Below are 57,671 nucleotides of genomic sequence, written 5' to 3'. Positions count from 1 at the left end.
ATTGAATCTTAACCAGTTCAATCACAGGATCATGCGGACTCAAATCGATGAAGTGTTGTAAATCCGACATGGCCACTTTAATGCAACCTAACTGTTGGGCAATAAAAGCACGTTCACGATTAAGATGCACATCGTCAGGATGCCATTGTAATAATAAATTACAACATTCCATTGCCTGTTCAAATTTATGACTGACGATGCAACCCGCTTTTAGCTCATGTAACATACGGCTAATTAACCGTTTGAGCGTAGCCGTTTTAAGGTGGCTTGGTTTTAATTTAGCCGCATTACCCAGTTCACCACGCACTAACGCATGTAATTGATGACGGCTAAGTTCTTTACCGGTTAGCGGATCATGGTATTTAACCACATCATTCACTTGGCTTTTTAATACCGTATTACCGGGTAATAAAACCGCCTCGAGTGTTAAGTCGAGTTGTTTAGCCAATAAAATTAACAATATTGATAGTGTAGTGCTATTGCCTTGACGCTTTAACACGCAATAGCTTAAATCTGCAGCCTCGACGCTAAAATAGTCGTCTCGAACACAAAAACCTAAATCATTGTAAAACCACTTAAACAGACCTTCAAGGCGCGCTTGTTGGTCAATAACATAGTGACTCAATACTGAACCGGCCATTTCATACCACGCCCACATAGCAGGTTTAGATGTTGAAAAGCCAAGATGTTCAGAGAGCTCAAATGCAGTTTCAGGTATCGAAACTGCATCATCAAGAAGATATTTTGCCATTAAAACCAATTAACCCATGAAGACGACTTGTTTGAAATAAGCCAGTTTGGCCGCTAACACTACCCAACCGATTGCGCCGATAAAAGCAAAAAACTTAAACAGCTTATTACGGTTAGATTTAAGTGCCATCACACCTAAAGCAATATAGGCCGCAACACAGATTATTTTTTCTGTCATCCATGGATCGACAAAAGGATATTGTTTGATCATAAAGCACAAAGTGAAGCCTGATAGTAATAAAAACGTATCAATGACATGTGGTGCTACTTTAACAAACTTTTTTTCCATGATGGGAGACTTGCGTAAATGTAAAACAAAACGCACGATAAAAAAGATCACACTCATGGCAATAAACATCATGTGAGTATGCTTTACCGCTGGATATAAACTGTAAAATGTTTCCATTAATTAAGTCTCATTAAAAAAAGGTAAAAATAAAAGGCGCCTAGTTTACTCGATCAACCAGCCGCATACTAATATTTGGATTATTGCTATTTACTTAGCGAGATATATACCTGTAGATACTGAATTACTCATCCATCCATTGCCCAAGCGTGCAGCGGTCATTACTGCCAAAGTCTCGAACGGTAGCCACATTGTGGTAGCCAAGTTCAATCAATTTCTCACGAACTTTAATCGCCTGTTCATAGCCATGTTCAAGCAATAAATAACCACCAGTAAGTAAATGAGCACGCGCTTGCTCAGCAATATAATACAAATCGGCATAGCCTTCATTGCCAGCGGTGAGTGCACTTTGCGGTTCAAAGCGAACATCGCCTAAATGAAGATGTTCATCGGCTTCATCAATATAGGGAGGATTAGACACGATCAAATCAAAATCGCGCTGTTTAACGGCTGAAAACCAATCAGACTGGATAATTTCAACGTCTGGTAAGTTAAGATTACCGCGATTAGCTTTAGCAAGCTCGACAGCCTCTGGAACATTATCAATGGCAGTAATCCGCCATTTAGGTCGTTCAGATGCTAACGCCAATGCAATAGCACCGGTTCCTGTGCCTAAATCTAATACTCTGGCATTGTGACGCACAGATAAGTTCAGTGCGGTTTCAACTAAAATTTCAGTATCAGGCCGGGGAATAAGCGTTGAGTCATTAACAATAAAAGGTAATGACCAAAACTCTCGTTCACCAATAATATGCGCTACCGGAGTGCCATTTTGACGTTTAGCGATCATCTGGCTATAAGCTTTAAATTGCTCACTCGTCAGTTGTCGCTCAGGCCAAGTATATAAAAAACTGCGATTTTTATTCAAGCAATGCAATAGCAATGCCTCTGCATCTACGTGAGCAGATTCAGAGGTTGCGGCTAGTTGTGAATAAGCCCATTGAAGGGCTTCAGCAATTGTTGAATACGAAGACTGCGTCAAGAGAACTCCTTAGTCGTCAGCTAACGCGGCAAGCATATCGGCTTGATGTTCTAGCATAATGGGTTCAAGCAAGACATTTAAGTCGCCTTCCATGACTTCATTCAAGCGATATAGTGTTAAGTTGATACGATGATCACTTACGCGACCTTGTGGGTAGTTATACGTTCTAATACGTTCAGAACGATCGCCACTGGCCACTAAACTACGACGGGTAGTTTCTTCTGCACTACGTCTTTTTTCATCTTCAACAGCTTGAATACGCGCAGCCAAAACACTCATCGCTTGGGCACGGTTTTTATGCTGTGAACGTTGATCCTGACACTCAACAATAATGCCAGATGGAATATGGGTAATACGAATCGCTGAATCAGTTTTGTTAACGTGCTGTCCACCGGCACCAGAGGCGCGGAATGTATCAACTTTTAAGTCTGCTGCATTAATCGAAATCGCTTCAGCTTCAGGTACTTCGTGCAATACCACGACTGTACATGCTGAAGTATGAACCCGGCCCTGAGATTCGGTTTCTGGTACACGTTGAACACGATGTCCACCAGACTCAAACTTTAATTTACCGTAAGCACCATCACCACTGATTTTGACAATGATTTCTTTAAAGCCGCCATGCTCGCCTTCGTTGACGTTCATGACTTCTATTTGCCAACGGTTCGCTTCGCAATAACGCGAATACATACGGTATAAGTCACCCGCAAAAATAGCGGCTTCATCGCCACCGGCACCCGCACGAATTTCAAGAAACGCGTTAGTGTCATCATTAGGATCGGTAGGCAAGAGTAAAACTTGTAATTCATCTTCAAGTTTTTCTAACACTTGTTTAGATTGCTTGTACTCATCTTGCGCCATTTCGCGCATTTCAGCATCTTCTTCTTCAAGCATCTCTTTAGCGTAGTCGAAATCTTTTTGAGCTTGTTGAAACGCCTTGAAGCTACTGACTACATTTTCAAGTTGAGAATATTCTTTTGATAATCCACGAAAACGGTCTTGATCCGAAATCACGGTAGCATCACTTAATAATGCTAATACTTCTTCATTACGCTCGAGCAAGCCTTCAAGCTTGCGGATAACGGATTCTTTCATTTAGCTCGCTAACCTTAGTTTTTATCTAAACCAAGCGCAGTTCTTAATTGGCCTAACGTATTCAAATCGCCTTGACGGCTTGCTGAAGTAAGCGCTTGTGTCGGTGCATGTATCAAACGATTAGTTAGCCTATTGGCTAACTCTAGTATCACTTGCTCACTGTCACTGCCATGAGATATTTTATTCAAGGCGCGCTCAACTAATTCATCTTTAATCGCCAAGCTCTGGCTGCGATATTCGCGAATACTGTCGACTGACTCTAAAGACCTAATCCACTCCATAAATAAGTGTGATTGGTCTTCAGTAATTAATTCTGCTTGCTCGGCGGCTTCTTTACGTGAAGCCATGTTCTGTTCAATTATGCTATGCAGATCGTCTACAGTATAAAGGAATGCGTCGTCTAACTCACCGACTTCTGCTTCAATATCTCTTGGAACTGCAATATCCACCAACAACATAGGTTGATGACGACGCTGTTTTAGCGCTTTTTCGACCATACCTTTACCTAAAATGGGCAAAGGACTGGCGGTAGAGGATATCACGATATCGGCTTTAGCGAGAAAATCTGGTATTTGTTCGAGGGTAATGGCGGTAGCGTTAAACTCTTCACACATGGCTTGGGCACGTTCGATAGTGCGATTTGCCACCACCATAGAGGCAACACCATTATCTTTAAGGTGTTTGGCCACCAGCTCAATCGTTTCTCCAGCACCAATGAGTAACACCTTAGTGGTGCTCAATGATGAGAAAATATGTTTCGCCATGCTGACGGCGGCAAAGGCGACAGAAACTGCCGCGGCACCGATTTCGGTTTCAGTGCGCACTTTTTTGGCCACAGAGAAGGTGTTTTGAAACAAGCGGTCAATGGTCAATGCAATCGTGCCAGCTTCTTTGGCTTTAACAAACGCTTGCTTTACCTGTCCCAAAATTTGCGGTTCACCCAGTACCAGTGAATCCAGACCCGATGCTACCCGCATTAAATGTTTTACGGCAACTTGCTCTTCATAGGCATAGAGACACGGCATTAAGTCGCTGTGCTCAATACTATGGTAATCCTCCAACCATTCAATAATGTCTTCCTTTTCAGCATTATTGCAATATAGCTCAGTACGGTTACAGGTCGACACAATAACAGCCTCGCCCGTACGGGTGCGACTAGCCAAGCTTTTCATGGCGTCATGAATGCGGTCTGGAGAGAAAGCGACTTTTTCACGCAAATCTACCGTGGCGGTTTTATGGTTTATCCCGATTATTACTAGGCTCATTTGATGGTATCAAGTTCTTTTCGGTGACGTTAATTAGGCTATTCTACTGAATTGAACCGACTAAAAACACAATTGGCTTAACAAAACCGAATAAATGTCTAAATATTTATTTATGGTTCACATAAACATTATGCAAACCCTTACATTAATATCACATTAATTTTGCTAAAAGCATTTTTACATAATGACTTAAGCCCAGTATCATAAGAAAATCTTAAGCAACTGATAGGCAATCCATTGCGATTATCTGCATCTTTCTTTTATACCGCTATTATCACCGCGTTGCTTTTGTTAACCGGTTGTAGTGTGACGCCATCTGAAGATTTTACGCCTATCAATGTGACCAATGCAGCTCAAGCCAATGCATGGGAGCTGCAGGGTAAAATTGCCGTTAAAACAGCGGAAGATAAATTCAGTACTAATCTGTACTGGCTACACCAACCCGCTGCCAATGACTTGCGTTTAACCACAGTATTAGGCACGACAGTATTAACCCTCAAGACAAATCAAGGCATGGCGACGCTTGAAGTAGACGGCAAAACCTATCGCGACAGTAACGCCCAAGATTTACTGACAGGTATTAGCGGCTGGTCAATCCCGCTTGATAGCCTTCCTTTATGGATCACCGGCCAAATTGGCAGCAATGATAAAATTGTCAGCTATAATCCTGATGGCACAATTAAACAAGTCATCAGTTACGATCCTCAGGCAAACTGGTCAGTGAGTTTTCTCAGTTGGCAACAACAAAGCGGCGCGCTTGTGCCTAAGTTGTTGAAGATTGAGCGAGAAAATGTGCAAATAAAAATTCAAACTAATCAATGGACAGCTGTAGCAGCCAAAACCCAATAACAATAAATGTTAATTGCTGGCACATTAACAAGGTAGTTAAACAAACATGAAACCAACTCACTTACGTAAATCAGCCGTTTCAACAAGTTGGCCTGCGCCAGCAAAATTAAATTTATTTTTACACATTACCGGCCAGCGAGCTGATGGTTATCACCAATTACAGACCTTATTTCAATTTATTGACCATTGCGATTACCTCGATTTTCATATTACCAACACAGACGATTTAATTTTACACTCTGCTATCTCCGATTCTGTCGCTGACAGCGATAACTTAATTCTTAAAGCCGCAAAGTCACTCAAGCGTTATACCCAATATGAAGGCGGTGCGCATATTTGGTTAGACAAATTACTCCCTATGGGTGGTGGTTTAGGCGGTGGTTCATCGGATGCAGCAACCACATTAGTGGCACTAAATGCCTTATGGAAAACCAATGTGTCACCCAGTAAACTGGCTGAAATAGGCTTAACACTCGGTGCGGATGTTCCTGTTTTTATTAATGGTTTATCAGCATTCGCTGAAGGTGTCGGTGAGCAATTGATCACAGTAGAACCCGCTGAACCATGGTACTTAGTTATTGTCCCTGATGTGCATGTATCAACTAAGGATATTTTTCAGCATCCTGATCTACCACGCAACACACCTAAATTGGATATGAACAGCTTAATGACTCAGCAGTGGACCAATGATTGTCAGAAATTGGTCACAACTAAGCACCCTCAAGTTGCCAATGCCTTAAGCTGGCTGGTAGAATATGCGCCGTCGAGAATGACTGGAACAGGCGCATGCGTGTTCGGGGAATTTACACATTCGCAACAAGCACTTGACGCTTTAGCCGAATTGCCGGCTCATATGCGAGGGTTTGTTGCAAAAGGGATGAATAAGTCGCCATTAAAAATACGGCTTGAGCAGCTCTAATTACATAATATCTTCTGGGTCAGTTTTGAGTGACAACACGTAAAATTGATCTAGCCTTTAATCGTAAAGCAAACATCTGAGGTTCATAAAGTGCCCGACATCAAGCTCTTTGCTGGTAACGCTACCCCAAATCTAGCTGCTAAGATTGCCGATCGTTTATTTTGCAAACTTGGCGACGCAGTTGTAGGCCGTTTCAGCGACGGTGAAATCAGTGTTCAAATAAACGAGAATGTACGTGGTGCGGATGTGTTTATTATCCAATCTACTTGCGCACCAACTAACGATAACCTCATGGAGCTTATTGTAATGGTTGACGCGCTTCGCCGTGCATCAGCGGGTCGTATTACTGCCGTTATTCCGTACTTTGGATATGCTCGTCAAGACCGCCGTGTACGCAGTGCACGTGTGCCTATTACAGCGAAAGTGGTTGCAGATTTCTTGTCGAGCGTGGGTGTTGACCGCGTATTGACTTGTGACTTACACGCTGAGCAAATTCAAGGTTTCTTTGATGTCCCGGTTGATAACGTATTCGGTAGCCCAGTGCTACTTGAAGACATGCTCTCCCGGAAATTTGATAACCCTGTTGTTGTGTCTCCTGATATTGGCGGTGTTGTTCGCGCTCGTGCAGTAGCCAAACTATTGGATGATACTGATCTTGCCATTATCGATAAACGTCGCCCACAGGCGAACGTGGCTCAGGTAATGCACATTATTGGTGACGTTCAAGGCCGTGATTGCATCATTGTTGATGACATGATCGACACGGGTGGCACTTTATGCAAAGCTGCTGAAGCATTAAAAGAACATGGCGCTAACCGCGTGTTTGCTTATGCTACTCATCCTGTATTCTCAGGTAATGCAGCTGAAAATATTGCCAATTCTGTTATCGACGAAGTTATCGTAACTGATACAGTGCCATTAAGCCCTGAAATGCTCAAAGTGGCTAAAGTGACTCAGTTAACCATGTCTGCGGTACTTGCTGAAGCGATCCGTCGTGTAAGCAACGAAGAGTCTATCTCTGCAATGTTCCGCCACTAATCTAACCGATTAGGGTCATCAAAAACGCACTCGATTGAGTGCGTTTTTTTATTTGTGTGGAACTCGGTTCATTAAGCAGACAAAGCGTACTTAGGCATAAAAGATGATTGCTGACCTTGCATCATCGCTGGCGTAATATTGGCATGTTGTTGCTGCACTAGAAATGATTTCCCAGCCGCTAAGCCAGTATGATAATCATGCAGTAAATCTGTATCAGCACTGCCAAGCAGTTTACTTTGTAAACTGTTGTCGGCAAAAATTTGGATAATTTCAACATCAGCTGGCGGATTAGCAATAAACGCTAACTCTTGTTGATACGCTTGTTCATGTTGCACTAAGTAATCAATGGTTCTGGGGCAATAACCAGAGACACAAATCCATGATTTTAGCTTATGTACCCAAGCTGATTGCGCCTGAAAGTCTGCATTAACCGTTCGAATGACCACAATTTTACGCGCACCACGCTGGTAAGCCTCACGAACAGGTAAAGGTGCCGCTAGCCCGCCATCAAGGTAAAAGTCTTCTTGAGGTTGCGCTATAAGCTCAGGTGTTTGATTCGCAGCATGGGTATTTAACCAAGGCGCGAGTTTCACACCTTGCTTATAAAGAAAAGGCAACGCACTCGATGCTTTTAACAACTCGCGCCAATGCTCACCATCGTTGCTAGGACTAAAAAAGTAACCTTGGCGATCTCGTGAATTAGTTGTAGTAATCAATAATTGCCGTTTGCCTAAATATTTTGCTGCAGAGGCGAAATCCAAAGTAAAACTGCCTCGAGTAGTTTTATCAAAATACCAATCGAGATCGACTACGTGGCCACCAACTAAACCCCGGCTTAATTGGTAAAAACGTTTATGACGTGATAATCCTCGAATTAATCGTTTTGCATAGCCTTTTTGGCGCGATAAAAAACTGGTTAAATTTTGCGAACCGGCAGAGGTGCCAATAAACAGATCAAATGGATCGAATTCGGCTTCTAACCAAGCATCTAACACCCCAGCAGTAAAAATCCCACGCTGACCACCACCTTCGGCAATTAACGCCGTCATAGGCTGTGATACATGCTCAGAAAGCATTGGAGGATGAGTTGTTTGGGTGTTCATAGTAAACCTGACGTTAGTGATTAACTGCATAAGGTAAGTCTAAAGAACTGAAGCGAAGATAGATAATGGATAGAATCAATTGAGTTAATAGAAAAAGGCTATCAATACCGCGCAAGATTTAACGTTATAAAAACAAAAATGCAAAAAGCCCGTCTATTAAGACGGGCTTTTCAGAATTTGGCTGGGGTACCAGGATTCGAACCTGGGGATGCCGAGATCAAAACCCGGTGCCTTACCGCTTGGCGATACCCCAATTAAAACAAATTATGGCAATACAGACTAAAATCACTTTGAATAAAATTTGATGGTACGGGAAGAGAGACTTGAACTCTCACACCTCGCGGCACCAGAACCTAAATCTGGCGTGTCTACCAATTTCACCATTCCCGCATCAAATTTTAACTTAGAGTATACTCTTTTTATTTCAGAGTAAACTTTGGCTTTACTAGCTAATGTAAGTACAACTCACTCTACCTAGTAAATATGGTAGCAATGGCGGGACTTGAACCTGCGACCCCAGCATTATGAGTGCTGTGCTCTAACCAGCTGAGCTACATTGCCAAAGATGGCTGGGATACAAGGATTCGAACCTTGGAATGCTGAGATCAAAACCCAGTGCCTTACCGCTTGGCGATATCCCAATAATCTTGTCTAACTTTATAAATGGCTGGGATACAAGGATTCGAACCTTGGAATGCTGAGATCAAAACCCAGTGCCTTACCGCTTGGCGATATCCCAATCAAACTTTTTGAAACATCCGCCTAAGCCAACATCTCTAATAAATGGTACGGAAGGAGAGACTTGAACTCTCACACCTTGCGGCACCAGAACCTAAATCTGGCGTGTCTACCAATTCCACCACTCCCGCACAACACTCTAGTTTAACATCTTGAGCAGATGGGTAAGAAATATGGTAGCAATAGCGGGACTTGAACCTGCGACCCCAGCATTATGAGTGCTGTGCTCTAACCAGCTGAGCTATATTGCCACTATTTCTTGCAATCCCTCTTGGCGAGGAACGGGGCGTATTATGCTTATTCAGGTTATCTAGGTCAACTGGTTTTTTTCGCTATTTTCATCAATTCGTCTTGTTCGGCTATAACTTCACCAAACTGAATGCCGAATCGACAAAATAAAGCCAATTAACTGACTAAAATATCCTTTACGCCCCTTATTATGATTTTTACTTAATCTTAATGCTGCTTAGACATTAAATAAGAAATGCATCACATCGCCATCTTTAACAACGTAGGTTTTACCTTCGACACGTAATTTACCGGCATCTTTGGCTCCCGCTTCACCTTTGTAGGTAATAAAATCTTGATATGCCATCACCTGCGCACGAATAAAGCCACGTTCAAAGTCGGTGTGGATAACACCAGCAGCTTGTGGTGCTGATGCGCCAACAGGTACTGTCCATGCACGTACTTCTTTTACACCAGCAGTAAAATACGTTTGCAGATTTAATAATTCATAGCCTGCACGGATCACACGGTCTAAACCAGACTCTTCGATACCTAAGTCAGTCATAAACTCGGCGCGGTCATCAGCTTCCATTTCAGCGAGTTCTGACTCAATCGCAGCGCACACAGGCACAACCACTGCATTTTCTGTTGCCGCAATAGCACGCACAACATCAAGATGAGGATTATTTTCAAAACCGTCTTCAGCCACGTTAGCTATGTACATGGTCGGCTTTAAGGTTAAAAAGTTTAGGTACGCAACTGCGGCTAATTCTTCTTTGGTTAATTCTAATGAACGTAGCATTTTAGCTTCATCTAATGCTGGGCGCATTTTTTCAAGCACTGCAACTTCAAATTTGGCATCCGCATCGCCGCCTTTAGCGCGTTTAGCTTGACGAAAAATAGCCCGTTCACAGGCATCTAAATCGGCTAGGGCTAATTCGGTGTTAATCACTTCAATGTCGCCAGCAGGATCAATTTTATTGGCTACGTGAACAATGTTTGGATCTTCAAAACAACGTACCACATGACCAATAGCATCGGTTTCGCGAATGTTAGCTAAAAATTTGTTGCCTAAACCTTCACCTTTCGATGCACCAGCGACTAAACCGGCGATATCAACGAATTCCATAGACGTCGGCAAAATGCGTTGAGGTTTGACAATGGCAGCTAACGCGTCGAGACGTGAGTCAGGTACAGGTACCACTCCGGTGTTTGGCTCAATAGTACAAAACGGAAAGTTTGCCGCTTCAATCCCTGCTTGTGTTAACGCATTAAACAACGTTGACTTACCTACGTTTGGAAGACCAACAATGCCGCATTTAAAACCCATATGCTTACCTTTATATATGTAGAATTATCCCATTGGATAATGATGTCGAAAGGGTGTTAAAACAAAACTAGCCTGGCTTATTCTGCTTTGAACGAATGTAATCTGTGCATAGCTTTCGCCATGTCTTGGTTAAATAAAATCTCGGTGGAACGAACCGCTTCATCAATCACGGCATTTATTCGCTCTTGTTCTATCGCTGGTGCCCTGCCCAGTACATAGCCGCTGACTTTATTTTTATCGCCTGGATGACCAATGCCAATCCGTAAACGATGAAAGTTCTTGTCGTTGCCTAAGCTAGCAATAATGTCTTTTAAGCCGTTATGACCACCATGGCCACCACCTAATTTGAATTTAGCCACGCCCGGTGCCATGTCAAGCTCATCATGGGCAACCAATATTTCTTCAGGCAGGATACGGAAAAAGTTAGCTAACGCTGCCACAGACTTACCGCTTAAATTCATATAGGTTGTTGGGATCAGCAAGCGCACGTCTTTACCGTGTAAAATAGCCCGAGCTGTGACGCCAAAGTATTTACTCTCTGGTACTAATTGAACACTGCAAATACGTGCCAGTTCTTGCACGTACCATGCACCAGCGTTATGGCGAGTTTGCGCGTATTCAGCACCCGGGTTTGCCAACCCGACAATCAATTTAATGTTACTCATCACAACCTAGTCAGTTTCTTAGCAAACACTATTGCTAAATGCCTTCATGGGGTACATCAAAATACACATGATGCAAAACGCGGCATTTTATACCAATTTCACTCATAATGTAATCATTCAAAGCCACTCAAGCCTTAGCGTTAATCATGTCCCCATCAAGTTTTGCGTGCGGAGCAATAACGCAAACCCAAAAAGCCGAACTGGGTTAGCGAAGAGTTTAAGTCAATCCAAGGGCATACTTGAGCACTTTTCGCTTTAATGGTGAGTCGATATTTGCCAATTTCAATGCACCATTACGCAGCAGTTTTAACGGTAATAAATCATTGCTAAACCCCGCATAAAAAGCATCCATCGCGGTCATCATCAGTTGATTATCGTAATAACGCGCTTGCTGATATCGCTTTAGCACAGGCGTGTGCCACCATATTTCCCCACTGCCAATGGCATTGGCAATCTGGGCTACCAGCACATCAACATCTTTAAAGCCAATATTTACTCCTTGGCCAGCTAGAGGGTTAATCGTGTGGGCGGCATCACCAATAATCACTAAATTATCTTGGTAGTAACCTTGGGCATGGCGGCGAGTGAGTCTAAAGCTACCTCTATTCTCAACGGTGAAATTAGGATCTAAACGCGGCGGAAAATGCTGCCTGATTTGTTGTGCTAATTGCAGATCATTAAGTTGTGATAATTGTTTAATGCGATTGGCATCGTCGTACCAGACTAATGACGCATGATTCCCAGGAAGCGGCAATAAGCTTCTTGGCCCTGCAGGGGTAAATTGCTGCCAGGTTACTGATTGCTGTGGGGTTTGAGTACTGATATTAATTAGCATCGCCGACTGCGCATAATCCCAGCCAGTGACACCAATACCAGCCCATTGACGAACTTGCGATTGAGCACCATCGGCGCCAATCAATAATCTTGTCGTGATTTTATCGCCATTATCAAGCTCAATACTCACTTGCTGACTATCGCTTAAACGGCCAAATTGGGTCACTTTATGCGGACATAATAAGGTGACATTATCCATTTTCCGGATTTGCTGCCATAGGCTTAATTGAATTAACCGATTTTCAAAAAAGTAGCCTAAGTGCGCTTGACCCACTTGTTCGGCGCTAAATGCCGTAAGGCAATCGTCGAGCTCCCATGTTTCTAAGCCAGTATAAGGCGCATGGCGCATCAACAGCAGCTCATCCATGGCACCAAGACGGGTTAATAATTGCTCAGATGCAACACTGATTGCAGACACTCGCACATCTAATGCCTGTTCTACATCATAAGGCTGCGGTTGACGGGACTCTATCACCGCCACACTAAGTCCTAATTGACCTAATCCAATCGCGGCAGCCGCACCGACCATTCCGCCGCCCACGACCACAACATCATAATGAGTCGCATCGCCAGAAGCGTTCGTTGATGTGAGTGAAGCATCTTGCATTGTGTTTACATCCATAAATAGTGAAATGAGTTTATGTTCAATATAACAGCCAATGAAAAACGAATTAACTGAACCTCTGTTGGGCATCAATAATCATTATTAACCTATACGCGTTGACATCCATGATGGCTTACTTGGCGGCACATTAGCTTGGCAAATAGTGCTATCACCCTTTAGCGGTGAAAATCACATCTGCAATTGCTGATCGACGCCCCCATGAGGGCGATAAAACAGGCCAAAATAAAACCATGACGATGGTGCATGCTAATCGTTCGATTATGCCCTAGATCAATAAACCACGGAAATGTAGCAAGGCTTTAATCGTAACTTAAGCCTAAATAACCACTGAATGCGATGTTTACTCGTTATAACTTATCAAGTTTAATCCAAACGATTAGTCATTACTATTTTTAAGGCTATTGCAAAATTTATATTCAAATGCGTGAAACTTGCACTAATACTAGCCAGACCGCCTGACAACAGGTAAAATGTCGCGCTATTTTTACTGTGATTTACTGGCGAGCACTGATGAGTAAAAAACTTCATATTAAAACCTGGGGCTGTCAAATGAATGAGTACGACTCATCAAAGATGGCTGATTTATTAGACGACTATCAAGGATATACCTTGACCGATGACGCAAGCGAAGCAGATGTACTGCTGCTTAATACTTGCTCTATTCGTGAAAAAGCACAGGAGAAGGTGTTCCATCAGCTAGGGCGTTGGAAATCTTTAAAAGATAAAAATCCTAATTTAATTATTGGGGTGGGTGGTTGTGTTGCCTCGCAAGAAGGTAAAGCCATTAAAGAGCGCGCTCAATGTGTTGATATTATCTTTGGCCCGCAAACTCTGCATCGCTTACCTGAGATGATTGAACAAATTCAACGTGGCGAAAAAGCCGTGATTGATATCAGTTTCCCTGAGATTGAAAAATTCGATCGCCTGCCAGAACCTCGTGCAGACGGCCCAACGGCATTCGTGTCCATTATGGAAGGTTGCAGTAAATACTGCTCTTTCTGCGTGGTGCCTTACACCCGTGGTGAAGAAGTCAGCCGTCCATTAGATGACGTGATTCTTGAAGTGGCTCAATTAGCCGCTCAAGGCGTACGAGAAGTCAATTTACTAGGCCAAAACGTTAACGCTTATCGCGGTGCCACTCATGATGATGAGATATGTACCTTTGCGGAATTATTGCGCCTAGTGGCCTCAATTGATGGTATAGACCGTCTGCGTTTTACCACCAGCCACCCGATTGAATTTACTCAAGACATTATCGATGTCTATGCAGATACGCCTGAATTGGTGAGCTTCCTGCATTTACCTGTGCAATCAGGTTCAGATCGTATTTTGACCCAAATGAAACGCGGTCACATGGCGATTGAATACAAGTCGATTATTCGTCGTCTGCGTAAAGCCCGTCCTGATATTCAAATCAGTTCAGACTTTATTATTGGTTTCCCTGGTGAGTCAAAGGACGATTTTGCCGACACCATGAAACTGATTGAAGATGTCGGTTTTGACCACAGCTTTAGCTTTATCTACAGCGCACGCCCTGGTACACCAGCAGCAGACTTACCAGATGATGTTAGCGATGAAGAAAAGAAGCAGCGTTTAGCCATTTTACAAGACCGTATTACTCAACAAGCAATGCGCTATAGCCGTCATATGTTAGGCACGGTTCAACGTATTTTAGTCGAAGGTCCATCAGTAAAGAATCCAATGGAGCTTCGTGGTCGTACTGAAAACAGTCGTGTGGTTAACTTTGAAGCCGCGCACACTCACATCGGCAGTTTTGTTGATGTGAAAATTGTTGATGTTTATACCAACTCATTGCGCGGTGAATTTGTCCGCGGTGAAGATGAAATGGATTTACGTCGCAGTTTACATCCGGCTGATATTTTGGCTAAACACAAGCAAGATGACGCATTAGGTGTAACCCACTTTAAGCCATAATCAATGTTTGTTGTTTAAACGATATTAAAGGCGGCTTGTCCGCCTTTAATTTTGTCTAAAATTAGGCTAATTATGGTAATTCAATGCAGAGGCTCGTAAACTGTCATTACTGTAGTATGGCATTTACAAGCCATTATTTTTGTCCTAATTCGACACCTGGAGCCTTATTTGACCACTAAAGTCACCACCATGAATTTGTATCTAGAACCTGCAGATACTCGCCGCCTCGTGTCATTATGCGGTCCATTTGATGACAACATCAAACAACTTGAACGCCGATTAGGCGTTGAGATTGTCCATAAAGACAACCATTTTACGATTGTCGGTTTGCCACGTAATGCCCTCAATGCCAATAATTTGTTACGTCAGTTATACATTGAAACTCAAACCGTCAAAGGTAGCACTCCGGACTTAGAACCTGAAGTGGTTCATTTAGCCATTCAAGAAGCGATTAACCTTGAGGCGGAACAAGACAACGACGACACGAGTATTCATATAAAAACCAAACGTGGCGTGATTAAACCTCGTACACCCAATCAAAGTGTGTACATGCATAACATTACTCGTCACGACATCAGTTTTGGTATTGGCCCTGCTGGTACCGGTAAAACCTACCTTGCAGTTGCTGCGGCAGTTGATGCCTATGAACGTCAAGAAGTGCGCCGTATTCTATTAACGCGTCCAGCGGTTGAAGCGGGCGAGAAACTCGGTTTTTTACCCGGCGATTTAAGCCAGAAAGTCGATCCTTATCTACGCCCTCTTTACGATGCTTTGTTTGAAATGATGGGTTTTGAGAAAGTTGAAAAGTTAATTGAACGCGGCGTGATTGAAGTGGCCCCACTGGCTTATATGCGCGGCCGCACTCTTAATGATGCGTTTATTATTTTAGATGAAGCGCAAAACACTACGGTTGAACAAATGAAAATGTTCTTAACCCGTATTGGATTTAATTCGCGCGCGGTGATCACCGGTGATATCACCCAAATAGATTTACCCCGTAGTCAAAAGTCTGGTTTGCGTCATGCCATTGAGGTTCTCAGCAAAGTATCTGAAATCAGCTTTAACTTCTTTGTCGCCCAAGATGTGGTTCGCCATCCTGTTGTAGCAAGAATTGTTGAAGCGTACGAAGCGTTCGAGCAACAAGAACAACTCGAAAAAGCGGCCAAAGAGCAAGCTTATCGTGAACGTGAGCAAAAACGTCAATTACTTGAAAAAGAAGCCAGCCCTCAATGAGTCAGCCCATGATATCACTCGATCTTGACCTGCAAATTGCAGTGAACAATCTGAATTTACCGACTCAAGCAGAATTTGAAACTTGGGTACGTACCGCAGTGGGGCAGACAATGCCTGAAGTGGAATTAACGATTCGCATTGTTGAAGTTGCTGAAAGTCAGCTACTCAATTTAACCTATCGCGGTAAAGACAAACCGACCAACGTGTTGTCATTCCCGTTTGAAGCACCACCTGAGGTTGAATTGCCATTATTAGGTGATCTGGTTATCTGTGCACACGTGGTGGAACAGGAAGCCATTGAGCAAAATAAACCGCTAAACGCACACTGGGCACACATGGTCATACACGGCTGCTTGCATTTGCTGGGTTATGACCATATTATCGACCAAGAAGCCGATGAGATGGAGTCATTAGAGACCCAACTTGTTGAAGGCTTAGGTTTTACAAACCCCTATAAGGAAGCATAAATAAACAAGGAATATCTTATAGATAGCCCTGTTTAGGTAAATATTATGAGTGACGATATCCCCCCGAGTACAAACGCCCACAAGAAAACCTGGTTCGATAAAATTAACCAGCTATTTCAGGGCGAACCTCAAAATCGCGAAGATTTAGTTGATGTGATTGCAGGTGCCGAAATGCGCGACCTCATTACAGAAGACACACGCGAAATGATTAAAGGTGTATTAGAGGTTTCTGACCTTCGTGTGCGCGACATTATGATACCAAGAGCGCAAATTGTTACCATTCAAATAGACTCGACCGTCGATGAGTTTTTAGAAATTGTCATGGATTCAGGTCACTCTCGCTTCCCGGTTGTTAATGAAGATAAAGATCATATTGAAGGCATTTTACTGGCTAAAGATTTGATCAAATACGGCTTCAAACAATCTGATGAAAACTTTACTCTTGCCCAAGTTATACGCCCTGCAGTGGTGGTACCTGAAAGTAAAAGAGTCGACGTACTACTCAAAGAATTCCGTTCGCAACGCTACCACATGGCCATTGTTGTCGATGAATATGGTGGGGTATCAGGCTTAGTGACGATTGAAGATATTCTCGAAGAGATTGTCGGTGAAATTGAAGATGAATTTGATCACAATTCGGTTGAAGACACTGAAATTAAAAAGCTCAGTAACACAGTATTTATGGTCAAAGCGCTCACTGAAATTGAAGATTTTAACGAAGCGTGTGGCACCAACTTCAGCGATGAAGAATTTGATACCGTTGGTGGCATGGTGTCGCATGCATTTGGCCACTTACCAGAACGTAATGAAAGCATCGTGATTAATAATATTGAGTTCAAAGTGATTAACGCTGATAACCGCCGTTTGGTGCAACTTCGTGTTAAACTGCCAGACCCTAATATTAGTGAAGAATTCGACGACTAAATCGTGCTAAAAACTCAATCTCTATACTCTTCTTTGAGTATTGTCCGTCTGGTGGCGGCATTTATTGCTGGCGCCAGTACGGCATTATCGTTTGCGCCTTATGAAATTTGGGCCATATTTCCTTTAGCATTAAGTTTTGCTCTATGGCAGAGCCAGACATTAACCGCTAAACAAAGTTTATATTACTGGCTCAGTTTCGGTTTTGGTTGTTTTGCAATTGGCATTAGCTGGGTGCATGTCAGTATTGATACTTTCGGCGGTATGCCGATTTTTGTATCGATAACGTTAATGGCGATCCTAGCAATGTATCTGGCGATTTATCCCGCCATAGCTGGATATTTACTCAGCAAGTTATCTCGCACATCTAAATACACTTTAAATCCCTACTTCACTTATCTTGGTCTATTTCCAGCATTATGGGTCCTAACAGAATGGTTACGCGGATGGGTATTTACAGGTTTTCCTTGGATTTGGGCCGGCTACAGCCAAACATTAGGCCCGCTAAGTGAATTAGCCAGTTTTATTGGTGCCTTGGGGCTGAGCTTTATCGTCGCATTGGTGGCGGGCTCTTTGATACTATTAACCCAAAAACGCATCTTCCCTGTGTTGGTTATATTACCTATTTTGGCATTGAGTGCGTGGGCTGCACCATTACTCAACCCTATTTCTACCAGTGGCAAAACAGTTAAAGTGGCATTAGTACAGGGCAATATTCCCCAAAGTATGAAGTGGGAACCCGATGCATTGTGGCCAACCATGCTGAAGTACATGGACATGACCCGCGAGCAATTTGATGATGCGTCCAGTGTCGATATTGTTATTTGGCCAGAAGCCGCCATTCCAGCACCAGAAGCCATGGTGGAAGACTTTCTAATGGATGTCAGTAAAGTGGCCAGCATTAACAACACGGCAATTGTTACTGGCATTATTAGCCACCAGCAACAAGACTTTTTTAACTCATTAATCGTACTCGGTAATTATCATCAAAAGCACCAACAAAGCGCTGACTACATTGGTGATGGCAGTAACCAGTTTAAAAAACATCATTTATTGCCTATTGGTGAGTTTGTCCCGTTTGCCAGTTTATTACGCCCTATCGCACCATTTTTTAATTTACCGATGTCATCTTTTCAACGAGGTGACTATACCCAGCCTAATTTAGTCGCACTCGGTTACCATATCGCTCCGGCAATTTGTTATGAGATAGCCTTCCCAGAACAAGTAAGGGCGAGTGTAACCGACGAAACAGATATGCTGCTTACGGTATCAAACGATGCTTGGTTTGGTGCGTCAGATGGCCCATTACAGCACATGGAAATAGCGCAGATGCGCGCCATTGAAATGGGTAAACCACTATTGCGGGGAACCAATAATGGCATTACTGCCGTCGTTGACCCACACGGACGTATCACAGATGCGATTCCTCAATTTGAAGCTGGAGTACTTGTGACCAATATTCAACTGTTTCAAGGACAAACTTGGTTTCGAAAGATAGGTCAATTACCCTTGCTGATACTGTGTGGCTTGTTAGTATTATTGGGTGTAATAAACTATTTACGTAAATAATGGCTAATATGATGTCACAATCGATTCAACTCAAAAAAAATTATTTATCCCAAGGGTTTACCCTAATTGAATTGGTTGTGGTAATCATCATTCTAGGTGTTTTAGCGGTTGTTGCTGCGCCTAAATTTATTGGCCTCAGTTCAGAAGCGAGACAACAGGCCCTATCTGGCATAATGAGCAGTGCCAAAACCGCCAATAGTTTAGTGTATGCTCGATCAAAAATGACCAGCCTAAACGTGCAAGCCGTTCAAAATCGCGATGACTTGATCGATATTGATATCGACAATGATGGTCTATTTGAAACACGATTAAAATGGGGCTATTTAGATAACACAGATGTCGAAAAATGGATCACCATAGATGACGTCTTTACCGTTCAATATCAAGGTGTTGATTTTACTTATATCGGCTATGATAAAGATGGTAATGGCCAAGTAACCAATGATAATTGCTACTTCTCTTACACCCAAGCCGTTGACGCAAATACAGGTCCCCAATACCAGATAGTATCAAGCGGTTGCTAACCAAAATCCGTCATTGCGACCGATTGCAGTATAAAAATTGAACTAGCCTCAAGTTTGCGACGTAATAACCTTAACAAACCACTATTAGAGGTTATTATGCAACTATCTGAAATAAAGCTAGCCATTGCTGAACAAACTCAACATCCCACCATTATTAGCTACGCAGACTCAAATCATTACCTACTGGGTCTTAAAGATCTTGATGGCAATTTTCAACGTGCTCATGATAGAGACGGCAAGCCATTATGTTTCAACTCAATAAAACAAGCCGAAGAATTGCTTAAACAACAAGGGATCAGTTACGCCATGATAGAAATGCAAACAGCATATGATGAGATGGTCGGTAACAGCAGTGCAAGCCACTGCTATTACCGAGTAGAGTTTTAAGCGTTAAGTTACCAATTATGGCGTTAACGGCTCCCGTGAAAACTCGTTGTAATCACATTTTGGGCAGTCGGGGATTACCCCTGGAAAATCAATTTGCATTTGATGACCACACTTATTACAGGTCAGTTTGCCTTGGTTAATGATTTCCCCAGACTTATAAACCCCATGATGTTTAAAATCTTGTAACAACTCGTGCCACTCCACTTGGCTTCGATCCGTTATCTCGCTCAACCACTGCCATAATGTATTTTCAATCCCAATAACCATAGGGCTATAACTCAAATTATCGGCATTTTCCTCATTTAAGAAAGCTGCTATGTCTCGCTTTAAAAATTCTTCTACTAATGCGAGCTCTTCTTCATCGGAATGAGATTTAAGTTTTAAATACTCTTTACCCTGGGTCACTGACTTGAATAAGCTCTTCGCTGTCAATGAGTTATCTTGGTCAAACGTAGTTTTCACCTGTTCGAATAGTGACTGATATAAGGCTAATAGTGCTGAACTTTTTCCACTCATAAGTAATACTCCTTAATACGCACCTTTTTAATAGATCACTTCTGGTTTATTCTATGCAGTTATAAATCTCGCTGCTGAGCGTTAGATCAAACAATGGGCGGCATTGCCGGAAATAGATTGATGCAAGAGCTATATAATCCCTCAGAAATTGAAGCCTTAGTGCAAAAGCACTGGCACGAACATAAAACATTTGAAGTTACTGAAGATGAAAGCAAAGAGAAGTTTTATTGTCTTTCAATGTTTCCTTATCCTTCAGGTCGTCTTCACATGGGTCACGTCCGCAACTACACAATAGGCGATGTAGTGGCACGATATCAACGTTTACAAGGTAAAAATGTTTTGCAACCGATTGGTTGGGACTCATTTGGTCTGCCTGCAGAAAATGCCGCGATCAATAACAAGACCTCTCCAGCGCCTTGGACATATGAAAACATCGACTACATGAAGAACCAACTTAAGTTATTAGGATTTGGTTATGATTGGAGTCGTGAAATCGCCACCTGTACCCCTGAATACTATCGTTGGGAACAATGGTTTTTCACTAAGTTGTATGAAAAAGGCTTAGTGTACAAAAAAACCTCATCAGTTAACTGGTGTCCAAATGATGAAACTGTGCTGGCAAATGAGCAGGTACAAGACGGTTGTTGCTGGCGTTGTGATACTCCAGTTATTCAAAAAGAAATTCCGCAGTGGTTTATTAAAATTACCGATTACGCTGAAGAATTACTTAACGATATCGATACCTTAGATGGCTGGCCTGAACAGGTTAAGTCTATGCAGCGTAACTGGATTGGCCGTAGCGAAGGCATAGAAATGACGTTTGCCGTTGCTGATAGCCAGGCTACGTTTGATATCTATACCACTCGTCCGGATACGTTAATGGGCGTCACCTATGTTGCAATTGCAGCAGGTCATCCATTAGCAATACAAGCTGCTGAAAATAATCCACAACTGGCTGAATTTTTAGAAGAGTGCAAAAACGCCGATACCACTGAAGCAGCAATGGCTTCAATGGAGAAAAAAGGTGTGGCTACTGGCTTACAAGCGATTCATCCAATTAGTGGCAAATTGGTGCCTATTTGGGTGGCTAACTTTGTATTAATGAATTACGGCACTGGTGCTGTGATGTCTGTTCCCGCTCATGATCAGCGCGATTATGAATTTGCCCTTAAATACAAGCTTGCTATCGAAGCGGTGATCAAGCCTGTTGAAGGCGAATTGGACATCAGCAAAGAAGCCTATAGTGACAAAGGCGTGGTATTTAACTCGGGTGATGCTTTCCCTGAACTTGACGGTTTAGACTTCCAAGCAGCCTTTGAAGCCATTGATGCTAGATTAACCGCAGAAGGTAAAGGTAAACGCCAAGTCAATTACCGTTTACGTGACTGGGGTGTTTCTCGTCAACGTTATTGGGGCGCACCAATCCCAATGGTTACCCTAGCTGATGGAACTGTGTTGCCAACGCCAGCAGATCAACTGCCCGTTATTTTGCCAGAAGATGTGGTAATGGACGGTATCCAAAGCCCAATTAAAGCCGATAAGGCTTGGGCCGAAACCACAGTTAACGGTCAGCCAGCAATGCGCGAAACCGATACCTTTGATACCTTTATGGAATCATCTTGGTACTACGCTCGTTACTGTAGCCCGCATGCTGATGAAATGTTAGATCCTGCCAAAGCAAACTACTGGTTACCAGTAGATCAGTACATTGGTGGTATCGAACACGCTTGTATGCATTTGTTGTATTTCCGCTTCTTCCATAAGTTGTTGCGTGATGCAGGCTTAGTCAACAGCGATGAACCGGCAAAGCAACTACTGACTCAAGGCATGGTATTAGCCGATGCTTACTACTACATCAACGAAAAAGGTGCCCGTGTTTGGGTATCACCTTTGGAAGTGACTGTAGAAGAAAAAGACGACAAAGGCCGTATTCTTAAGGCGGTAGATAATCAAGGTCATGAACTGGTTTACACCGGCATGAGCAAAATGTCTAAGTCGAAGAACAACGGTATTGACCCGCAAGTGATGGTCGAAAAATACGGCGCTGACACAGTCCGTTTATTCATGATGTTTGCCTCGCCACCTGAATTAACCCTCGAATGGCAAGAGTCTGGCGTTGAAGGAGCACATCGCTTCATTAAACGTTTCTGGAAATTAGCCAACGATCATGTTGCAGCGGGTAAAACAGAAGCATTAGATACCAGCAAATTAAATGCTGATCAAAAAGCGTTACGCCGTGAATTACATAAGACGATTGCTAAAGTCAGTGATGACATTGCCCGTCGTCAAATGTTTAACACTGCAGTGGCCTCTGTAATGGAACTGATGAACCATTTACTGAAAGCATCACAAGAAACAGCTCAAGACCGCGCCTTGCTCGCTGAAGCCTTGTCTGCTGTTACTCGTTTGCTTTACCCTATCGTGCCTCACATCACCTTTACCTTATGGAACGAATTAGGTCACCAAGGCAACATTGAAGACAGCCGCTGGCCAGAAGTGGATGAGTCTGCATTAGTTGAAGACAGTAAACTGATTGTGGTGCAAGTTAACGGTAAAGTGCGTGCAAAAATCACTGTAGCCGCTGATGCATCAAAAGAAGATGTTGAAGCCTTAGGCATGAATGATGAATATGTCCAAAAGCACACTGAAGGATTAACCGTTCGTAAAGTGATCTACGTGCCAGGTAAACTACTCAGTATTGTCGCTAACTAAACTGATCTCATTGAGATAAAGTAATCTCAATTTGATTATAGTGATAAGACTGCAGTGTTATAACTTACCGCGGATGAAACCGCGGTAAGTTATTTATTTTAACCATGTAATAACAAGGATGCCTACCTTCACTATGCTAGCCAAAAAAATCTGTTTAGCCATAATGACATTGGTGTTACTAACCAGTGCAGGATGCGGCTTCAAACTCCAACGCAGTTATTCCATCCCTGCTGAATTAGCTGAATTACATTTAACCAGTAGCGATGAATACAGTGAGTTAACTCGCTTAGTGCGTGATAGGTTGCGCATCAACCGCATTAGCCTTGTCGATGCTGCACAAGAAACACCGACACTTCGATTAATCAATGACTCACTCGAACGCGCCACATTATCACTTTATCCCACTGGGAATGTCGCCGAATATGAGCTGATCTATTTAGTGCATTATTCGGTCACCTTACCGGGACAAGATCCACAAGACTTTGATACTGAAATCCGCCGTGACTATCAAGACGACCCACGAACTGCATTAGCAAAAAGTCGGGAAATGGAGTTGTTAGTTAAAGAAATGCGAGTACAAGCAGCCGATTATATCATTCAGACTTTGGCGTCAATCGGAGCTGAGTAATGCGGGTTTATCCGGATCAACTCAAGCAACACCTCTCGCCCCTACCACAATGCTTTTTACTGTTTGGCGATGACCCATGGTTAATCGAAAACAGTAAACAGCACATTCTGAGTGCGGCTAAAAAACAGGGCTTTGAAGAACGCGTTCAACTCAGTCAAGAAACCGGCTTTAATTGGGGCGATCTAGTCCAAGAATGGCAAGCAATGAGTTTATTTGCTAGCCGACGGATTATTGAATTAACCCTGCCACAGGGTAAACCCGGTATTGAGGGCGCGGCGGCATTTCAGACGCTGTTACAACATCCCAATCCAGATATGCTACTGATCGTTCAAGGCCCTAAAGCCAGTGCTGAACAAACCAATAGTAAATGGTTTAAATCACTCGATGCCAAAGGCATCTATTTACCTTGCGCCACCCCTGAAGGTAAACAGTTTGAACGCTGGTTAGACAGCCGTATTACTCATTATCAGCTGACTGTTCACCATGATGCTAAAACGATGTTGTTTACTTTATTTGAAGGTAATTTACTGGCTGGTGAGCAAGCAATGCAATTGTTACAACTGCTCAGCCCTAAGCAAAATATTACTCCAGAGCAACTGAGTGAATATTTTGAGGATCAATCTCGTTTTAGTGTGTTTCAACTCTGTGATGCCATATTAGGCAATCACCAAAAACATGCGCAACACATGTTGGCGCAGTTGCAGGCAGAAGGCACAGCTATGCCTATTTTAATGTGGGCTTTATTTAAAGAGATTAACCTACTACTCACGTTAAAGCTGGCGCTGCATAATGGTGAGCAACTGAGTAAGTTATGGGGCCAACACCGCATTTGGGATAAACGTAAACCACTTTATCAAGCTGCAATAACGCGATTAGATTTGGACCACATTGAGCACATGCTCGCGTTTGCCTCTCAATTAGAACTAAATCTCAAACAAAAAGGCCATGAAGATTGGATCGGTCTAAGTCATTTATGCATTTTATTCGACCCACGGGCACATAAGCGTTTAGCCCATATTGAACTCACTGACTGAGACCAAAACTAAGGACAGCGAATGCGTATTGGTATATTGGGGGGCACATTCGACCCCATCCATCTAGGGCATATCAATCCTGCACTAGAAGTAAAACAGCAACTTAATTTAGATCAGATTTGGTTAATGCCCAATCACATCCCACCACACAAAAAGACCACAGTGGTTAGCAGCCATCATCGACTTGAAATGGTGAAATTAGTTTGTCTGCAGTATCCAGAATTTGAACTATGTGATATTGAAATTAAGCGTGACACGCCCTCTTACAGTGTCACTACGCTATCATTGCTGACTGAACTGTATCCTGATGAAGAATTCTTTTTCATTATGGGAATGGACTCATTTGTTCAACTGCCATTATGGTACCAATGGCAATCCTTGTTTAATCTATGCCATATCGCACTCTGTCAACGTCCCGGGTGGACAATTGATACCCACAGTGAAATGACCAAAGAGTTATTATTTAGACAAGCCAATACCGACTACCTCACATCAAATTCCCATAGCAAACATGGAAGAATATTTTGCATCAACAGCCAGTTAATCGATATCTCCTCAACTGAAGTTCGTCAGCGATTAGCTCAAAATATTGATATCAGCACAGTGTTACCGCAAACGACAATCGATTATATTCGCCAACATCAACTCTATATTTAGCACCGCAAGTCCTACAGCGATGAGCTCATGAGCAGGATTATGAATCCGCTCAGTATCGGGCGCTAAATTAATTCTATCGTTGTTTACGCCTGCTTAATTGCGCATTAACAGTGAATTTGAGTATAATACTCCGTTAATTTTTACTTATGAGGTACTTCGCGTGCAAGGCACCGAACTAAAAGATTTCGTTATCGACAAAGTCGATGATTTAAAAGCAAAAAATATTACTGTTATCGATGTTTCTAAGCGGTCAACTATTACCGACACCATGATCATTTGTACTGGTACGTCGAAAACACACGTTCGTTCTATTGGTGAGCACGTGATCGTGTCAGCAAAAGACGCAGGCGTACAACCTCTTGGGGTTGAAGGTCGTGACAGCAGCGAATGGGTTTTAGTTGATTTAGGCTCTGTTATTCTGCACGTGATGCAAGAACAAACTCGTGATTATTACGAGCTTGAAAAACTGTGGTCTGAACATAACGTCTAATGAAGTTACAGCTTATTGCCGTTGGCACCAAAATGCCCGATTGGGTAACCCGAGGCTTCGAAGAATACCAACGCCGTTTCCCTAGAGATATGGCCTTGGAACTCATCGAAATCCCAGCAGGGAAGCGCGGAAAAAATGCCGATATCGCCCGAATTTTAAATAAGGAAGGCGAACTAATGCTAGCGGCAGTAGCCAAAGGTAACCACATTGTCAGCTTAGATTTACCCGGCAAAAATTGGACAACACCAGAGCTTGCCGAGCAAATGACAAAGTGGCAACTCGATGGTAGAGACGTCAGTTTGTTGATTGGTGGCCCAGAAGGACTTTCACCTGCTTGTAAAGAGGCGGCCAACCAAAGCTGGTGTTTATCTGCACTAACCCTACCTCATCCTTTGGTTAGGGTTATCGTAGCAGAAAGCCTATACCGAGCTTGGAGCGTCAATAACAATCATCCGTATCATAGAGAATAAATTCAGTCGCATGAATAACTTAGTTTACAGATAATGATTATCATGCAGCTCTATTTTTCATTTTTATCAGCTGATACTGTGGCCTTTAATAATCTAACCTTTAATTTGGTCACGACGGGGATAGCATAAGTGCCGCCAAAAAAGCGCATTACCATGCATGATCACGCCGCAGAAGCCGCGCTATTTAAGCGCCGGGCATTCTTCACTTTTCTTTGCGTATTTATATTACTCTGCATATTATTTTCCAATCTTTATCATCTTCAAGTTGTCTCCTATAAAGATTATGAAACTCGGTCAAATGATAACCGTATTCGGGTCGTTCCTACGCCACCAAGTAGAGGACTTATTTATGACCGTAATGGCGTGCTATTAGCCGAAAACCAACCTTATTACTCTCTAGAACTCATCCCAGAGAAAGTCGATGATATGACAGCGACGTTAGATGAGCTTAATAGCTTCATTGAACTTTCAGAAGATGATCGCGAAAGTATCACTGAAAACCTAAAGTTTCATCGTCGCTTTAAACCGTTAACCATCAAAAGTAAGTTAACAGACGAAGAAGTCGCTATTTTTAGTGTCAATCAATATAAATTTCCCGGTATTTACGTTGAAGCGGGCCTTAAGCGTCATTACCCTTACAATGCATTATTGACCCATGTACTTGGCTATGTGGGCAAAATTAATACCCGAGATAAAGCATTACTTGAAAAAGGTAGTCAGTGGAAAAACTATGCTGCAACCAAAGATATTGGTAAGCAAGGTATTGAAAAATTTTATGAAAGTTTGCTTCATGGCACTCCTGGTCACCTCGAAGAAGAAGTGAATAATCGTGGCAGAGTGATCCGTACACTCAAAGTCACACCGCCGACACCGGGACAAGATATCTATCTCACACTCGATCTCAAACTACAGCAAAAAGCCATGGAACTGTTAGATGGCCGAAAAGGCTCTGTTGTCGCAATAGATCCCAGAGATGGCGGTGTTTTAGCGATGATCTCCAGCCCATCATATGATCCTAATCCATTTGTTCATGGCATTACCTCTAAAGCCTATAATGACCTCTTAAATGATAAATCGCGGCCATTAATTAACCGTGCAACCCAAGGGCAATACTCTCCAGCATCAACGATCAAGCCACATGTGGCATTACTTGGTTTAGAAGAAAAAATCATTAGTGAACGTACACGTATTTGGGATCCTGGCTATTGGCAAATGCCCGGAGTCGATCGTAAATGGGGCGATTGGAAGAAATGGGGCCACGGCTGGGTAGATATCTACCATGCCATTGTCGAGTCCTGTGATATTTTCTTTTACGACCTTGTCTACAAAGTTGGCATTGATAAAATGGCTATCTTTATGGATCGCTTTGGCTTTGGTAGAAGCACTGGCATTGATATTTTTGAAGAATCTGATGGTGTTATGCCCTCTAGAGACTGGAAAAGAATGCGTTATAATCAGCCTTGGTATAACGGCGATACCATTTCGGTTGGTATTGGCCAAGGCTATTGGACCACGACCCCGTTACAGCTTGCTAATGCGGTCACCATTATGGCTAATAAAGGTAAGCGATTTACACCTCATCTATTAAAATCCTTTAAAAATAGTACCGTTAAAATTGATTCTCCCATTGATGAGCAAATACCAATAGAACTTAAAGATCCAAATAATTGGGACATCATTAATGAGGCTATGCGCCAAACTGCGGATAAATCGCACTTTACGGATGCAAGTTATACCGCGGCGATGAAAACAGGTACGGCACAAGTATTTAGTGTTGGTAAAGATCAAAAGTATAATGCCGACACAGTAGCGGATCACTTACGCGATAATGCATTAGTGGTTGCTTATGCACCTTATGAAAATCCTCGTATTGTTTTGGCTGTGGTACTTGAAAATGCGGGATGGGGTGGAAAAAATGCCGGACCGGTCGCAAGAGCATTACTCGATGAATATATGTTACGCGACGAATGGGCGGTAAAACCATGAATAATCATCCGTATCAAAAATCGTTTTGGCAGAGCATCCATATAGATCTGCCATTGCTCATTGGCTTATTAATACTAATGGGGTTCGGGCTTTTTATTATTTACTCCGCCAGTGGTGAAGATCCTGCCATGATGGAGCGTCAACTAGTACGGATGACGCTATCCCTAGGCGTGATGTTTTGTTTTGCACAAATCAACCCTGAAATACTCAGACGCTGGGCATTCCCTATTTATATTGCCGGAATAATATTGCTGTTGGGCGTAGAGTTATTTGGCACCATTAATAAAGGCGCACAGCGTTGGTTAAATCTCGGTTTCATGGAGTTTCAGCCATCGGAATTGATTAAACTGGCCTTCCCGATCACCATGGCTTGGTACATCAGTAAGTTCCCATTACCGCCCAAAAAACGCTACTTAGCTGGCGGGGTGATTATTTTACTGATCCCAACACTATTAATCGCCAAACAACCTGACTTAGGCACCTCTATTTTAGTGGCAGCATCAGGGGTCTTCGTCCTGTTTTTGTCGGGTATGAGCTGGTTAATTGTAGGCGGGTTTATCGCCGCTATTCTGATCTTTTTACCTGTGTTGTGGTTCTTCTTGATGCACGATTATCAGCGTACTCGCGTATTAACCTTATTTAATCCTGAACAAGATCCTTTAGGCGCGGGTTATCATATCATCCAATCTAAAATTGCCATTGGCTCTGGTGGGATCTGGGGGAAAGGTTGGCTTGATGGCACTCAATCACAATTAGAGTTTTTACCTGAGCGACATACTGACTTCATCTTTGCCGTGATAGGCGAAGAGTTTGGACTTATTGGCAGCTTAGTATTACTTGCTATGTATTTATTTGTGATTGGCAGAGGTTTAGTTATCGCTTCACGAGCACAGACTAGCTTTGCACGCTTGTTGGCCGGAAGTATTACCTTAACATTCTTCGTTTACGTGTTTGTTAACATTGGTATGGTATCAGGTATTTTACCTGTGGTTGGCGTACCTTTACCACTGATAAGTTATGGTGGAACCTCCATGCTAACCTTAATGACGGGCTTCGGTATTTTAATGAGCATTCACACCCACAGACGATTTGTCGACCGATAGGATCAACTTTAACTATGATAAAAATAACCGCTCAAATCGCCAGCTTTACACTACTTTGCAGCATTATGTTCAACCTCAACGCGGCAACAGAAAATGATCCTCAAGCATTGCAAAATGCATTTGTGAAACAACAGGTCGAAAAAGGCGCCAGTAAAGCAGATGTAGAACATTTCCTATCGACGTCCACCTTCGACCAGAGCATCATAGATGCCATGACTAAACCTTGGGAAGCCAAACCTTGGCACCAATATTATCCTATTTTCCTTACCGACAAGCGCCTTGAAAAAGGCTTAGCATTCTGGCAAGAAAACCAGGTGGTTATTAGCCAAGCTGCTGAAAAATTTAACGTTGACCCGCAAATTATTGTTGCCATTATCGGTATCGAAACCTTTTATGGCGGCTATATGGGTAACTATCGTGTACAAGATGCACTCTATACTTTAGGTTTTTATTATCCACCAAGAGCTACATTTTTTCGCAGTGAATACGCAAATTTAATGGCACTAATCAAAGAAGAAAAGCTTGATAACAGCACCTTAAAAGGTTCATATGCTGGCGCTATGGGTTATGGTCAATTTATCCCTTCAAGTTATCGCCATTATGCTGTCGACTTTGACGGTGACGGTCGCCGAGATTTATTAACCAGTAAAGCCGATGCCATTGGCAGTGTAGCGAACTATTTTCATCAACACGGTTGGCAAAAAGGCCAACCTGTGGCGCTATTGCTCAATCACACCTCAAGCACAGCCCCTAAGGCTAATGTTTGGACTAAAGAAAAGCTGCACTACAAGGTAGCGGATATTCTTAGCCCGACATTAAGTTTAGCCGATAACCAAGATTTGGATGCTTCTCAAAAAGCCTTATTAATCAAATTAGATCAACCTGATAAAGCAGAGTATTGGCTAGGACTGAAAAACTTTTATGTCATTACCCGATATAACAGAAGCCCACTTTATGCCATGGCGGTATATCAATTCAGCCAACAACTTAATGCACATTACAAATCGGTAAATCAACATGGACTTTAATTGCCGTTTCATCCTGCTAATGATACTAAGCAGTCTATTACTGTTAGGCTGCTCATCAAATGAGGCAGGGAAAAACACTTCAGGTAAAAAAAGCCGTTATCAAATGGCTAATGACCGTTATCCAGATGACGCACCAGACGTTAGTTTGGTGAAAAATGCCCAGCCTAAATACGAACCTTACAGCAGACAAGGCAATCGAAACTACACTGTATTAGGTAAAAGCTATCAAGTGCTCGACAGTGGCAAGGGCTTTAAAGAACAAGGTAATGCCTCATGGTATGGTTCAAAGTTTCATGGCCATTTAACGTCAAATGGTGAAACCTATGATATGTATACCATGTCTGCAGCACATAAAAACTTGCCCTTACCGAGTTATGTTAAAGTGACTAACTTAGAGAATAATAAGCAAATTATTGTCCGTGTTAACGATCGTGGACCATTTCATCATGGTCGAGTGATTGATCTTTCTTATGCGGCGGCTTATCACTTAGGTATGCTGGCAAGAGGAACGGCAAAGGTGGCCATCGAAACCGTTTACATTCCGTCACCAGAAGAGCGAGTTATCAGCGATTTAAAAGATAACGATAATCATTTTATTCAAGTTGCCGCCTCACAAGATAAACTTCGCATCAATATGTTGGCTAAACAGTTAGAAACTAAATATGCCGTAACCTCTCGGGTAACATCCGTTAATGGTATGCATAAATTACAGTTAGGACCCATACAGCAAATTCATCTAACGAATAAGTTGCTCGATCGTGTCCAAGCTGATGGCTATCCACAAAGCTTTATCGTACCGTAAACCACAATAACGGCACTAAATGACAACATTAAGGTTCATTTACATTGGATGAATGAACCTTAATGCGAAATGACTGCCTACTAATGTATAATCTATCATTATACCAATCGATCTTTGTCTTTTCTTCGACTAACTAGAGACGTGCTAACTTCATGATGACATCCAAAACCGCTCAATTATCAACTATGCTTTTTGCATCAGTTGTCTGTTTTTCTTCACTTGCTGCAACGCCACAACCAGATGTACGTCCAATGCCAAATCGTGCACCTATGGTGACGCCAGACGCACCAAGTGTTGCGGCTAAAGCCTATGTACTAATGGATTATAATTCTGGCAGAGTTATAGCTGAAGAAAATGCCTACGAAAGTTTAAACCCAGCCAGCTTGACTAAGATGATGACCAGTTATGTGATTGGTCAGGAAATTAAAGCTGGCAATGTATCATTAGATGACGATGTTGCTATTACCAAAAATGCTTGGGCAAAGAACTTCCCTGATTCATCTAAAATGTTTATTGAAGTGGGTAAAACGGTCAAAGTACACGACTTAAATCGTGGCATCATCATTCAATCAGGCAATGATGCCTGTGTGGCAATGGCTGAACACATTGCTGGAACAGAAGGCGCATTCGTTGATTTAATGAATTCATGGGCCAAACAATTAGGCATGAAAGACAGCTACTTTGAAAACTCTCATGGTTTAGATGCTCAAGATCATAAATCAACCGCTTATGATATGGCTCTTTTAGGGGCAGCATTAATCCGTGACGTGCCTGATGAATACAAAGTGTATTCTGAGAAGTCTTTTACCTATAACGGAATCAAACAATATAACCGTAATGGCTTATTATGGGATAAAAGCTTAAATGTTGATGGTATCAAAACAGGTCATACATCTGGAGCGGGCTACAACTTAGTGGCCTCGGGTACAAGCGATGGTATGCGTCTTATCAGCGTAGTCATGGGCACATCAAGTGAATCTGCGCGTAAAGCTGAAAGTAAGAAACTACTTAATTATGGTTTCCGTTTCTTTGAAACCATTACCCCTTACAAAGCTGGCGATACTTTCGTCACTCAACAAATTTGGTACGGCGATAGAGAAACCGTTGATCTTGGTGTGATGACAGATACCCCAATCACCATTAGCCGTGGTCAAGCAAAAGATTTACAAGCGAACTTTGAATTAACCAAACCATTAACAGCACCGCTTGCCAAAGGTGAAACTGTAGGCCGTGTCTTTTTCCAACTTGACGGAAAAGATATTGCTCAGTTCCCACTGGTGACGCTAAATGAAGTCCAAGAAGGCAGCTGGGTTAGTAAATTAATGGATTACTTCAAACAAATGTTCGCAAGCTGGTTCGAGTAATGAAACTGATTTACACACTCTATTAATAGATCTATAAGTGAATCAGCTAATTAAAGCCGCCTAATCAGCGGCTTTAATTTTTCAGATCTATCAGGCTTGAATCGGGTATAATCACCACCATATAAGTAATACCAAACAGAATTGAGTAAGCTAAATGTTAAATACAACGTTTGACCAAGTAATGGAATTTCCTAATTCGTGCCCTTTTAAAGTGATCGGGGATGCGGATGATACCTTAGCCGATCGTGTCGTTGCGGTTGCACAACAACTGGCACCGGGAGATTACGTTCCGAGTGTAAAAGCATCGAGTAAAGGCAGTTACTATTCAGTCACTATCCGTATTACGGTTACTAGCAAAGAACATATTGAAAAAGCGTACATTGATCTTGCCGCAATTGAAGGCGTAAAACGTGTACTGTAAGATCCAAATGAGTCTTCTTTAACAATAAACTTGCGTATGATACTCAACTATTAATCCATTGATCTGATGGACACACACCTTTATCTGGGGGAGACGTTGCCCTTGCAAGCACAAACACTGCACATTCGCCATCTTGGCATGCAAGACTATGAATCGACATGGCATGCAATGCAGGAATATACTGACACTCGTGATAGCGATAGCCATGATGAACTGTGGATTGTTGAGCATCAGCCGGTATTTACCCAGGGTCAGGCAGGTAAAAGTGAGCATATACTCAACCCAGGTAACATTCCGGTCATTCAAGTAGACCGTGGTGGTCAAGTGACTTATCACGGACCGGGCCAATTAGTGGTTTATCCACTTATCGATATAAAACGTAATAAACTCGGTGTGCGTCAGCTAGTGAATAATATAGAGCAGAGCATTGTCGATATGCTTGCTCATTACCATATCAATGCTTACGCAAAAGCTGACGCTCCAGGTGTTTATGTCACAGAACGAAAAGTAGCCTCTTTAGGATTACGCATTCGTAAAGGCTGCTCTTTTCACGGCTTAGCACTTAATGTCGACATGGATTTAGCCCCATTCCAGCGCATCAACCCTTGCGGATATGCCGGTTTAGAAATGGTGCAATGTAAAGCATTGGGTGGTCCACAAACAGTGCTTGAAGCTGGTGATAAATTAATCCAAACCTTTAGCCAAATTATGGGCTACCAACAACTTGTACATCATCAAGGATTAGCAGAATAATGAATAGGCCTGAAAGATTACAACCAGGTGTCAAATTACGTGATGCCGATAAAGTCGCTCGAATTCCTGTAAAAGTAGTGCCATCAGAGCGCGAAACGATGCTGCGTAAGCCTGATTGGTTGCGGGTAAAATTACCTGCATCAAATCAACGTATTCTCGATATCAAAGCGGCATTACGTAAAAATGGATTACATTCAGTGTGTGAAGAAGCGTCTTGCCCAAACTTGGCAGAATGCTTTAACCACGGCACCGCTACCTTTATGATTTTGGGTGCGATTTGTACTCGTCGTTGTCCATTCTGCGACGTCGCCCATGGTCGCCCACTCAAAGCTGATGCCGATGAGCCTAAAAAACTAGCTCAAACGATCAAAGACATGAAGTTAAAATATGTGGTGATCACTTCTGTTGACCGTGATGATTTACGTGATGGCGGTGCCCAGCATTTTGCTGACTGTATTCGCGAAATTCGTTTATTAAACCCTGAAATCAAGATTGAAACTCTTGTTCCTGATTTCCGTGGTCGTATCGATGCGGCGTTAGATATTTTAGCGACAGAGCCTCCTGATGTATTTAATCACAATCTTGAGACGGCTCCAGCTCATTACCGCAAAGCACGTCCAGGTGCTAACTATCAGTGGTCACTAGATCTACTAAAACGCTTTAAAGAGCGTCATCCAACGATTCCGACTAAGTCTGGATTAATGATGGGTCTAGGTGAAACTAACGAAGAAATAGCCGAAGTATTGCGCGACTTGCGTGCCCACAAGGTTGAAATGCTGACTTTGGGCCAATACTTACAGCCTTCTAAGTTCCACTTACCAGTTGAACGTTATGTACCGCCAGCAGAGTTTGACCAGCTTAAAGCCTTAGCCGATGAGTTAGGTTTTACCCATGCAGCCTGTGGCCCATTAGTGCGCTCAAGCTACCATGCCGATCTGCAAGCCCAAGGTAAAGAAGTTAAATAACCTTATCGCTTAGATACAGATAATCCTTATGTAGATACCAGGATTAACCATAAAAAAACAGCGCTTAGGCGCTGTTTTTTTATGGCTGTTGTTTATAACAATTGTTCGCATAGCTAACGTTTTACGACATCATTGCTAATACACAGCTTATTCTTGGGTAATCGCTAAATCCATCAAGATCGCGTCTTCTTTACCGCCCTCTATTAGGTAATAACCTTTACGACGGCCCGATTCAATAAAGCCTGCCTTTTGATACAAGGCACGGGCTGCAAGATTGGATTCTCGCACTTCTAACATCAGTACTACAGCGCCAGACGCCTTAGCCGAAGCCATAACAGCATTCAATAATAACTTGCCGTAGCCTTTACCCTGCTGGCTCGGTAATAGACAAATATCCAATAAGGTCACTTCATCGACTATCTGCTGCACTATCGCAAACCCCAAAAGACCTTCGACTGAATCAGAATTGACCGCAGCATCAGTATTAGGAGCTAAGTCAGCACTCAGCTTTAAACCTAAAACCCGGTACAAGTGCCCGAAACAATCGGCAAGGTTCCCCGCGGTCATGGGATGGCTATGGGCCAAAGATTCAAGCTGCGCCATTTGAGGAACATCGATTGGTGCCAGCGCGACAAGCTCCACAGGCAAACCTAAAGTGAGTGGCGTGGTAAGCTGCGCTGAGGATAGGCTATCTACTAAAGAGGGGCTCAAAGCATATATTCCCAAAAATGTGTGATTAATCTGTTCACAAGCAAAGGTTTGTTAAAAACTGAGTTCAGTCTGATTGATGAGATTTGAGTTATGACTTGCCCCTAGCTTGGCCGCTGACTTGCTCGCGCCATTGGTAAATCTGCTGCCAAAGGGCGCTTTTAGCCTGCCAACCCACCAATAAATCAGCTAAAGGTTCTGATAGAAGCCATGCAGTGCGTGGTCTGACTTTATGACGACGTAAATCCCAAACAATCTGTTTACCCGTATGAGGCTCACAGTCAAAGTCACACTCTTCGCGTTTTACATCGATAAGCTTAAGCACGGCGTCGATAAGCGGCTCAGCTTCAGGTAACTCACCGTTTTCATCCCAAATCACTAAATAAGGTTTTACCTTAGTATCGCGCACTCGCCAAGTGGTCACATTCATGGCAGTTAAATAGGCTGATTTATTCATTAGGGTCAGTTTTATTCAATTAAATTATCGACTCACAATATGCCGCTAGAATAGCAGTTTTAGCACGTTATTGTTAGTGCAACACGGCTAAAGGAGATGGTATCAAGCCGATTATAGGATAGATAGTTTCTGGAATATAACCTTTAAATACCAATGGACTTAACTCATTTCACATTGAATATCATAAGATTAGACTGAACACTCTAGCAAAACAACAGCAGGATGACGCCATGATTAACTTAGCTATCAAGCCAACAGAGGTGAAATCACCGCGAGTCTTAACCAAGCATTGACCGACAGCCTGTATCTTAAGACACACAGTTTTCACAGGTAAATCGAGCCAATGATGAAACGACTGCGAAACTGCTTATCCAAGGTATTCAGCTAGATGAAAAAATGCCTGAATACAGCATAGCTTATTCATAAAATAATTGGCTAAATGGATTATTGTGCTAACCAAAACAAAAAGTCGCCAAACATGACTGCTTGGCGACTTTTGCCTTTAAAACAACATCACTCAGGTTTAGAAGCACTTAGGCTTAGAGGTACTTTATCCAAGCCTGAGTGCTATTTTTTTTATACTGGCTAAACCGTTTAACAGGATAATAGAGTCCGACGGCTAACAAAGCTGCAATCAACCAAACCCAGCCGATACTATTGACTCCATAAAATTCACCATGATTAGCACCAAAGGTGAATTTCGCTAAGGTATAAAGCAATAACAGCACGTACAAATGCAAGATATAAAAAAACATCGGTACTGAGCCAAACACAGACAACCAATGGCCGACTCGCGCTAAACTCCCATCAGCTTTCCCGTCTGATGCAAAGTGCCGCTCAAACGCGACTAAGCAGAAAAACATCCCGCCTAAGGTCACCAGTAAAAAGCTTAATGATGGCGGGTATTTGGTTAAGTTAACGACCGACATTAAGGTTTCACCAAAATTCGATCCCGCCTGCCAAGGCAAGGTTTCACCATAAAGGTTAAACCCGCGTAGTACGGCAAAAAGTACCCAGCAGCTTATTCCTAACTTCAACAGTGTTTGCTGGCGCTGCGAGGCTTCAAGCGGGTTACCATTGGATTTTTGACTGAAAATTGGCCCAGCCACATAGCCCAGTAAAATCACCCCAATCCAAGGTAGCACGGGATAACTCACCTTAACCCTAAGCGCACCTTCGCTGATGAGATAGCCGCGATCGTGCAATATGGTCCACAGACTATAAGCCCACTCATTGGGTTGAAAGCCAATAAGCGTCAATAGATTATGGCCAAAAACAATCGCTAAACCTAAAACAGCCATCCAAGGTCTAGGCAGTTTTATCAGCGCAGCGAGCGCTAGCATACTCAGACCAATCACCCAAATCACTTGTAACCAGAGGGTGTAATAGCTGACCATCCAAGAGAGGTTAGAGAAGTTAATCACTAAAATTTCCAGCGCGATTAAAAACAGTCCGCGTTTAATCAAAAACATACGTGCTGAACGTGGCTCGCCATGGCTACGATTGGCATAAAGCCATGCAGAAACCCCGGTTAAGAACACAAAAACCGGCGCACAAAAATGGGCGGCAAAGCGACTCAAAAAAAGCCCCCAAGAGGTCGAACTCAAATCCATAGGATCGCTCACCTGCATATGAAAGAAAAACCGCTCCCGTGCATGATCGAGCAACATGATCAACATCACTGCACCGCGCATCATATCGATACTATTGATACGGCTTCGGCCAAGCGTTGGACTCGATGCTTGTTCCGCAATATTGGCTGACATCGAAGGATTCGAACTGATATTAGAATTCATAACTGACACTCACCTTAATGCTACGTGGCTCACCCGGTACAGCCCAAAGTGCTGAATAACTGTTTGCGATATAATGCTCATCCAGTACGTTATCCAAATTCACCCCAAGGTTTAGATTATCGCTCAGGTGCGTATTGATAAATAACCCAAGCAGCTGATAAGCAGGTAATTGAAAACTGGGATCGGCGGAATCACCAAGGCGTGAGTCAATATAGCGCCAGCTCAAACCTAAGTGACCATCAATAGATAATCCGCTCAGATCCTGCTTCAGTAGCAAACTCGCCGTATGTTTTGGCACATTGACCAGAGGACTGCCTGCAGGAATTAGTTCGCCCCAGTCTGGATTCAAACTGTCATTTGCGGTACGTGTATTCAAATAAGCGTAGGATAATTTAGCCTGTAAAGAGTCCGTCAACTCGGCAGCGATATCAAGTTCAATGCCGCTACTTTTTGCCTCCCCTAAGGTGGCTGCAAAGCCAACATTGACAGGATCTGAGGTCAAAATATTGCTCTTTTGCGCATCGAACACCGCCAAGCTGCCAGTGACTGCTATGCCTTCAAATCCTATGCCTGTAAACCAATTACCATTAAACTTCATTCCTAGCTCAAGCGACTGACTCTCTTCAGCTTCGAAAGGCTTACCCGTGTAGTCGGTTCCAGAAAGCGGTAAAAAGCCTTCAGAATAGGAGGAATAAAAACTTAATTCATCAGACCATAAATATACTAAACCCACTTTTGGGCTAACTCGACTTTCAGTTTGCTTAGATAATGTATCATTGACAACTTCACCGATATCTTGCTGATAACGGTCGAATCTCAGCCCTAAATGCAGCTTCCATTTCTCAGTTAAATCCATTTGATCTTGCAGATAAGTCCCCCATGCCTTTTGGATTTCATTATCCTCATACAACAAATTGACCTCGGGTTGAATCCCACCATATTGAGGCTCAAAAATATCAATGGCATATTCACCTTTTCGGCCTCGGTGGCGGTACAGTCCCGTCTTCAAATTATAGTGATAGGCGTCAGCACCGAGCAGTAAATTGTGGCGAATAAAACCGCTATCCACATGACCACTTAATTCTAGACGTAGCGAGTTATCATCGGATGCATAATCTCGGTATCTGTGCTGCCGGGTAAGCGTGCGGCCATCATCAAATAGGGATTGGTGCCCCTTTGCTAACTCAGCATCAGAGGAAAATCCCTTCAAGCTAGAATCGCGATAGTTATAGCCGGCGGTGAGTGACCAATCATCATTTAATTGATAGTCATAGGTCAGCTGGTGCCCAGTGGCATTGACCACAGTTGCGCCATCATTAGGTTCACCTAAATAACGTGAGCGTGGCACAGTATTGATATCGTTGTTGAGCACAATAATGCCGCGATCGAATAGCTGTTCCTGTTTGAGATATTCCATTTCATAAAGTAACGAGGCTTTATCAGAAATCTGCCAACGCACAGACGGCGTGATGATTTTTTTATCGCTGAACACATAATCGCGAAAACTATCGTGTTCCTGCCACGCACCGTTAATCCGAAATGCCACATTGTCGGTCAAGCCGGAAGTCACATCCCCCTCTAATCGATATTGATCGAAACTTCCCGCCGATGCTTTTACATAACCACTGGTTTGATACTGAGGTTTCTTAGTCACAATATTGACTGTACCGCCGGGCTCCGAGCGACCATAAAGCGCCGAACCAGGACCTTTTAAGATCTCGACATAGGCCACATTTGATAAATCCCTATGACCACTAAAACCTCGGCCGCCATTAAAGCCATTAATTAAATAGCCCGATGGCATGTTTTCATTACCCGGAAAACCGCGCAGGGAAAAGCTATCCCATAAACCGCCACCATTGTTTTGCCGCGCCACACTGGCGGAATAATCCAGCACATCTTGAAACCGCGTCAGTCCCGCATCTTTGATCAATTGCTCGTCTAACACACTTATCGCTTGCGGAAATTCAGTTGCAGAAACATTGCCACGATAGGCTTGGCGATAGTGGATACTTAAACGCTCAATCTCAGTGCCAAGAGCTGTATCTTGAGCAGTGTCACTCACTTGACGGTCTTCTGCGGCCAACAGCATTGAAATAGGATTGAGCACAAACAAGGCACCCAGCAACAGCGCAGCGCGCTTGGGAATATAAAAAGAGGTCATTTTCACTCCGAAAATAAACAGCATCGACGTCTTAGCTAAGCCAAGACGCTCAAAGTTAATTAAGATAAATAAAATAAACAGTAACTTATGCTGTAATAGGCGGAGCACGACTATTGAAGAAACGACTAAAAGGTCGTTTAAAGGAAATGGCTTGGAACTCAACCGAGATATAACTCTGCTGAGCCAATTGAAAATGGAAGGGCGTACTGGTTATCGCATGTTGCAACTGGTGCTGATGTAAGCACAGCGAACAATGGGACTTAGGATCTTCATTGGCATGAGCAATACTGTGAACAGCAATGGCCACAGACAAAAGCACCAACATGGCGGCAAGCCATATTGCTAGGGTGCGTCTTGTTTGCATCACACTATTCAAACCATACTTCCTCAACTCATTTGGCTGGCGATTGTATGTTAAACACAACTAAAGTTGCAAACCAATTTACCTAAGTCGCAGGCTTAAATGTTACAAGCGGGATTCGACAGTTTGTTGGAGGAAAATCACTCTAAGTACCTCATCACGAACATCATAGAGTCAGGTCGTTCCACCATGTGTTCGAGGATTCGAGCCTGACTCCACCATCAACAAGATAGCGAGGACGTGTTTAAACTAAGGCTGCAACTGAGTCTCGCTCGACTAAGTTGGACAAAAAAAGGTGAGTATTACGGGACTCAGGCGTAGCATTTGACGCTAACTTAATCGCTAAATCTGTAGCATAATTGGCCATTTCCTCAATCGGGTAATGCATGGTCGTCAATCTTGGACGGCAAGCACGGGCAATCGATAAGTCATCAAAACCAATCACAGAGACATCTTCTGGCACCCGAATTCCCGCCGCAAATAACGCATGAATCGCGCCAATCGCCATTAAGTCGTTATAAGCTAAGATGGCCGTGAATGGTGTGCCTCTTGCGAGTAAGGCTTGTACAGCGGCTTCGCCACCTTCCATATTCGCGGTAGACTCTTCAATGGCATCCAAGGGCAACTTCATGTCCCGCAACAGCAGAGCTTGGCGTACCCCTAATATGCGTGACGCAGGATCGCGGTTTTGGTAAATACTGGTGATCACCGCAAAATCTTGATGGCCGCGGTCGAGTAAGTAGTTAGTCGCCTCTTGGGCACTGGTTACATTGTCGAGCCAAACGCAGCGATCGGCAATTTTAGGGATAAAGCGGTTGATGATCACAAGCCCGGGGATTTGTTCAGTAAGGCCTATTAAAGTCGACTCATCCGAATATTCGCTGTGGAGAATAATAGCATCACAGTTTTGGTCACGCAGGGATTCGATCGCATCGATTTCAGACTGAGTCTCATAAAGCGAATTACGCATAATCAAGCCATAACCACGCTCACGAGCAGCACGTTCTGCGCCGCAGGCCAAACTACTAAAAAAAGACATAGATAAATTCGGCGTGACGATACCAATCGTATTAGTACTGCGTTTGACAAGCGCTTTGGCGTTCGAATTTGGGCGATAGTTAAGTTGCTCTATCACCTTCTGCACTCGTGTACGACACTGGGCGCCAACCTTGCCCTGGCCGTTAACAACCCGTGATACAGTTGCAATTGAGACACCCGCCACTCTCGCGACATCTTTTATGGTAGCCAATTTATCCCCTTTAACCGGAAATCGTACTATGAATGAATTAACCTATCGGCCTTGTATCGAGACAAGATCATTAGGGCACCAAGGGTAAAAATAAAACTGCCAAAAGACAATAATAAACGCATAGCAAACAAAGTACTATCCGTTTGATTGCCCGCTAAACTGGCATCAAAACCGACTAAATTGAGTAACTCACCAGACCCTAGCATTGCCAACACTAAACTCATGCTGATCACTGTATGGTGACGACTGACTAAATAAGGACTGATATCTTGACCTGTATCGCGCCCCAGTTCAGTGAGCATATTGGGTATAATACAGGTCATCGCCGTCCAAATAGCGGCACCAATCACAGCATCAATCCACAAAGCCCAATAACCATATGGCGTATACACATACCATTTAAGTAAACAGCCAAAAACCGTAAATACGAGTACTCTTTGTAATGTTACCACAGCACCCCATTGTTTAACCCCATGGGCGAGTATGGGTAAATACAAGGCTCCCGCTATCGCATAGCCACTCGATAACGCACCTTTAAGCATTGAGCCTTCGGTCACGTCACCTGCAGACATAAAATATACCAGCAAGTAATAGTCAAAACTGATACAAATCCCCACAGCGCCAAACTGCAATGCCGAGATCCACAGTAATTGGTTAACCTGCCGGCGAGTATGCACGCTCAAGGTTGGCGCCATATCTGTTGCGATTTTCATCCGGCTATCGCCTAATCGCACTCGCTCAGGGGCGAATTGCCAAGCCACCAAAGTACATAAACTGCCGATTAAGCCTAAGCCCACCAGCCAGCCTATTATTCTCACACCACTAGTAGCATCAGTAAATAAAGTTAACTGAGTTAATGGAAATAACCAAAAGTACAACACCGCGGCAATCTTTTCAAACAAGGTAATACGACTAAATATCCCTTGCCCATCATCACTTATCAAGGCCAAACGAAAGGCCAATAGCTTCAAGGTGAGGATCAGTACTGTCATGGATAGGCTATAGCACAAACATAACATCACTAAGACAGCCCACTGCCAAGCCATAGGCCAATCTGCTGGGACCATCCACAATAGGCCAAATAACAAAGCGGTTACCCAACCACAGGTTAATATTATCCGCCGCTCGGTCCACACTTGTCGCTGCAACAGCGACATAATTCGTCCCGAAAGCATTGCACCACAAACGATAGGTAAACTCAGCAAAGCGCCTAAGAGTAAAGGGTCTAAGCCGCGCAGCATTTGATAATAGGGTAAGGCTAACGCCACAACCCCTTGCTGGGCGATAAACGCCGCAAAAAAGCCTGCACCAAGCACCCACTGAAGGTACTTTTTAGGAGCTAAATCTAGGCTTTGGCATACGGCATCACTCGCAGAATTATCTTGTTGCTGATGCCTGTAGCCCTTACTCGCGCGGCTTATCGATATAGCACTTACCTCTTAATTAAATTTATTTCAGACAAGACAATATTATGGCCTTTGTCCCGCGCCTTTATCTCATAATCCTTTGCCACAAACCCCAGCTGCACACCTTGTAATTTCCCCAGCGCCTCAGCGTCGAATCTATAGGGTTCAGAATGAGGATAATTCATCGGCATAAACATGGGATAAGCCTTTGTTAATACCGTCGGCATTGGCGATAAATCAGCTAATGGTATGCTAATAGACTGCCACCCAGCCTGCAATGTAACAACCGCGCCATAGGCTAGTCCATCCTCGTTTAACAGCGCAACAGACACATGTTCATTGGCTTGGTCTGCATAGATTCGCAGCTGAACGGTATTGTATCCCTTCAGGGAATGTTGAGAAAGCGCATTATCTTTGGCTGATGAGATACGTACGAGCATATTATCAGCTTCTGAACCTGTAGCAGATGTCAGCAGATTTGGGAGATAAAGTTGCAATCCAAGTCCTTGATCGCGCACGCCACTTTGGAAACGCCATTCACTACGGCCATTTTGTGGATAAATTAAGTTATCTCTATCGAGCGTGGCATTAAACAAGCTGACCGGAGTGCCTTTAGCACGCCACTCAAATTGATAAAAAGCTGCACCACTGCGCTTCACAAAATCCCATTCATTTGGATTTCCCTCAGCATGACCTGGAAAGCTTGTTTGATCAGCAGCTTGAGTCACCACAAAAGCATATTCAATCGCCCCAGTGCGCTGCCAGTTTTTGACATCAGTGAGGGTTTGGAGATAGAGACTGCCATGGGCTTGCATCGGATACACCTTAAACTCACTATCACCAAGATAGCGCACATAAAGCTCAACCTTATCTATCGCTTTTGCGTCTATCACACTGGTGCTAAAGGAGAGCGCATCCCCCTGATTCAGCGCCTGCACATTCTGGTGCACTAAGCCTAAGGTTTGATGCGGCATAGGCGGCAGATAATAATGGTCATCAACCTTGCCCTGCTTTGATGCAAGTAACGATTTATCCTTAGCGAGTAAATACTTGCCAGGCGTTAACTGCACTGTGCCTTTGCTGGCTTGTAGCGAAGCGCTATTACCTTGGTTGATACCTTGCAGCCAATAATGCTGGCCTAAATCCGACAGAGCCAGATTAAAATGTCGCGGGGCTTGATACAAACGGACGGCTTCACGTTTTAAGCTCGAATTCTGATGTGGATCAGATAACACTAAGGCATCGGGATACACTTCTAATTGCCATAAACCATCAGAGATCTTATCTAAAAAGTAGCTACCATTGCCGTCATAGTTAACAATCACAGAACTGCCAACGCCAGCGATATGCTCAAGCTTTTTAGGCGCTTGTGGCTTTTCATCTGTGTTATTACTGTAATAAAAACGCGCTGGCTGATTTAATACACTGACATCGTGGCCATAATCTAAGCTCACGTCAGCAAAGTAATTACTTTGCGGATAAGCACCGCCCTCAAAACCGCGAGGAACTTGTCTAAATACCTCACCGGCAATCAAAAAGCTGATGGCTTTTGACGGAGTGTAAAGTAGATTAAGAAAATGGGTATTGTAATCAGCATTGCTGCCCGCAATGACTGCCGGATCGTAGGCAAACTGAGTCGCCCATTGGAATCCAGCCTCGCGAAAACTGCGTGCCATTGCTGGATACATGACACTGGCAGTTACATCTGCGGCATCAAACTCATAAATCATTTTCGCCTTCGTCTTACAGGCCGCAATATCGGCGAAGGGATTGGTGTAATGGGCAACATTGACCAGAGTATTACTGTTAATCCGGCTCATTTTTACCAGCCCAGTCGGATACCACTGATAGGCAATTCCATCGATATTAGAATCGCATACCGCTTTTGCAAAGGCTGGGTTGTCGCCCTGCTCGCTAATGTTATAAAACAGCGGTTTCGTTACGCCACGGTCATGGCTCACCTTAATTAAACCATCGATATAGCTTTGACTCTGATAAACATCGCCATGGTGACTCGGCTCGTTAAACAATTCAAAGGCAATAATGTTGGCATCCTGACCATAGGTCACACCACTGTAACGATTCTTATGAGCAAAGAATTGTTTCAGATAAGTGTGCGTTGCCGTAATAGCCTTAGGCTCGGTATTCATCTGCGCTTTAGTAAAGCCATTAGCAAATCCTTGAGTCTCAGTATCCGGCGCAGGATAACCATTACCCCACCACGCAATCGGGGTAATAATGGCGCGAATACCATTAGCGGCAAGCTTATTCAGTAAATAATCCAGCAGTTCTAGATGAACATTATCGACTAAATTCCCTTTTACATCGGAAACTTCTCTGTCGAAGACATGCACACGATAGCCCGTCACCCCAAGACGCTTAAGATGCGCCACATCCATATCGATAGCGGCGTGCATGTCAACACCGCTATTAACCATAGCACGGTAGGTAAAGGCAAATGGCGCAGAGTAATTCACGCCAAAGTGACGCACTTCACTGCCATCGTCTAGGTACAACACTCCGTCTTCAACCTTCGCATCAGCCGCAAAAACACTCGCGCTCAATAACGGTAACAAAGGTGATAACGCAAGCACTGCTGCTAATTTGGTGAGTAATTTCATGCACAATTCCTTTTATTCTTCACTGTAGCCCGAAGGATTTTGACTTTGCCAACGCCAAGTATCCTGTATCATCTGGGTGAGATTGCGTTTAGCTTGCCAACCTAGCACAGTGCTGGCTTTATCGGCATTGGCCCAAAATGCAGCGAGATCGCCCGCGCGACGTGGCGCTATCTCATAGGGAACAGGCACACCACTCGCCTGTTCAAAGGCAGCGATAATGTCCAGCACTGACACACCTTGACCCGTTCCTAAGTTGAACGCTTCAATGCCACGCTGCAATGGATGGTCTGCCAACCAATTAAGCGCCGCCGTATGGCCTTCGGCTAAATCCATCACATGCAGATAATCCCGTAAACAGGTGCCATCTTGCGTTGGATAATCACCACCAAAGACACTTAAATGGGCGCGGCGACCCACTGCGACTTGGGCTAAATAAGGTAATAAATTATTCGGGATCCCCTTAGGATCTTCGCCTAAGTTACCGCTTTCGTGAGCACCGATAGGATTGAAATAACGTAGGGATACGCCCCTGAATTCAGGGTTAGCGGCCGCATAATCGGCCATAATGCGCTCGACCATCACCTTAGTCGCACCATAGGGGCTCGAAGGAGACCCTAGCGGCATTGACTCAAGATAAGGCACGATCGCCAGCTCACCATAGACTGTCGCCGATGAACTAAAAATAAAATCAGTGACTTGATGACGCTGCATGGCCTCAAGCAAACACACACTGCCGTGTACGTTGGTTTGATAATAAGCCAGCGGTTTTTGGGTTGATTCGCCAACCGCTTTAAGCGCGGCAAAATGGATCACCGCATCAAATTGATGCGCCTCAAACACCGCATCTAATGCTGCTTCATCGCGAATATCGCCACGGACAAACTCAATATGTTTGCCCGTCATCTCTTCAATTCGCGCTAACGGCACCTCACTGGCATTACACAAGTTATCAAACACCACCACTTGGTGGTCCTGTTGTAATAATGCCAAAACGGTATGCGAACCTATGTAACCTGCGCCACCTGTCACTAATACTTTCATCGTGTTACCACCAAGTTGTGTACAGCGCGATTAAAATAATCGCGATAATCGCAGTGTGTAGATTAAAGGATGGCGTGGTCGCAAAAGACACTTGGCTTAAATCCACAGTATTACTTGGCTGCGTTCTTGGGCGCAGTAAAGACACCAACACCCCGAGTCCTAAACACAAAAGGAACACCACGCTCATGCGATCCATAAAAGGCAATGTCGGCCAAGTAAACTTAAGTACAAATGACCCTACGGCGGAACCCAAAGCCGCCGCAATGGCGCCTGCCGGTGACGCTTTACGCCAGAACATGCCCATTAAGAAAATCACCACAATACCCGGCGTAAATACGCCAGTAAATTCCTGAATATATTGGAAGGCTTGGTCAAATTTACCCAGTAACGGCTCCGCCATGATCATCGCAATCACTAGGCTAACTAAGGTTGCCGCCCGGCCCACAAACACATAATGGGTTTGTGATTTAGCCGGTTTGAGATGACGATAGATATCCATAGTGAAAATGGTTGAAATGCTGTTAGTCATCGAGGCCAAAGACGAAACAATTGCCGCCACTAACGCCGCAAACACTAACCCCTTAATCCCAACTGGCATCAGCTCTATCATCGACGGATAAGCTTGATCGGGCGCAGAAAGATTGGGATATAAAACAACAGCGGCGATACCGGGCAACACCACAATAACCGGTACCACTAGCTTTAAGTAAGCCGCAAATGCCATGCCTTTTTGCGCTTCACGGATATCTTTAGCCGCCAATGCGCGTTGAATAATGTATTGGTTAAAGCCCCAATAACTTAAGTTCATGATCCACATGCCGCCCACCAGCACTGAAATGCCGGGTAAACTCATGTAAGCCGGATTATCACTGCTTAAGATCATGTCAAAATGCTCAGGTAGTTTCTCAGTCAACACACCAAAACCGGCTATCACACCCGCACCATCGGATACAGCATCTAAGGCCAAGTAACTTAAGATCAATCCACCAAACACCAATAACACGACTTGGATGATATCTGTGTAGGCAACGGCTTTTAAGCCACCATAAAGCGAGTATGCCGTTGAAAAAATGGCCAACATCATCATGCCTGTAAACCAATCGATTCCCGTGACCGTTTGAATCGCCAAACCACCGAGCCACAGCACAGCGGTTAAGTTTACAAACACATACACCGCAAGCCAGAATAGCGCCAACACTGTCTTTACTCGGCTATCGAAGCACTGCTCTAAGTACTGCGGCATAGTGAAAATCTTGTTTTTCAAAAAGATAGGCAACATGTACTTACCGACCAATAGTAAGGTAATGGCCGCCATCCATTCATAGGAGGCAATAGCCAAACCTATGGCATAACCTGAACCTGACATACCGATAATCTGTTCGGCTGAAATATTCGAGGCAATCAACGAGGCACCAATCGCCCACCAAGGTAAAGCTTTACTGGCGAGGAAGTAATCTTCAGTATTGCGCTCGTGATTTTTCTCTGAGCGTGAAATCCATAATGCAACCAACAACAAACCAATAGCGTAAATGGCTATGATGGCGATATCGAGTGTAGCGAGCTTCATATTCTGTACTCTTATTATTGTTTTATCTTATGTTAATGCGCTAAACGGCAACGAAGGCCCCATCGACCGCATGGCATAAATAGACATCGGCCTTAAGCCCTGTCGCCGCGTGATAGTCCTCGGCTAATGTGGCAAACACGTTATCCACATGGCTACGTTCAGTTAGTGCCACTACACAACCGCCGAAACCGCCACCAGTCATACGGGCACCGCCATATTCACCAAGCTTGTCGGCCAACAAGGACACTAGAATATCTAACTGTGAAGTGGTGACTTCAAAGTCATTTTTCAGAGAATCATGTGACTCAGCCATTAATGTGCTGATCTGTGCCGTATCGTGACGATTAAGTGCCGCTAACATGTCACAGGTGCGAAGACTTTCACTGATCACATGGTGGGCTCGGCGATAAAGTATCGGTTCGAGATCCGCTTTTGCGGCATTAAGCTCGGCTAAGGTCACATCACGTAATGAGGTTTTACCTAATAAGGCTGCAGCTTGTTCACACTGTTTACGGCGAGTATTGTATTCGCTATCAACTAAGCCACGCTTTACATTGGAATTGACTATGATGATGGCAAGATCTTCAGGCATACGAGCGTATTGAATGTCTAGACTACGACAATCAAGCAACATAGCGTTGTGCTGTTTACCCATGGCAGAAATCATCTGATCCATAATGCCGCAGTTGCATCCCACAAACTCGTTTTCGGCTTGCTGCCCCATCAAGGCTGCTTGTACGCCAGATAAAGGTAAATCATACAGTGCCGCCATGGTCTTTAAGGTCACCACTTCAAATGAAGCCGATGAACTTAATCCCGCGCCGCGTGGCACATTACCTTTGACCACTAAATCGGCACCACCAAAATCTGGTAATGCTTTAGCCAGTGCAATCAAACTGCCGCGGACATAGTTGCTCCACGACGAAACCTTATCAAAAGCGATATCATCGAGGGAAAAACTAATGCGTTCACCATCACAATCCAGCGCAACTACATTGATAGTGCGATCATTTCTTGCTTTACCTGCCATCCAAGTGCCAAAGTTAATCGCGGCGGGTAACACAAAACCACCGTTATAATCGGTATGGTCACCAATCAAATTCACACGACCTGGTGCATGGCTAATTTGTGTCGCAGCATAACCAAAGTGCTCTACAAATGTCTGCTCCAGCAGGGCGATAATGTCCGACTGAGCCACTGCTTGGCTCATCGCATTGATATCATCATTGCTATTATGGGTTAGGTTCAACGTATCTTGATTCATGTTTAAGACTTCATTTTATAGTGAACGGGAGACAACTGACGTAGGCGCTCGGCGGCCTGCTCAGGGGTCAAATCTCGTTGGGCTTCGGCAAGCATTTCGTAGCCAACCATAAACTTACGCACAGATGCGCTACGCAGTAATGGCGGGAAGAAACTGGCATGTAAGCGCCATTCATCATGTGCTTCGCCATCGTATGGCGCACCATGCCATCCCATCGAATACGGGAAGGAACACTGGAACAGATTGTCATAGCGAATGGTAATTTGGCTCAAAATATCTGCCAAGCTGGCCTGCTGACTGGCGCTTAAATCTGTCATACGCTGAATTGCAAAACGTGGCAGTAGTAAAGTTTCAAATGGCCAAGCGGCCCAATAAGGCACAACCACTGCCCAATCTTCATTGCTCACCACCAAACGCTCACAGCTGACAACTTCTTGCTCCACATAATCGGCAAGCAAGGCTGTACCCTGTTGCTTGAAATACTCACTCTGACTTTGTTGCTTGCGCTCTATTAGTGTGGGCAGTTGGGTCTGGGCCCAAATTTGCCCATGGGGATGTGGATTGGAGCAGCCCATAACAGCGCCTTTATTCTCAAACACTTGCACCCAAACATAACGCTGGGATAAATCGGCACACTGACTCTGCCAAGTTTCAATCACTTTAATGATTGAATCAACTGAGAGCTCAGGTAGGGTTTTAGCATGATCGGGTGAGAAGCATATTACTCGACTCTCACCTTGTTCGGTACGCATGCGAAACAGTGGAGAATTTTGTTGAAATTTTGGCGTATCAGCTTTTAACGCAGCAAAGTCATTGGTGAAAACAAACGTATCTGTGTAGCTCGGATTAACCTCACCATTAATACGTGTGTTACCCGAACACAAAAAGCAGCTCGGATCGTGACTCGGCTTTGGCGCGTCATCGACAGCCTCAACTTGGCCTTGCCAAGGACGTTTTGCCCTATGGGGCGACACTAAAACCCATTCTCCCAGCAGCGGATTATAGCGGCGATGTGGGTGTTCAGTCGGATCAAATTCGGGGTTCATGATATTACTCAACTCATTCATGGTATTAGAATTTCAACTCTGTAGTTAAAGGTGTAACGGCATTTTCAAGGTTGAAACTTGCTCGCAAGTGCGCGCCTTTGGCGCCGTTATGTACTCGAACTAAAGCCGTAGCAACGCCTTTTTCAGTCACTATCGCTTCAGGGTTAAGTACCTCAATAGCGCTATCGGCTTCAAAGCTGACGACTTTGCCATTCATAGGAACTGTGGTGCCATTAGTATCAACTAATCTGACATTGACAAATAACACATCACTGCCAGTAGGATTAACAGGTACACCTGCGGTATCGAGTGAAATCTCAAGGGCGTGAATCGCTTCTGGGGTGCTAACACTGTGGGTTGCGACTAATTTATTGCCAATAAAAGCCTTCGCACTCAACTTTCCGGCCTCAAAACGTGGCAGATGAAAAGTAAAGGGTGGATGAGGCAGCTTGTCTGTATTCGCGCCGTTATCGGGCGTTTGACGGGCAATTAATTTGCCATTTAACCATAACTCGACGGCATCCGCGTTACTAAAAACCCGAACATTTGGCGAAGAGTCCGCTTGCCAATCTGAAGCGATATACACCATAGGTCCGGCATTGTATTGGGTTGACGTTAACGCCGGATCACGCTGACTTTGGAACAGGTAATAACTGAACTTAGGCTGACGATAAATACTCATAATGCCAGATGCTTCTAAGTCATTGGCATAGCCACGGTTATAGTCAAACATCACCCAATAACCATCAGCAAACGCTGGAGTGTGAAGATTATCGTTATGCGCTTCCTGTAGGTTCATCGCTTGTTGTAAAAGACGTTTCTCACCCGCACCGAGTAACTGACGACTGGTGCGTTCATCATCTTTTAAATCAGCCCATGACTGTTGGTTAAGACCCGCATTTTGCGCATAGTATTCCCAGTCACCGTACTCAGACACATTGTACGGCTGAATAGGTGTTTGATAATGCTGCATTCTATGTTGACGTGCTTGTAAATAGATATCGTATTGAGTCTGCCAACCTGCAGACATAGCACCAGGTAACTCCGCCTGAATAATACCTTTTAAATGCTCAATAAACGCCAGTGGCATCTCAGTTTCATTGAGCGAACATTCCCATGCTAATACGCTGGCATGATTGCGATCACGACGTATTAAATCTTTGCAAGATTGGTACGTTTGCTCAGCAAATGCTAGATCTGGAGAGTAATACTGCCAACCTAATATGTCATCAATCAGCACTAAACCTAATTCATCTGCAGCATCCATGAAAGCTGGTGAATGGGGATAGTGAGATAAACGGACATAATCAAATCCAGCCTCTTTAATTTTGATCGCATCCCGGTAATCAGCCTGATTTGAGGTGGCATAACCGACATGGGGATAATCTTGATGACGATTAACACCGCGTAAAAAATAGGGTTCACCATTAATCAGCAACTCATGCTTAGCATTAAAGGCGAACTCACGAATTCCAACGTTATTATTGCTTCGCTCAAGCAAGGTTTTACCTTGCCAAAGTTCAGTATTTAATTGATAAAGATTTGGATGAGTTGGATGCCACAGCTTTGGCTTTTTAACCGTTAGGCTCTGGTCAAAGACTTGCTGGCTATTGGCAGCTAAAGTGTAGCTTTGCGCTGTTGTTGCAACCGCTTTACCGTCGAACTCAAGCACCTGTTTTAAGGTGAAGTTAGCCGGTTTACTACCTTGATTACGGATATCGGTCTGAACGGCCACACTTGCCTTAGCCTTATTGTCTATCTTGCTCGAAATCAGTAAACCGCCACGATTAGGTAAATTAGTCAGCATCTCATCACTGACGTGCAGTGGCGCTTTAATGAATAAGTTAACCTCGCGGTATAAACCGCCATAGGTATTAAAGTCGAGTAATTGTAGCGGTTTAGGACCAGTTGTTGGATTATCGTTATTGTCTAACTCCACCCTTAACTGATTGTCAGCCCCGTAATTTACTGCAGTTGATATATCAATACTGAATGGCAGATAACCACCTAAATGCTCACCTATTGGCTTATCATTTAACCACACTCGAGTGGAGTTCATTGCGCCTTCGAAACGTAGGTAAAGACTTTTTCCTTGCCACGATTTAGGGGCATTGAATTGCTTTTGATACAGAGCAATACCCTGCCATTGGTCATTAACCAACAAAGGTTCAAGCTTAGGAGTATGGGGTAAACTCACCTTTTCCCATGCTTTAGCTTCAGGCTGAAACACGGTTGCGTGTGCGGGTGACTTTTGGAATTGCCAATCCTCGTTGAACGACAGTTTGATAGCAGTCTGCGCCTGTGGCGAAGCCTGCACTTGCACACTGGGGAAACACAGTAATACAATTGCAAACAACAACTTGAAATACATACCAAGGTACCTTATAAACGGAATAAACCAAAAACTAGAAATCCCGGTAGTGAAAAATGAACCAAGGCGCTCACATAAGTGAGCGCTTCAGTTATGGTCACATAGAGAGCGTAAAGCCCAACACGTAACGGCGACCCCACTCTGCATTTTCTGCTACACGGGTTTTATCGTTGTCCCAATAACTTGTTGACGCTTCGTTAGTCAGGTTTTGCCCCTGTAACATCACTTTAAAGTTATCAGTGAACTGATATGAAATACTCGCATCTACAGTAGCTTGGGCATCATATAAGGAGATTTCGCTTGGATCCCAGCTATTGATCCCAGTGTATTCACTACGGTAGTCATAGCCTACTCGTGCTTCAAACCCTTCTTTGTAATACCACAAGGTCACGTTACCGACATTTTTAGATAAGCCTGCTAAAGCATATGGATTATCCTGTGGTGTGAATTCTTCCACTTCTGAATCAGTGAAGGAATAGTTAGCGTAAATGCCTAAACCATCAAATGGTGCCGGTAAGAAATCAAAGCCCTGTTGGTATAAGACTTCAAACCCTTTAATTGCACCGCCATCGCCATTGACTGGGCCGCTATATTCATAGTCGACACCATCCAAGGTTTTAGTGCTGGTCGCAATACCAATATGGCTCTGCATGTCTTTATAGAATAAAGACACTGTCATAGCACCACTGTCAGAGAAGTAATACTCGTAGCCAAGATCTACCTGATTGGCAATATATGGATCTAGCTCAGGGTTACCACCAGAAGCGGTATTTGGCGTTACTGTAGTATCGATTGAAAAACCGGTACGCATTTCAATCAACGGAGGACGTGACATAGTACGTGCTAAGCCGAAGCGTATTTGTGAATCATCAGTTATATTAAACAACAAGTTAAGTGATGGCAGCACTTCTGTGTATTCATGATCAATACTCGCAGAACCTAAAGAGCCATCAAGCAATTGCTCATAACCTTCTGATGTTGAGCGAGTATTTACAACACGAACGCCAATATTGCCCGAATAAGGTGTATCGCCCCATTCACTGTTGATATTTAACATCACATAGGCAGCACTGTTCTTTTCAGTTAAATTCCAAGATGCGAGCTTATCGGCGCTGTTTTGCAATGCATAATCAGCACTACCAAGCCCACCAAACGCATCATGTGCGACTTTATCCCAATCCTTTAATGCGTAAAGGTTAGGCACCTTATAGCCACCACCAAGAGCATAGCTTGTGCCGTAATTAGTTAAGCCATTATCAGCAACAACGGCTTTCTGCCAGTCTATGACACGGTTTTCCTTCTCGCGATCTGAATAACGTATACCGAAGCTTAATTGTTGAAAAATTCCCCAATCGACATAACGCTCAAAGTCTACACGGGTATTCACCATTTGATCCGACAGGTCGCGGTCATTATCGCCGATCATACCAATATTTTGTTCTTCCCAAACACCGGGTGCCGTCTCAACCCATTCCATGGCCCCTAATGTGTAATAATCTGGATTAGAGATGTCTATTGCACTTAACCCTTCCGCCGAATTATCATGCACTTCAGCGCTGAAACTATTACCATCGGCCACACTCCAACCTAAATCATAACTAGGGCCGTTGTAGCTAGAGATAATATCAACCCATACAGAATCGATTTGTGCTTTAGAAAAACCGACATCCGCTTTAATGCGCCATATATCGCCTTCCCATACCGCATTCAATCCTGTACTCAACAACTCGTTTTCTTGGAACCAAGTTGCGTTATGCACCTCATGGTTTGCATAGGCTAACCCGCCTCCAACAAGCTGTTCACTTCCGTCGGCCTTTGTGATGATCTCGGGCTGAGCTGCAGAATTGTTATAATTCCAATTTTTACTGCTTTGATAATTTCCTAAGTCATTGAAGTACATTTGATCTTCACGTTCTTCAATTTTAAACTTTGAATAAAACAGATCGTATTTTAGCTTTAGTTTATCAGTCGCCTGCCACTCTAGGATCCCCATAGAGCCTAAGCGTTTATTGGTACCAACTTTATCACCTGACTGTGCGCCCCAAGGTGCAGACTCTTGGATACCATTATCGTTAATATCGCCTCTATCAGCGCCATTATTGTAATTCCAACTTTTAGTACCACGTTGTACTGAAGGCTGATCCTGATAAGCAATACCGAAGGCATAACCTAAGTTATCGGTAATGTTATCAACGATACTAAAGCTCAATTTAGAGCCATTGGTTTGCCCATCTGGCAATTCATCAGCCAGATCGTAGTACATACCATTAGCGCTTAATGTTACTTTACGTTCGCTTTGCGCTAATGGACTGACAAAATCCATATTCACTAAGCCAGAAATACCGCCTTCAACATTACTGGCCGTTGGACTTTTATACACTTGAACCGAATTAATCAATTCAGCAGGAAATTGTTCGTAGCGCACATCACGACTTGGCTCACCACTAACAATCTCACGGCCATTCAAAGTGGCCATATTTAACCGAGGCCCCATACCACGAATTGAAATACGACTTGCGTTACCACGATCGCGATCGGCAGCCACCCCAGGCAGACGAGCAAGAGCGTCAGTAATAGTCACATCAGGCATATTGCCAAGATCATCGGTAGAAATTGTTTCGACTGTTTGTGATGAAGTACGTTTGCTAAACAGCGATTGTTTTAGAGTTGAGGCAAACCCCCTAACTTGTATTACCTCAACTTTTTCTTCGGCAGTAGCTGTAGCAGCAACCTCTGTTGTTTCTTTTTTAGTATCATCTTCCGCAGCAAAAGCATGAGTTACATAGCATAAAGGGAGCAATGCAACTGCGACTTTACTGAGTTTGAATATATTATTTTTCATTATCTTATCCATTCTCTTAACATTTATTTTTATAGAGTAGAGAGCGCGACAACCATTTTGTTAACTAGATGTATCCATCTAGCAGATATTTTATAACATCAAGGGTAAACGTTTTCCACAAAAATTTGCATGATTATGGGTAAAAAAAAGGGTAAAACTATGTTTTTAAATGGATTAAATTTATTGTAAATTAAGAGGATTTGCGTATTTTGCTCTAATATCGGGCATTAACCCAATGGAGTGCATCAAGATAGCGCAAATGAACTAAAAGAAATAAAGGGAAAAGGAACTAATTAGTGTTACAGAAAAGATTTACTCACCGAGTAATATAGGAAGAGTTAACTTGCTCAATCTTAAAAGGATAAATTGAATATTGCAGACTGAAATCAGAGTGCGGATTTGCCAGGAAAAAATAGCAACGGAAAAGACAAAGGCCTAGCATTTCTGCTAGGCCTTCTAAATTTGGCAGGGGTGGCAGGACTCGAACCCGCAACCATCGGTTTTGGAGACCGCTGTTCTACCAATTGGAACTACACCCCTGTTGACGAGGGGCATTATGCTAAACCCCCTTCCAAAGGTAAAGTACTTTTTCAAATAAAGTGCTCAATTGCAGTTTTTTCACACAAGTAAGCCGTTCAAAAGCATTTATGAGTAGCTTATGCTTTTACAGGATGCCAGTGGACATTGATTAATTTCGATTGTGATATGGCTAAGTTGCGAAAACTTACTTTCAAGTTGTTGCTTTAATTGCACAGCATCAATGTCACTATGGACTAGTAACGAGACAATCGCAGCATAATGTTCAGCGCTTACCTTCCAAATATGAAGATCAGTAACAATAACGCCATCATGCTCGAGGAAGTGTTTTATTCGTGACTTCTTGTCCAACCCGATTGAATTATCAAGCAAGATTGGACTCGTTTGCTTCATTAACCCCCATGCCCAACGTGTAATAATCACTGCGCCAACTATACCCATAACAGGATCGAGGAATGTCAGTCCCATATATTTACCAAAGACTAGCGCCACAATGGCTAAAACAGACGTTAAAGCATCTGCAAGAACATGGAAATAAGCAGCTCTTAAATTATGATCATGATGATGTACTGGCTCATGCTCATGCTCATGCTCATGCTCAGCGTGATGATGATCATGACTATGATGATCTTTCAATAAAAATACACTAACAATATTGACTGTAAGACCGATAAAAGCAACAAAGATAGCTTGGTTAAAATAGATTTGTTCTGGATTGATAATTCTGACTAATGATTCAACTAACATTATCAATGCAACCATACCTAAAGCGATGGCACTGGTGAAGCCCCCTAGAACACTAACTTTACCGGTTCCAAAAGAAAACTGGGGGTTATCAGCATTTTTGCGGGAATATCGATAGGCAAATAAAGTAATCATAAATGCTGCAGCATGAGTACCCATATGCCAACCATCAGCCAATAATGCCATTGAACCATAAATGGAGCCGGCAATAATCTCAGCTAACATAGTAATAATGGTTAAAATAAGTACGTAAAGGGTATTCCGCTCACCATCAGAGTTCTGATGACTGAATTGATGATGGTGTTGCCATTGTTTTACTGGATGAGATTGAGACGTCATTGAGGCACTTAGATGAGCAAATTAGAGTGACATTATCTATGTATTATCGATTAAATATCAAGTCAAAAGCATATTAAGTCGTATTACATCTGCATAAACAACAACAGTAATTGTTTCTATTGATACATGAATCAATTAATGAGGAACATATCGACCTAATGCTGATCTCGCGCTTTTTAACATATCAAATAATAGACGCAAAAACATTAGCGATATAATGGCGATCTGTCTCACACTCATTTAAGTTATTAAGTCGCCTAGAAATGACATACTCTCGCATGGGCATATCATCCACACGGGTCAATGGTTTAGGTCCAAGAACGGCTTTCAGCCACAAATTGCAGACGTAAAAAAGCCCGCTACATA

The 57,671-nt window shown here is 43.4% G+C and carries 49 protein-coding genes and 8 tRNA genes (1 of these 57 running past the window's edge); 24 read left to right on the top strand and 33 right to left on the bottom strand.

Features of this window, described 5'->3' with window-relative positions; all coding sequences use genetic code 11:
* The 5 genes from GW828_RS14635 to hemA form a co-directional block, all read right to left on the bottom strand.
* Positions 1-751 carry the 5' portion of a transglutaminase family protein gene (locus GW828_RS14635; protein WP_124017828.1) on the bottom strand. Its footprint begins 38 nt before the window's first position, so the window shows 751 of its 789 coding nt (coding positions 1-751); the start codon lies at positions 749-751; its stop codon lies off the left edge, out of view.
* 9 nt (positions 752-760) lie between these two features.
* Positions 761-1,156, bottom strand: a complete 396-nt coding sequence (locus tag GW828_RS14630) for a SirB2 family protein (protein WP_124017827.1) — start codon at positions 1,154-1,156, stop codon at positions 761-763.
* Positions 1,157-1,280: 124 nt separating this feature from the next.
* On the bottom strand, positions 1,281-2,138 hold the full coding sequence (gene prmC, locus GW828_RS14625; RefSeq protein ID WP_124017826.1) for a peptide chain release factor N(5)-glutamine methyltransferase: 858 nt from the start codon (positions 2,136-2,138) through the stop codon (positions 1,281-1,283).
* Between the two features lie 9 nt (positions 2,139-2,147).
* A complete protein-coding gene (gene prfA, locus GW828_RS14620; protein WP_273058435.1) occupies positions 2,148-3,233 on the bottom strand; it encodes a peptide chain release factor 1 in 1,086 nt (361 codons plus the stop codon).
* A 14-nt stretch (positions 3,234-3,247) separates the two neighbouring features.
* Positions 3,248-4,498: a glutamyl-tRNA reductase gene (gene hemA, locus GW828_RS14615; protein WP_124017824.1), complete on the bottom strand. Its 1,251-nt coding sequence runs from the start codon at positions 4,496-4,498 to the stop codon at positions 3,248-3,250.
* Positions 4,499-4,723: 225 nt separating this feature from the next.
* On the opposite strand from hemA, the gene lolB reads away from it, so the two are divergent.
* The 3 genes from lolB to GW828_RS14600 all read left to right on the top strand — a co-directional run bounded on the left by lolB (position 4,724) and on the right by GW828_RS14600 (position 7,304).
* Entirely contained in the window at positions 4,724-5,347 is a 624-nt protein-coding gene (gene lolB, locus GW828_RS14610) for a lipoprotein insertase outer membrane protein LolB (RefSeq protein ID WP_404717026.1), read from the top strand.
* A 46-nt stretch (positions 5,348-5,393) separates the two neighbouring features.
* Entirely contained in the window at positions 5,394-6,266 is an 873-nt protein-coding gene (ispE, locus tag GW828_RS14605; RefSeq protein ID WP_182722456.1) for a 4-(cytidine 5'-diphospho)-2-C-methyl-D-erythritol kinase, read from the top strand.
* Positions 6,267-6,356: 90 nt separating this feature from the next.
* Entirely contained in the window at positions 6,357-7,304 is a 948-nt protein-coding gene (locus tag GW828_RS14600; protein WP_124017821.1) for a ribose-phosphate pyrophosphokinase, read from the top strand.
* Positions 7,305-7,375: 71 nt separating this feature from the next.
* Here the strand turns inward: GW828_RS14600 and GW828_RS14595 are convergent, their stop codons facing one another.
* The 11 genes from GW828_RS14595 to GW828_RS14545 all read right to left on the bottom strand — a co-directional run bounded on the left by GW828_RS14595 (position 7,376) and on the right by GW828_RS14545 (position 12,809).
* Positions 7,376-8,407 carry a patatin-like phospholipase family protein gene (locus GW828_RS14595; protein WP_273058432.1) on the bottom strand — a complete coding sequence of 344 codons (1,032 nt, stop codon included), beginning with the start codon at positions 8,405-8,407 and terminating at the stop codon, positions 7,376-7,378.
* A gap of 178 nt (positions 8,408-8,585) precedes the next feature.
* Positions 8,586-8,660: transfer RNA gene (locus tag GW828_RS14590), tRNA-Gln, on the bottom strand.
* Between the two features lie 52 nt (positions 8,661-8,712).
* Positions 8,713-8,797, bottom strand: a tRNA-Leu gene (locus GW828_RS14585).
* Positions 8,798-8,891: 94 nt separating this feature from the next.
* Positions 8,892-8,968: transfer RNA gene (locus tag GW828_RS14580), tRNA-Met, on the bottom strand.
* A 5-nt stretch (positions 8,969-8,973) separates the two neighbouring features.
* Positions 8,974-9,048: transfer RNA gene (locus GW828_RS14575), tRNA-Gln, on the bottom strand.
* Between the two features lie 23 nt (positions 9,049-9,071).
* Positions 9,072-9,146 (bottom strand) — tRNA-Gln (locus tag GW828_RS14570).
* A gap of 45 nt (positions 9,147-9,191) precedes the next feature.
* Positions 9,192-9,276, bottom strand: a tRNA-Leu gene (locus tag GW828_RS14565).
* Positions 9,277-9,319: 43 nt separating this feature from the next.
* A tRNA-Met gene (locus GW828_RS14560) sits at positions 9,320-9,396 on the bottom strand.
* 215 nt (positions 9,397-9,611) lie between these two features.
* A complete protein-coding gene (ychF, locus tag GW828_RS14555) occupies positions 9,612-10,703 on the bottom strand; it encodes a redox-regulated ATPase YchF (protein WP_124017819.1) in 1,092 nt (363 codons plus the stop codon).
* 77 nt (positions 10,704-10,780) lie between these two features.
* Positions 10,781-11,368 (bottom strand): aminoacyl-tRNA hydrolase, encoded by a 588-nt coding sequence (gene pth / locus GW828_RS14550; protein WP_273058430.1) that lies wholly within the window; start codon positions 11,366-11,368, stop codon positions 10,781-10,783.
* 217 nt (positions 11,369-11,585) lie between these two features.
* The gene (locus GW828_RS14545; protein WP_273058428.1) at positions 11,586-12,809 is read right to left on the bottom strand and encodes an FAD-dependent monooxygenase; all 1,224 of its coding nucleotides are present in this window, start codon (positions 12,807-12,809) and stop codon (positions 11,586-11,588) included.
* A 528-nt stretch (positions 12,810-13,337) separates the two neighbouring features.
* On the opposite strand from GW828_RS14545, the gene miaB reads away from it, so the two are divergent.
* From miaB to GW828_RS14510, 7 genes are all read left to right on the top strand, one after another.
* A complete protein-coding gene (miaB, locus tag GW828_RS14540) occupies positions 13,338-14,762 on the top strand; it encodes a tRNA (N6-isopentenyl adenosine(37)-C2)-methylthiotransferase MiaB (protein WP_273058426.1) in 1,425 nt (474 codons plus the stop codon).
* Between the two features lie 168 nt (positions 14,763-14,930).
* The gene (locus GW828_RS14535; protein WP_182698670.1) at positions 14,931-15,995 is read left to right on the top strand and encodes a PhoH family protein; all 1,065 of its coding nucleotides are present in this window, start codon (positions 14,931-14,933) and stop codon (positions 15,993-15,995) included.
* A complete protein-coding gene (gene ybeY, locus GW828_RS14530; RefSeq protein WP_182742006.1) occupies positions 15,992-16,462 on the top strand; it encodes an rRNA maturation RNase YbeY in 471 nt (156 codons plus the stop codon). The genes GW828_RS14535 and ybeY overlap by 4 nt, the downstream gene beginning before the upstream one ends.
* A 45-nt stretch (positions 16,463-16,507) precedes the next feature.
* Positions 16,508-17,386: a CNNM family magnesium/cobalt transport protein CorC gene (gene corC / locus GW828_RS14525; RefSeq protein ID WP_124017814.1), complete on the top strand. Its 879-nt coding sequence runs from the start codon at positions 16,508-16,510 to the stop codon at positions 17,384-17,386.
* 3 nt (positions 17,387-17,389) lie between these two features.
* Positions 17,390-18,952 (top strand): apolipoprotein N-acyltransferase, encoded by a 1,563-nt coding sequence (gene lnt / locus GW828_RS14520; RefSeq protein WP_273058422.1) that lies wholly within the window; start codon positions 17,390-17,392, stop codon positions 18,950-18,952.
* An 11-nt stretch (positions 18,953-18,963) separates the two neighbouring features.
* Positions 18,964-19,476, top strand: coding sequence for a type II secretion system protein (locus GW828_RS14515; RefSeq protein WP_182698695.1), 513 nt, complete (start codon positions 18,964-18,966; stop codon positions 19,474-19,476).
* 96 nt (positions 19,477-19,572) lie between these two features.
* Positions 19,573-19,863, top strand: a complete 291-nt coding sequence (locus tag GW828_RS14510) for a DUF6482 family protein (protein WP_273058420.1) — start codon at positions 19,573-19,575, stop codon at positions 19,861-19,863.
* 15 nt (positions 19,864-19,878) lie between these two features.
* Here the strand turns inward: GW828_RS14510 and GW828_RS14505 are convergent, their stop codons facing one another.
* Positions 19,879-20,379 carry a zinc ribbon-containing protein gene (locus tag GW828_RS14505; protein ID WP_124017811.1) on the bottom strand — a complete coding sequence of 167 codons (501 nt, stop codon included), beginning with the start codon at positions 20,377-20,379 and terminating at the stop codon, positions 19,879-19,881.
* Positions 20,380-20,499: 120 nt separating this feature from the next.
* On the opposite strand from GW828_RS14505, the gene leuS reads away from it, so the two are divergent.
* The 14 genes from leuS (at position 20,500) to lipA (ending at position 34,792) form a co-directional block, all read left to right on the top strand.
* Positions 20,500-23,091 (top strand): leucine--tRNA ligase, encoded by a 2,592-nt coding sequence (gene leuS / locus GW828_RS14500; RefSeq protein ID WP_182742003.1) that lies wholly within the window; start codon positions 20,500-20,502, stop codon positions 23,089-23,091.
* 133 nt (positions 23,092-23,224) lie between these two features.
* Positions 23,225-23,719: an LPS-assembly lipoprotein LptE gene (locus GW828_RS14495; protein ID WP_124017809.1), complete on the top strand. Its 495-nt coding sequence runs from the start codon at positions 23,225-23,227 to the stop codon at positions 23,717-23,719.
* Positions 23,719-24,753 carry a DNA polymerase III subunit delta gene (gene holA / locus GW828_RS14490; RefSeq protein ID WP_182742002.1) on the top strand — a complete coding sequence of 345 codons (1,035 nt, stop codon included), beginning with the start codon at positions 23,719-23,721 and terminating at the stop codon, positions 24,751-24,753. The genes GW828_RS14495 and holA overlap by 1 nt, the downstream gene beginning before the upstream one ends.
* 21 nt (positions 24,754-24,774) lie before the next feature.
* A complete protein-coding gene (gene nadD, locus GW828_RS14485) occupies positions 24,775-25,410 on the top strand; it encodes a nicotinate-nucleotide adenylyltransferase (protein ID WP_124017807.1) in 636 nt (211 codons plus the stop codon).
* A 160-nt stretch (positions 25,411-25,570) separates the two neighbouring features.
* Entirely contained in the window at positions 25,571-25,900 is a 330-nt protein-coding gene (gene rsfS, locus GW828_RS14480) for a ribosome silencing factor (protein WP_124017806.1), read from the top strand.
* The gene (gene rlmH / locus GW828_RS14475; RefSeq protein WP_124017805.1) at positions 25,900-26,370 is read left to right on the top strand and encodes a 23S rRNA (pseudouridine(1915)-N(3))-methyltransferase RlmH; all 471 of its coding nucleotides are present in this window, start codon (positions 25,900-25,902) and stop codon (positions 26,368-26,370) included. Before rsfS ends, rlmH begins: the two co-directional genes overlap by 1 nt.
* 129 nt (positions 26,371-26,499) lie before the next feature.
* Complete coding sequence (gene mrdA / locus GW828_RS14470) at positions 26,500-28,356, top strand: penicillin-binding protein 2 (RefSeq protein WP_124017804.1); 1,857 nt, start codon at positions 26,500-26,502, stop codon at positions 28,354-28,356.
* The gene (gene rodA / locus GW828_RS14465; protein WP_124017803.1) at positions 28,353-29,459 is read left to right on the top strand and encodes a rod shape-determining protein RodA; all 1,107 of its coding nucleotides are present in this window, start codon (positions 28,353-28,355) and stop codon (positions 29,457-29,459) included. Before mrdA ends, rodA begins: the two co-directional genes overlap by 4 nt.
* 65 nt (positions 29,460-29,524) lie before the next feature.
* On the top strand, positions 29,525-30,487 hold the full coding sequence (gene mltB, locus GW828_RS14460) for a lytic murein transglycosylase B (RefSeq protein WP_235781988.1): 963 nt from the start codon (positions 29,525-29,527) through the stop codon (positions 30,485-30,487).
* Entirely contained in the window at positions 30,477-31,289 is an 813-nt protein-coding gene (locus GW828_RS14455; RefSeq protein WP_182698663.1) for a septal ring lytic transglycosylase RlpA family protein, read from the top strand. The genes mltB and GW828_RS14455 overlap by 11 nt, the downstream gene beginning before the upstream one ends.
* A 251-nt stretch (positions 31,290-31,540) precedes the next feature.
* Positions 31,541-32,653, top strand: a complete 1,113-nt coding sequence (locus GW828_RS14450; protein ID WP_235781987.1) for a serine hydrolase — start codon at positions 31,541-31,543, stop codon at positions 32,651-32,653.
* 154 nt (positions 32,654-32,807) lie between these two features.
* The gene (ybeD, locus tag GW828_RS14445) at positions 32,808-33,074 is read left to right on the top strand and encodes a DUF493 family protein YbeD (protein ID WP_011636177.1); all 267 of its coding nucleotides are present in this window, start codon (positions 32,808-32,810) and stop codon (positions 33,072-33,074) included.
* A gap of 102 nt (positions 33,075-33,176) precedes the next feature.
* Positions 33,177-33,827 (top strand): lipoyl(octanoyl) transferase LipB, encoded by a 651-nt coding sequence (gene lipB, locus GW828_RS14440; protein WP_182698661.1) that lies wholly within the window; start codon positions 33,177-33,179, stop codon positions 33,825-33,827.
* Positions 33,827-34,792: a lipoyl synthase gene (gene lipA, locus GW828_RS14435; RefSeq protein ID WP_124017799.1), complete on the top strand. Its 966-nt coding sequence runs from the start codon at positions 33,827-33,829 to the stop codon at positions 34,790-34,792. The genes lipB and lipA overlap by 1 nt, the downstream gene beginning before the upstream one ends.
* Before the next feature lie 147 nt (positions 34,793-34,939).
* Here lipA and rimI read toward each other — a convergent pair whose 3' ends face one another.
* The 16 genes from rimI to dmeF all read right to left on the bottom strand — a co-directional run bounded on the left by rimI (position 34,940) and on the right by dmeF (position 57,305).
* Entirely contained in the window at positions 34,940-35,434 is a 495-nt protein-coding gene (gene rimI, locus GW828_RS14430; RefSeq protein WP_404717028.1) for a ribosomal protein S18-alanine N-acetyltransferase, read from the bottom strand.
* 157 nt (positions 35,435-35,591) lie between these two features.
* Positions 35,592-35,957 carry a hypothetical protein gene (locus tag GW828_RS14425; protein ID WP_124017797.1) on the bottom strand — a complete coding sequence of 122 codons (366 nt, stop codon included), beginning with the start codon at positions 35,955-35,957 and terminating at the stop codon, positions 35,592-35,594.
* Between the two features lie 539 nt (positions 35,958-36,496).
* On the bottom strand, positions 36,497-37,753 hold the full coding sequence (locus GW828_RS14420; protein WP_273058411.1) for an acetyltransferase domain-containing protein: 1,257 nt from the start codon (positions 37,751-37,753) through the stop codon (positions 36,497-36,499).
* Entirely contained in the window at positions 37,743-39,917 is a 2,175-nt protein-coding gene (locus GW828_RS14415; protein WP_273058410.1) for a TonB-dependent siderophore receptor, read from the bottom strand. Before GW828_RS14415 ends, GW828_RS14420 begins: the two co-directional genes overlap by 11 nt.
* Positions 39,918-40,002: 85 nt before the next feature.
* Entirely contained in the window at positions 40,003-40,293 is a 291-nt protein-coding gene (locus tag GW828_RS14410; protein ID WP_124017794.1) for a DUF2607 family protein, read from the bottom strand.
* A gap of 229 nt (positions 40,294-40,522) precedes the next feature.
* Positions 40,523-41,527, bottom strand: coding sequence for a LacI family DNA-binding transcriptional regulator (locus GW828_RS14405; protein WP_182698656.1), 1,005 nt, complete (start codon positions 41,525-41,527; stop codon positions 40,523-40,525).
* 26 nt (positions 41,528-41,553) lie between these two features.
* Positions 41,554-42,843 carry an MFS transporter gene (locus GW828_RS14400; protein WP_182742314.1) on the bottom strand — a complete coding sequence of 430 codons (1,290 nt, stop codon included), beginning with the start codon at positions 42,841-42,843 and terminating at the stop codon, positions 41,554-41,556.
* A 116-nt stretch (positions 42,844-42,959) separates the two neighbouring features.
* Complete coding sequence (locus GW828_RS14395) at positions 42,960-45,554, bottom strand: hypothetical protein (protein ID WP_273058409.1); 2,595 nt, start codon at positions 45,552-45,554, stop codon at positions 42,960-42,962.
* Between the two features lie 12 nt (positions 45,555-45,566).
* The gene (galE, locus tag GW828_RS14390; RefSeq protein ID WP_273058407.1) at positions 45,567-46,595 is read right to left on the bottom strand and encodes a UDP-glucose 4-epimerase GalE; all 1,029 of its coding nucleotides are present in this window, start codon (positions 46,593-46,595) and stop codon (positions 45,567-45,569) included.
* A gap of 4 nt (positions 46,596-46,599) precedes the next feature.
* On the bottom strand, positions 46,600-48,162 hold the full coding sequence (locus tag GW828_RS14385; RefSeq protein WP_182698652.1) for a sodium:solute symporter family transporter: 1,563 nt from the start codon (positions 48,160-48,162) through the stop codon (positions 46,600-46,602).
* Between the two features lie 40 nt (positions 48,163-48,202).
* Complete coding sequence (gene galK / locus GW828_RS14380; protein WP_475909060.1) at positions 48,203-49,372, bottom strand: galactokinase; 1,170 nt, start codon at positions 49,370-49,372, stop codon at positions 48,203-48,205.
* A 56-nt stretch (positions 49,373-49,428) separates the two neighbouring features.
* The gene (locus GW828_RS14375) at positions 49,429-50,472 is read right to left on the bottom strand and encodes a UDP-glucose--hexose-1-phosphate uridylyltransferase (protein WP_182698650.1); all 1,044 of its coding nucleotides are present in this window, start codon (positions 50,470-50,472) and stop codon (positions 49,429-49,431) included.
* Between the two features lie 25 nt (positions 50,473-50,497).
* Positions 50,498-52,843: a glycoside hydrolase family 2 TIM barrel-domain containing protein gene (locus tag GW828_RS14370; protein WP_273058402.1), complete on the bottom strand. Its 2,346-nt coding sequence runs from the start codon at positions 52,841-52,843 to the stop codon at positions 50,498-50,500.
* A gap of 97 nt (positions 52,844-52,940) precedes the next feature.
* Positions 52,941-55,685, bottom strand: coding sequence for a TonB-dependent receptor (locus GW828_RS14365; RefSeq protein ID WP_182722437.1), 2,745 nt, complete (start codon positions 55,683-55,685; stop codon positions 52,941-52,943).
* Between the two features lie 463 nt (positions 55,686-56,148).
* Positions 56,149-56,225 (bottom strand) — tRNA-Trp (locus GW828_RS14360).
* A 105-nt stretch (positions 56,226-56,330) separates the two neighbouring features.
* On the bottom strand, positions 56,331-57,305 hold the full coding sequence (gene dmeF, locus GW828_RS14355) for a CDF family Co(II)/Ni(II) efflux transporter DmeF (RefSeq protein ID WP_273058399.1): 975 nt from the start codon (positions 57,303-57,305) through the stop codon (positions 56,331-56,333).
* Positions 57,306-57,671: the final 366 nt, after the last annotated feature.

This window comes from Shewanella vesiculosa, assembly GCF_009994065.1.
In the GTDB taxonomy this organism is placed as follows: domain Bacteria; phylum Pseudomonadota; class Gammaproteobacteria; order Enterobacterales; family Shewanellaceae; genus Shewanella; species Shewanella vesiculosa.
The sequence above is the reverse complement of the archived record's forward strand: the minus strand, read 5'-3'. Positions and strand labels throughout refer to the sequence as shown.

Coding starts and splice junctions, on each gene's coding strand:
- ybeD (WP_011636177.1), top strand. CDS start 32,808: ATGTTAAATACAACGTTTGACCAAGTAATGGAATTTCCTAATTCGTGC.
- ychF (WP_124017819.1), bottom strand. CDS start 10,703: ATGGGTTTTAAATGCGGCATTGTTGGTCTTCCAAACGTAGGTAAGTCA.
- GW828_RS14450 (WP_235781987.1), top strand. CDS start 31,541: ATGCCAAATCGTGCACCTATGGTGACGCCAGACGCACCAAGTGTTGCG.
- ispE (WP_182722456.1), top strand. CDS start 5,394: ATGAAACCAACTCACTTACGTAAATCAGCCGTTTCAACAAGTTGGCCT.
- miaB (WP_273058426.1), top strand. CDS start 13,338: ATGAGTAAAAAACTTCATATTAAAACCTGGGGCTGTCAAATGAATGAG.
- galE (WP_273058407.1), bottom strand. CDS start 46,595: ATGAAAGTATTAGTGACAGGTGGCGCAGGTTACATAGGTTCGCATACC.
- GW828_RS14455 (WP_182698663.1), top strand. CDS start 30,477: ATGGACTTTAATTGCCGTTTCATCCTGCTAATGATACTAAGCAGTCTA.
- GW828_RS14595 (WP_273058432.1), bottom strand. CDS start 8,407: ATGAACACCCAAACAACTCATCCTCCAATGCTTTCTGAGCATGTATCA.
- holA (WP_182742002.1), top strand. CDS start 23,719: ATGCGGGTTTATCCGGATCAACTCAAGCAACACCTCTCGCCCCTACCA.
- leuS (WP_182742003.1), top strand. CDS start 20,500: ATGCAAGAGCTATATAATCCCTCAGAAATTGAAGCCTTAGTGCAAAAG.
- GW828_RS14545 (WP_273058428.1), bottom strand. CDS start 12,809: ATGCAAGATGCTTCACTCACATCAACGAACGCTTCTGGCGATGCGACT.
- GW828_RS14370 (WP_273058402.1), bottom strand. CDS start 52,843: ATGTATTTCAAGTTGTTGTTTGCAATTGTATTACTGTGTTTCCCCAGT.
- nadD (WP_124017807.1), top strand. CDS start 24,775: ATGCGTATTGGTATATTGGGGGGCACATTCGACCCCATCCATCTAGGG.
- GW828_RS14510 (WP_273058420.1), top strand. CDS start 19,573: ATGCAACTATCTGAAATAAAGCTAGCCATTGCTGAACAAACTCAACAT.
- GW828_RS14395 (WP_273058409.1), bottom strand. CDS start 45,554: ATGAAATTACTCACCAAATTAGCAGCAGTGCTTGCGTTATCACCTTTG.
- lipA (WP_124017799.1), top strand. CDS start 33,827: ATGAATAGGCCTGAAAGATTACAACCAGGTGTCAAATTACGTGATGCC.
- GW828_RS14385 (WP_182698652.1), bottom strand. CDS start 48,162: ATGAAGCTCGCTACACTCGATATCGCCATCATAGCCATTTACGCTATT.
- rlmH (WP_124017805.1), top strand. CDS start 25,900: ATGAAGTTACAGCTTATTGCCGTTGGCACCAAAATGCCCGATTGGGTA.
- GW828_RS14425 (WP_124017797.1), bottom strand. CDS start 35,957: ATGAATAAATCAGCCTATTTAACTGCCATGAATGTGACCACTTGGCGA.
- GW828_RS14505 (WP_124017811.1), bottom strand. CDS start 20,379: ATGAGTGGAAAAAGTTCAGCACTATTAGCCTTATATCAGTCACTATTC.
- prfA (WP_273058435.1), bottom strand. CDS start 3,233: ATGAAAGAATCCGTTATCCGCAAGCTTGAAGGCTTGCTCGAGCGTAAT.
- ybeY (WP_182742006.1), top strand. CDS start 15,992: ATGAGTCAGCCCATGATATCACTCGATCTTGACCTGCAAATTGCAGTG.
- pth (WP_273058430.1), bottom strand. CDS start 11,368: ATGAGTAACATTAAATTGATTGTCGGGTTGGCAAACCCGGGTGCTGAA.
- GW828_RS14515 (WP_182698695.1), top strand. CDS start 18,964: ATGTCACAATCGATTCAACTCAAAAAAAATTATTTATCCCAAGGGTTT.
- rodA (WP_124017803.1), top strand. CDS start 28,353: ATGAATAATCATCCGTATCAAAAATCGTTTTGGCAGAGCATCCATATA.
- GW828_RS14415 (WP_273058410.1), bottom strand. CDS start 39,917: ATGACCTCTTTTTATATTCCCAAGCGCGCTGCGCTGTTGCTGGGTGCC.
- GW828_RS14375 (WP_182698650.1), bottom strand. CDS start 50,472: ATGAACCCCGAATTTGATCCGACTGAACACCCACATCGCCGCTATAAT.
- mltB (WP_235781988.1), top strand. CDS start 29,525: ATGTTCAACCTCAACGCGGCAACAGAAAATGATCCTCAAGCATTGCAA.
- galK (WP_475909060.1), bottom strand. CDS start 49,372: ATGAGCCAAGCAGTGGCTCAGTCGGACATTATCGCCCTGCTGGAGCAG.
- corC (WP_124017814.1), top strand. CDS start 16,508: ATGAGTGACGATATCCCCCCGAGTACAAACGCCCACAAGAAAACCTGG.
- GW828_RS14420 (WP_273058411.1), bottom strand. CDS start 37,753: ATGAATTCTAATATCAGTTCGAATCCTTCGATGTCAGCCAATATTGCG.
- hemA (WP_124017824.1), bottom strand. CDS start 4,498: ATGAGCCTAGTAATAATCGGGATAAACCATAAAACCGCCACGGTAGAT.
- GW828_RS14365 (WP_182722437.1), bottom strand. CDS start 55,685: ATGAAAAATAATATATTCAAACTCAGTAAAGTCGCAGTTGCATTGCTC.
- GW828_RS14495 (WP_124017809.1), top strand. CDS start 23,225: ATGCTAGCCAAAAAAATCTGTTTAGCCATAATGACATTGGTGTTACTA.
- dmeF (WP_273058399.1), bottom strand. CDS start 57,305: ATGACGTCTCAATCTCATCCAGTAAAACAATGGCAACACCATCATCAA.
- GW828_RS14630 (WP_124017827.1), bottom strand. CDS start 1,156: ATGGAAACATTTTACAGTTTATATCCAGCGGTAAAGCATACTCACATG.